Annotated in this window: 55 protein-coding genes and 1 pseudogene (1 of these 56 cut by a window edge); 20 read left to right on the top strand and 36 right to left on the bottom strand. The window is 70.2% G+C overall.

The features are described from left to right. Positions 1–561 carry the 5' portion of a DUF3616 domain-containing protein gene (locus tag AAHG03_RS17065; RefSeq protein WP_342151924.1) on the bottom strand. It extends 528 nt beyond the left edge of the window, so the window shows 561 of its 1089 coding nt (coding positions 1–561); it begins with the start codon at positions 559–561; the stop codon falls past the left edge of the window. Between the two features lie 264 nt (positions 562–825). Next, positions 826–1821, bottom strand: a complete 996-nt coding sequence (gene cbiB / locus AAHG03_RS17060; protein ID WP_342151923.1) for an adenosylcobinamide-phosphate synthase CbiB — start codon at positions 1819–1821, stop codon at positions 826–828. Between the two features lie 4 nt (positions 1822–1825). Between cbiB and cobD the strand changes: the two genes are divergently transcribed. Beyond that, positions 1826–2815 carry a threonine-phosphate decarboxylase CobD gene (gene cobD / locus AAHG03_RS17055; protein ID WP_412759763.1) on the top strand — a complete coding sequence of 330 codons (990 nt, stop codon included), beginning with the start codon at positions 1826–1828 and terminating at the stop codon, positions 2813–2815. 9 nt (positions 2816–2824) lie between these two features. Here the strand turns inward: cobD and AAHG03_RS17050 are convergent. Continuing rightward, a pseudogene (locus AAHG03_RS17050) lies at positions 2825–3999 on the bottom strand (MFS transporter). A 241-nt stretch (positions 4000–4240) separates the two neighbouring features. Here AAHG03_RS17050 and AAHG03_RS17045 point away from each other — a divergent pair. Beyond that, positions 4241–4441 carry an arginase family protein gene (locus AAHG03_RS17045; RefSeq protein WP_342151920.1) on the top strand — a complete coding sequence of 67 codons (201 nt, stop codon included), beginning with the start codon at positions 4241–4243 and terminating at the stop codon, positions 4439–4441. Between the two features lie 25 nt (positions 4442–4466). On the opposite strand, the gene AAHG03_RS17040 is transcribed toward AAHG03_RS17045, so the two are convergent. Genes AAHG03_RS17040 through AAHG03_RS17030 form a run of 3 tightly spaced genes read right to left on the bottom strand, consistent with a single transcriptional unit; the run spans position 4467 to position 7011 of the window. Next, on the bottom strand, positions 4467–5108 hold the full coding sequence (locus AAHG03_RS17040) for a TadE/TadG family type IV pilus assembly protein (protein ID WP_342151918.1): 642 nt from the start codon (positions 5106–5108) through the stop codon (positions 4467–4469). Continuing rightward, a complete protein-coding gene (locus AAHG03_RS17035; RefSeq protein WP_342151916.1) occupies positions 5108–5707 on the bottom strand; it encodes a TadE/TadG family type IV pilus assembly protein in 600 nt (199 codons plus the stop codon). Before AAHG03_RS17035 ends, AAHG03_RS17040 begins: the two co-directional genes overlap by 1 nt. Then, a complete protein-coding gene (locus tag AAHG03_RS17030) occupies positions 5704–7011 on the bottom strand; it encodes a pilus assembly protein (RefSeq protein WP_342151914.1) in 1308 nt (435 codons plus the stop codon). The genes AAHG03_RS17035 and AAHG03_RS17030 overlap by 4 nt, the downstream gene beginning before the upstream one ends. A gap of 284 nt (positions 7012–7295) precedes the next feature. Here AAHG03_RS17030 and AAHG03_RS17025 point away from each other — a divergent pair, with 284 nt between their 5' ends. Then, on the top strand, positions 7296–8705 hold the full coding sequence (locus AAHG03_RS17025; RefSeq protein WP_342151913.1) for a malonyl-CoA decarboxylase: 1410 nt from the start codon (positions 7296–7298) through the stop codon (positions 8703–8705). 51 nt (positions 8706–8756) lie between these two features. Here AAHG03_RS17025 and AAHG03_RS17020 read toward each other — a convergent pair whose 3' ends face one another. Then, the gene (locus AAHG03_RS17020) at positions 8757–11066 is read right to left on the bottom strand and encodes an MHYT domain-containing protein (protein ID WP_342151912.1); all 2310 of its coding nucleotides are present in this window, start codon (positions 11064–11066) and stop codon (positions 8757–8759) included. A 128-nt stretch (positions 11067–11194) separates the two neighbouring features. Next, positions 11195–11965, bottom strand: coding sequence for an N-formylglutamate amidohydrolase (locus AAHG03_RS17015; protein ID WP_342151911.1), 771 nt, complete (start codon positions 11963–11965; stop codon positions 11195–11197). 205 nt (positions 11966–12170) lie between these two features. Here AAHG03_RS17015 and AAHG03_RS17010 point away from each other — a divergent pair, with 205 nt between their 5' ends. The 4 genes from AAHG03_RS17010 (at position 12171) to AAHG03_RS16995 (ending at position 16958) form a co-directional block, all read left to right on the top strand. Next, positions 12171–13484 (top strand): glycerate kinase type-2 family protein, encoded by a 1314-nt coding sequence (locus AAHG03_RS17010; protein ID WP_342151910.1) that lies wholly within the window; start codon positions 12171–12173, stop codon positions 13482–13484. A 124-nt stretch (positions 13485–13608) separates the two neighbouring features. After that, the gene (locus AAHG03_RS17005; RefSeq protein ID WP_342151908.1) at positions 13609–14025 is read left to right on the top strand and encodes a DUF1036 domain-containing protein; all 417 of its coding nucleotides are present in this window, start codon (positions 13609–13611) and stop codon (positions 14023–14025) included. 52 nt (positions 14026–14077) lie between these two features. Continuing rightward, positions 14078–15139, top strand: a complete 1062-nt coding sequence (locus AAHG03_RS17000; RefSeq protein ID WP_342151906.1) for an MBL fold metallo-hydrolase — start codon at positions 14078–14080, stop codon at positions 15137–15139. A gap of 94 nt (positions 15140–15233) precedes the next feature. Next, a complete protein-coding gene (locus AAHG03_RS16995) occupies positions 15234–16958 on the top strand; it encodes a methyl-accepting chemotaxis protein (RefSeq protein WP_342151904.1) in 1725 nt (574 codons plus the stop codon). 6 nt (positions 16959–16964) lie between these two features. Here the strand turns inward: AAHG03_RS16995 and AAHG03_RS16990 are convergent, their stop codons facing one another. After that, positions 16965–17852: a LysR family transcriptional regulator gene (locus AAHG03_RS16990; RefSeq protein ID WP_342151902.1), complete on the bottom strand. Its 888-nt coding sequence runs from the start codon at positions 17850–17852 to the stop codon at positions 16965–16967. 112 nt (positions 17853–17964) lie between these two features. On the opposite strand from AAHG03_RS16990, the gene AAHG03_RS16985 reads away from it, so the two are divergent. Further along, positions 17965–18408 carry a DMT family transporter gene (locus AAHG03_RS16985; protein ID WP_342151901.1) on the top strand — a complete coding sequence of 148 codons (444 nt, stop codon included), beginning with the start codon at positions 17965–17967 and terminating at the stop codon, positions 18406–18408. Between the two features lie 58 nt (positions 18409–18466). Here the strand turns inward: AAHG03_RS16985 and AAHG03_RS16980 are convergent, their stop codons facing one another. From AAHG03_RS16980 to hslV, 3 genes are all read right to left on the bottom strand, one after another. Continuing rightward, on the bottom strand, positions 18467–19321 hold the full coding sequence (locus AAHG03_RS16980; protein WP_342151900.1) for an EamA family transporter: 855 nt from the start codon (positions 19319–19321) through the stop codon (positions 18467–18469). A gap of 193 nt (positions 19322–19514) precedes the next feature. Continuing rightward, positions 19515–20828 carry an ATP-dependent protease ATPase subunit HslU gene (hslU, locus tag AAHG03_RS16975; protein WP_342151899.1) on the bottom strand — a complete coding sequence of 438 codons (1314 nt, stop codon included), beginning with the start codon at positions 20826–20828 and terminating at the stop codon, positions 19515–19517. Positions 20829–21068: 240 nt separating this feature from the next. After that, a complete protein-coding gene (hslV, locus tag AAHG03_RS16970) occupies positions 21069–21599 on the bottom strand; it encodes an ATP-dependent protease subunit HslV (protein WP_056249745.1) in 531 nt (176 codons plus the stop codon). Positions 21600–21782: 183 nt separating this feature from the next. Between hslV and motA the strand changes: the two genes are divergently transcribed. Genes motA through AAHG03_RS16955 form a run of 3 tightly spaced genes read left to right on the top strand, consistent with a single transcriptional unit; the run spans position 21783 to position 23989 of the window. Next, the gene (gene motA / locus AAHG03_RS16965; protein ID WP_342151898.1) at positions 21783–22655 is read left to right on the top strand and encodes a flagellar motor stator protein MotA; all 873 of its coding nucleotides are present in this window, start codon (positions 21783–21785) and stop codon (positions 22653–22655) included. Between the two features lie 13 nt (positions 22656–22668). Beyond that, positions 22669–23706, top strand: coding sequence for a flagellar motor switch protein FliM (locus AAHG03_RS16960; protein ID WP_342151897.1), 1038 nt, complete (start codon positions 22669–22671; stop codon positions 23704–23706). Further along, the gene (locus tag AAHG03_RS16955; RefSeq protein WP_342151896.1) at positions 23690–23989 is read left to right on the top strand and encodes a hypothetical protein; all 300 of its coding nucleotides are present in this window, start codon (positions 23690–23692) and stop codon (positions 23987–23989) included. The genes AAHG03_RS16960 and AAHG03_RS16955 overlap by 17 nt, the downstream gene beginning before the upstream one ends. 159 nt (positions 23990–24148) lie before the next feature. Here the strand turns inward: AAHG03_RS16955 and AAHG03_RS16950 are convergent, their stop codons facing one another. The 5 genes from AAHG03_RS16950 to apaG all read right to left on the bottom strand — a co-directional run bounded on the left by AAHG03_RS16950 (position 24149) and on the right by apaG (position 27749). Then, the gene (locus tag AAHG03_RS16950) at positions 24149–25069 is read right to left on the bottom strand and encodes a bestrophin family protein (RefSeq protein ID WP_342151895.1); all 921 of its coding nucleotides are present in this window, start codon (positions 25067–25069) and stop codon (positions 24149–24151) included. Positions 25070–25076: 7 nt separating this feature from the next. Beyond that, positions 25077–25493 (bottom strand): hypothetical protein, encoded by a 417-nt coding sequence (locus tag AAHG03_RS16945; RefSeq protein WP_342151894.1) that lies wholly within the window; start codon positions 25491–25493, stop codon positions 25077–25079. 64 nt (positions 25494–25557) lie between these two features. After that, the gene (locus tag AAHG03_RS16940) at positions 25558–26034 is read right to left on the bottom strand and encodes an SRPBCC family protein (RefSeq protein WP_342151893.1); all 477 of its coding nucleotides are present in this window, start codon (positions 26032–26034) and stop codon (positions 25558–25560) included. A 157-nt stretch (positions 26035–26191) separates the two neighbouring features. Next, a complete protein-coding gene (gene argE / locus AAHG03_RS16935) occupies positions 26192–27355 on the bottom strand; it encodes an acetylornithine deacetylase (protein WP_342151892.1) in 1164 nt (387 codons plus the stop codon). Position 27356: 1 nt separating this feature from the next. Continuing rightward, positions 27357–27749, bottom strand: a complete 393-nt coding sequence (gene apaG / locus AAHG03_RS16930; RefSeq protein ID WP_056249756.1) for a Co2+/Mg2+ efflux protein ApaG — start codon at positions 27747–27749, stop codon at positions 27357–27359. 137 nt (positions 27750–27886) lie between these two features. On the opposite strand from apaG, the gene AAHG03_RS16925 reads away from it, so the two are divergent. After that, positions 27887–28357 carry a hypothetical protein gene (locus AAHG03_RS16925; protein ID WP_342151891.1) on the top strand — a complete coding sequence of 157 codons (471 nt, stop codon included), beginning with the start codon at positions 27887–27889 and terminating at the stop codon, positions 28355–28357. Beyond that, positions 28354–29451, top strand: coding sequence for a 2'-deoxycytidine 5'-triphosphate deaminase (locus AAHG03_RS16920; protein WP_342151890.1), 1098 nt, complete (start codon positions 28354–28356; stop codon positions 29449–29451). The genes AAHG03_RS16925 and AAHG03_RS16920 overlap by 4 nt, the downstream gene beginning before the upstream one ends. A 244-nt stretch (positions 29452–29695) precedes the next feature. Here AAHG03_RS16920 and AAHG03_RS16915 read toward each other — a convergent pair whose 3' ends face one another. The 7 genes from AAHG03_RS16915 to ilvD (AAHG03_RS16885) form a co-directional block, all read right to left on the bottom strand. Further along, positions 29696–30466, bottom strand: a complete 771-nt coding sequence (locus tag AAHG03_RS16915; RefSeq protein ID WP_342152048.1) for a DUF1194 domain-containing protein — start codon at positions 30464–30466, stop codon at positions 29696–29698. Between the two features lie 328 nt (positions 30467–30794). Beyond that, complete coding sequence (locus AAHG03_RS16910; protein ID WP_342151889.1) at positions 30795–31301, bottom strand: hypothetical protein; 507 nt, start codon at positions 31299–31301, stop codon at positions 30795–30797. A gap of 112 nt (positions 31302–31413) precedes the next feature. Then, entirely contained in the window at positions 31414–32145 is a 732-nt protein-coding gene (gene pgl, locus AAHG03_RS16905) for a 6-phosphogluconolactonase (protein ID WP_342151888.1), read from the bottom strand. Beyond that, complete coding sequence (gene gnd, locus AAHG03_RS16900) at positions 32142–33134, bottom strand: phosphogluconate dehydrogenase (NAD(+)-dependent, decarboxylating) (protein WP_342151887.1); 993 nt, start codon at positions 33132–33134, stop codon at positions 32142–32144. The genes pgl and gnd overlap by 4 nt, the downstream gene beginning before the upstream one ends. A 160-nt stretch (positions 33135–33294) precedes the next feature. Then, a complete protein-coding gene (locus tag AAHG03_RS16895; protein ID WP_342151886.1) occupies positions 33295–33831 on the bottom strand; it encodes a GAF domain-containing protein in 537 nt (178 codons plus the stop codon). Positions 33832–33999: 168 nt separating this feature from the next. Continuing rightward, positions 34000–34887 carry a tetratricopeptide repeat protein gene (locus AAHG03_RS16890; protein ID WP_342151885.1) on the bottom strand — a complete coding sequence of 296 codons (888 nt, stop codon included), beginning with the start codon at positions 34885–34887 and terminating at the stop codon, positions 34000–34002. Beyond that, positions 34874–36604 carry a dihydroxy-acid dehydratase gene (gene ilvD / locus AAHG03_RS16885; protein WP_342151884.1) on the bottom strand — a complete coding sequence of 577 codons (1731 nt, stop codon included), beginning with the start codon at positions 36602–36604 and terminating at the stop codon, positions 34874–34876. Before ilvD (AAHG03_RS16885) ends, AAHG03_RS16890 begins: the two co-directional genes overlap by 14 nt. 317 nt (positions 36605–36921) lie before the next feature. Here ilvD (AAHG03_RS16885) and AAHG03_RS16880 point away from each other — a divergent pair, with 317 nt between their 5' ends. Together AAHG03_RS16880 and AAHG03_RS16875 are read left to right on the top strand one after the other, a co-directional pair. Beyond that, a complete protein-coding gene (locus AAHG03_RS16880) occupies positions 36922–37137 on the top strand; it encodes a hypothetical protein (RefSeq protein ID WP_342151883.1) in 216 nt (71 codons plus the stop codon). After that, positions 37134–37670, top strand: coding sequence for a hypothetical protein (locus AAHG03_RS16875; RefSeq protein ID WP_342151882.1), 537 nt, complete (start codon positions 37134–37136; stop codon positions 37668–37670). Before AAHG03_RS16880 ends, AAHG03_RS16875 begins: the two co-directional genes overlap by 4 nt. On the opposite strand, the gene eutC is transcribed toward AAHG03_RS16875, so the two are convergent. From eutC to AAHG03_RS16830, 9 genes are all read right to left on the bottom strand, one after another. Further along, positions 37665–38447, bottom strand: a complete 783-nt coding sequence (eutC, locus tag AAHG03_RS16870; protein ID WP_342151880.1) for an ethanolamine ammonia-lyase subunit EutC — start codon at positions 38445–38447, stop codon at positions 37665–37667. The two genes, AAHG03_RS16875 and eutC, sit on opposite strands and share 6 nt — an antisense overlap. Continuing rightward, positions 38444–39826, bottom strand: coding sequence for an ethanolamine ammonia-lyase subunit EutB (locus AAHG03_RS16865; protein ID WP_342151879.1), 1383 nt, complete (start codon positions 39824–39826; stop codon positions 38444–38446). Before AAHG03_RS16865 ends, eutC begins: the two co-directional genes overlap by 4 nt. A 67-nt stretch (positions 39827–39893) precedes the next feature. Continuing rightward, on the bottom strand, positions 39894–40754 hold the full coding sequence (locus AAHG03_RS16860) for a transglutaminase-like domain-containing protein (RefSeq protein ID WP_342151877.1): 861 nt from the start codon (positions 40752–40754) through the stop codon (positions 39894–39896). A 90-nt stretch (positions 40755–40844) separates the two neighbouring features. Continuing rightward, positions 40845–41450 (bottom strand): LutC/YkgG family protein, encoded by a 606-nt coding sequence (locus AAHG03_RS16855; protein WP_342151876.1) that lies wholly within the window; start codon positions 41448–41450, stop codon positions 40845–40847. Further along, positions 41447–43018 (bottom strand): lactate utilization protein B, encoded by a 1572-nt coding sequence (locus AAHG03_RS16850; protein WP_342151874.1) that lies wholly within the window; start codon positions 43016–43018, stop codon positions 41447–41449. The genes AAHG03_RS16855 and AAHG03_RS16850 overlap by 4 nt, the downstream gene beginning before the upstream one ends. Further along, positions 43015–43758 carry a (Fe-S)-binding protein gene (locus AAHG03_RS16845; protein ID WP_342151873.1) on the bottom strand — a complete coding sequence of 248 codons (744 nt, stop codon included), beginning with the start codon at positions 43756–43758 and terminating at the stop codon, positions 43015–43017. Before AAHG03_RS16845 ends, AAHG03_RS16850 begins: the two co-directional genes overlap by 4 nt. A gap of 120 nt (positions 43759–43878) precedes the next feature. Further along, positions 43879–44478 carry a DsbE family thiol:disulfide interchange protein gene (locus tag AAHG03_RS16840; RefSeq protein WP_342151871.1) on the bottom strand — a complete coding sequence of 200 codons (600 nt, stop codon included), beginning with the start codon at positions 44476–44478 and terminating at the stop codon, positions 43879–43881. Next, a complete protein-coding gene (gene ccmD, locus AAHG03_RS16835) occupies positions 44475–44612 on the bottom strand; it encodes a heme exporter protein CcmD (protein WP_412759762.1) in 138 nt (45 codons plus the stop codon). Before ccmD ends, AAHG03_RS16840 begins: the two co-directional genes overlap by 4 nt. Before the next feature lie 16 nt (positions 44613–44628). Continuing rightward, on the bottom strand, positions 44629–45429 hold the full coding sequence (locus tag AAHG03_RS16830) for a heme ABC transporter permease (RefSeq protein ID WP_342151869.1): 801 nt from the start codon (positions 45427–45429) through the stop codon (positions 44629–44631). Between the two features lie 265 nt (positions 45430–45694). Between AAHG03_RS16830 and AAHG03_RS16825 the strand changes: the two genes are divergently transcribed. After that, positions 45695–46534, top strand: coding sequence for a transglutaminase-like domain-containing protein (locus tag AAHG03_RS16825; RefSeq protein WP_342151868.1), 840 nt, complete (start codon positions 45695–45697; stop codon positions 46532–46534). 130 nt (positions 46535–46664) lie between these two features. Here the strand turns inward: AAHG03_RS16825 and ilvD (AAHG03_RS16820) are convergent, their stop codons facing one another. Continuing rightward, the gene (gene ilvD, locus AAHG03_RS16820) at positions 46665–48500 is read right to left on the bottom strand and encodes a dihydroxy-acid dehydratase (RefSeq protein ID WP_342151867.1); all 1836 of its coding nucleotides are present in this window, start codon (positions 48498–48500) and stop codon (positions 46665–46667) included. Positions 48501–48690: 190 nt separating this feature from the next. Beyond that, entirely contained in the window at positions 48691–50241 is a 1551-nt protein-coding gene (locus AAHG03_RS16815) for a 2-isopropylmalate synthase (RefSeq protein ID WP_342151866.1), read from the bottom strand. Between the two features lie 400 nt (positions 50242–50641). Between AAHG03_RS16815 and AAHG03_RS16810 the strand changes: the two genes are divergently transcribed. From AAHG03_RS16810 to AAHG03_RS16800, 3 genes are all read left to right on the top strand, one after another. Next, the gene (locus tag AAHG03_RS16810) at positions 50642–51280 is read left to right on the top strand and encodes a VOC family protein (RefSeq protein WP_342151865.1); all 639 of its coding nucleotides are present in this window, start codon (positions 50642–50644) and stop codon (positions 51278–51280) included. Positions 51281–51368: 88 nt separating this feature from the next. Further along, the gene (locus AAHG03_RS16805) at positions 51369–51737 is read left to right on the top strand and encodes a hypothetical protein (RefSeq protein WP_342151863.1); all 369 of its coding nucleotides are present in this window, start codon (positions 51369–51371) and stop codon (positions 51735–51737) included. Positions 51738–52003: 266 nt separating this feature from the next. Then, the gene (locus AAHG03_RS16800) at positions 52004–52999 is read left to right on the top strand and encodes a MaoC family dehydratase (protein ID WP_342151862.1); all 996 of its coding nucleotides are present in this window, start codon (positions 52004–52006) and stop codon (positions 52997–52999) included. On the opposite strand, the gene cysC is transcribed toward AAHG03_RS16800, so the two are convergent. Beyond that, positions 52959–53579 carry an adenylyl-sulfate kinase gene (cysC, locus tag AAHG03_RS16795; RefSeq protein WP_342152047.1) on the bottom strand — a complete coding sequence of 207 codons (621 nt, stop codon included), beginning with the start codon at positions 53577–53579 and terminating at the stop codon, positions 52959–52961. The two genes, AAHG03_RS16800 and cysC, sit on opposite strands and share 41 nt — an antisense overlap. 163 nt (positions 53580–53742) lie before the next feature. Between cysC and AAHG03_RS16790 the strand changes: the two genes are divergently transcribed. Then, a complete protein-coding gene (locus AAHG03_RS16790) occupies positions 53743–54408 on the top strand; it encodes a hypothetical protein (RefSeq protein ID WP_342151860.1) in 666 nt (221 codons plus the stop codon). Positions 54409–54550: the final 142 nt, after the last annotated feature.

The raw sequence follows: 54550 nt of genomic DNA, 5'->3' as shown, positions 1-54550 counted from the left end.
TGTGGTCTCGACCGCCGCCTCGGCGTCCCCGCCCTCCGCCACGTCGGGCTTGCCCTCGGCGGTGACGCGGATGCGGGCGAGCAGCATCGCCGAGAGCGTGAACGCCTTGGCGCGGCGGGCGCAGCCATGCGAGCCGGTGACGTAGAAGTAGGGGGCGGCGTAGGCCACGCCCTCGCCGTCGAGTTCCTTGAACCGCTGTCTGGGGTCCGGGCAGCCGGGGCCCTTCGGTTGCCGGCCGCGCGTCTCCGGGTTCGGGCCCTCGCCGATCAGATCGACGCGCTTCTTCGGTTCAATTCTTTGGCCGTCGATGGTGGCGAACTGCGCCTTGCCGCCCTCGTCGTTGATCAGCAGGCAGCGGCGCTTGCCGCCGCCCAGATCGACGCAGGCGATGCCGCTGATGTCCTCGGCGACGTTCCTGTTGCCGGCCTCGTCCCGGCCCGGCGCCCACAGGTCGCCTGCGAGGTCGTAGGGGTGCGGATCGGGTTGCAGGATCGGCTCGGAGGCCATGGCCGGCGCCACCGTGAGCAGGAGGACGGTCGAGAGGCGGAGGAACGAACGCAACAGGATGATCCGGTGTGGCTTTTTCGGAGTGTCGGGGGCGGGGTGGCGTGCTGTCAACGCGCCGGGCCCCGAACCTAGGCGCCGTCATCGAACCCCAGCACCGTCATTCCGGGGCTCGCCGAAGGCGAGAACCCGGAATCCACCCGTGATGCACGACTTCACAATGCGTCGCGGCCAGTCGTGGATTGCACGCCTCCGGCGCGCCCCTTCGGGTCCGGGTTCCGCTGCGCGGCCCCGGAATGACGGGGGTGTTCGTAAGGTTGCCTACAGCCCGAAGGCGATCCCCGCCGCCGCCACGACACCCGCGAACATCAGCCCGCAGGCCCGCCGATACAGCCGCAGCGCCCGCTCGATGTCGGCGGGGCCGGCCTCGGCGCGGCCGTCGCCCATCCAGGCGTCCTCGACGCGGGTGGCGCCGTAGGTGCGGGGGCCGGCGAGCCGCAGGCCGAGCGCGCCGGCCATGGCGGCCTCGGGCCAGCCGGCGTTGGGCGAGCGGTGGTGGCGGGCGTCGCGGCGCACCGCCCGCCATGCCGCGCCGGCGGAGGCGTCGCGGTCCATGGCCGCGGCGACGATCAGCAGGAGCGCGGTCAGGCGCGAGGCGGGCAGGTTGACGAGGTCGTCGAGGCGCGCGGCGGCCCAGCCGAAGGCCTCGTGGCGCGGGGTGCGGTGGCCGATCATGCTGTCGGCGGTGTTGATCGCCTTGTAGAGCGCCCCGCCGGTCAGCCCCCCGGCGCCGATCCAGAAGGCCGGCGCCACCACGCCGTCGGAAAAGTTTTCCGACAGGCTCTCGATGGCGGCGCGGCAGACCGCGGCCTCGTCCAAACTCTCTGGATCGCGGCCGACGATCATCGAGACGGCGCGGCGCCCCCCCGTCAGCCCCTCGTGCCGCAGCGCGGCGGCCACGCGCCGCACGTGGACGAACAGGCTGCGCTGCGCGGGCAGGCTCGCCGCGAGGACGGCGAGGATCAGGATGCCGATGGTCTCGCCCGCGAGCCCGGCGAGCGCGGTCAGCGCCAGGGTGAAAGCCGCCACGACCGCGAGCAGCACCAGAAGCGCCCCCACGCCCTTGAGGCGGCGGGCCGTGAATTCCCCGCGGTTCAGCGCCTTATCGAGCCGGGCGATCAGGCGGCCGATCCACGTGACAGGATGGCCGAGCGCCCTGTAGAGGCCGTCGGGATAGCCGCAGACCGCCTCGATCAGCAGCGCGAGCGCGAGGATGCCGAGGGCGTCGGGCGGGTGGGTCAGGGCGGTCCAGGGCATTTGTATGGGGAGCGGCGTGGAGGAAGGGCCGGAGGCGATCCCGCACGGCGGCGATCTCGGCGCGGCGCGTCGGCTGTTTCCGGCGGCGCCCGAGCCGTGGATCGACCTCTCGACCGGCATCAACCCGGTGCCCTACCCGTTGCCGCCGTTCGAGGCCAGCGCGCTCCACCGCCTGCCTTCGCCCGACAACCTCGCCCGGCTGAAGACGGCGGCCGCCGAGGCCTATGGCGCGCCGGATGCCGACCACGTCGCGGCGGCGCCGGGCACTCAGATTTTGATCGAGACCCTGCCGCGATTGGTGGAAAGAACCCGCGTCGCGGTGGTCGGCCCGACCTATGCCGAGCACGCCGCCGCCTGGGCGCGGGGCGGGCACGCTGTGGAGGTCGTGCCCGATCTCGCGGGTGCCGCGGGGGCGGGCGTCGTCGTGGCGGTGAGCCCCAACAATCCGGACGGGCGGGTGTTTTCGCCGCACGATCTGCGCCGCGCGGCGGCGCCGGGCGGGCTCGCGGTGCTGGATCAGGCCTTCGCCGACCTTGAGGACACCGCGCCGGCCGCGCCCGGCCCCGGCCTCGTGGTGCTGCGCTCCTTCGGCAAGACGTTTGGGCTCGCCGGCCTGCGCCTCGGCTTCGCGCTCGCCGAGCCGGCTCTGGCCCGGCGGTTGGAGGCGGCGCTCGGGCCCTGGGCGGTCTCGGGCCCGGCCATCGCGGCGGGCTGTCTCGCACTCCCCGATGCGGGCTGGCGCCGGGAGGCGGCGGACGCGCGGGGCCAGGACGCGGCGCGGCTCGACCGCATGATCGTTCGCGCGGGCGGCCGGTTGATCGGAGGAACGGTCCTGTTCCGCACCGCGGCGTTCGCCGACGGGCCCGGCTTGTTCCGGCGGCTGGGCGAGGCCGGAATCTATGTCCGGCGCTTTCCCGAGCGGCCGGACGAGCTGCGCTTCGGCCTGCCGCCGGACAAGGCGGCGTGGTGCCGGCTCTCCCGGATCCTCAAATGAGGATCGCGCTCAAGTAGCCGTCCTGCCCCGGTCGAGCAGCGCCACCCCGAGCGCGGCGAGCGCGCAGACGCCGCCGACCGCGCAGACGCCGGGCCAGCCGGCATAGAGGAAGGCGCGCGAGCCGCTGAACGCCCCAATGGCGCCGCCGACGAAGATCGCGGTGAACAGCACGGTGTTGATGCGCCCCCGCGCGCCCGGCACCAGGGCGTAGGCGCGGGTCTGGTTGGCGATGAGGGCGCCGTTCAGCCCGATATCGAGGAGCAGCACGCCGATCCCGATGGCGACGAGCGAGGTCTCCCCGGCCATCGCCAGCACGCCGAAAGCGGCGGCCACGAAGGCGCTTCCTGCGATCACCACGGGCCGGGCCCCGCGCCGGTCGCTGTAGCGCCCGGAATGCGGCGCGATCAGTGCACCGACGACGCCGATGACCCCGAACAGCCCGGCCCCCGCGGCGGTGAGCCCGAAGGGCGGCGCCTCGACCAGCAGCGCCAGCGTCGCCCAGAGGCGTTGAAGCTCGCAAACAGCAGCGCTTGCGTCAGGCTGGCTTGGCGCAGCACCGGTTGCGTCCGCACGAGGTGGACGAGCGAGAGCATCAGGGCGCGGTAGCGCAGGCGCTGCCGCGGCACGATCCGCGGCAGGGTGCGCCAAGCAACGACCGCCAGAGCCACGGAGACGATGGCCGCTACAAAAAAAACGCTGCGCCAGCCGTAATGGGCGCCGAGCAAGCCGCTCGCGGTCCGGGCCAGCAGGATGCCCGACAGCAGCCCCGTCATCACCCCGCCGACGATGCGCCCGCGGGTGGCGTCGGGGGCGAGTTCGGCGGCGAACGGCACCGCCTGCTGCGCCGCGCAGGCCAGCACGCCGATGGCGAGGCTGGCCAGCGTCAGCACCGCGAGGTTCGGCGCGACCGCCGCCGCGACGAGGGCGAGCGCCAGCCCGAGGAGCTGGCGCACGATCAGGTCGCGGCGCGGCAGCGCATCGCCGAGCGGCACGAGGAACAGGATGCCGAGCCCGTAGCCGACGAGGCTCGCGGTCGGCACCAGGAGCGCGGCCCGCTCGCCGAACTCGGCCACCAGCACGGCGAGCAGCGGCTGGTTGTAGTAGATGGTGGCGACCGCCCCGCCCGCGATCAGGGTCAGCCCGATCCGGGTCGGCCGGGAGAGGTTTGGCGTGGGGCCTTGCATGGGCCGCGGTCTACGCCGGAGACGTTGCGCCGCGCCAGCCCGGCCCGCGGCGGCGCTGGCATGTCCGGGCCGGCTGCCTATATGTCATTTGGTGTGTTCGTCCGCCCGCCGCCGGCTAAGCTTCTGATTCGTCAGACATCGTGGCGGATCGGACCGAGGTTTGGGTACGCCGCGACACGCGGCCGACCGCCTCGTCCTCAAGAGGGCACGCGACACGTTTCACGACGCCAGGGAGCCGTGCATGTCGAGCTACCGCATCCAGTTCGCGAAGGAGATTTTTGGGGTTCCGTTCACCGTCGGCCATGTCGACATCAGCCGGGCGCGCGATGCCGGGCGGGCGATCCGCGCCGCCGAAATCCGCTTCGCCCGCAGCCACGGCGTGACCGACTGGCGCGAGCGGGCCGACACGGCGGCGTTGGCGGGCGGCCACGCGCAGGATTGATCCCATCGACCCGCGAGGTTGCCGCTCAAGTCGCCTTCGGGTCGCAGGCTTTGCCGCCGGGCATGACGATTTCGGCATCCTGCCCAGTGCCTAGGCTCTTGCCCCCGCGAACGGGCCAGGCGACGCTTTCCGACCAGTTGAAATCCAGCTTGAACGTCGGCAGCAGGCGCCTGAGCACCGATCCGAACAGGGGCTGGTAGGTCATCTTCACCTCGGCGAGGACGTAGCGCGCGCCGGCTCGCTTGAAGTTGTCGGGGACCACCAGCGATTTGTCCTTGCCGACGATGCGCGTTATTTCCTTCTTCGGATCCAGCGCCCATGTCGAGCAGATGTAGTTCGCGTTGTTCGCGTTCACGCCAACGGACGAAATCTGGATGATCGCTTGATTTGCGTCGAAGGGAGCGAGGATCGGGCCTGCCGAACCGCGATTCAATTTCATTTCTTCGTCGGTGGCTTGGCCAGTGCTGTTCTGTGACGTCAAGTCGGCGAGAGTGCGGGCCAGCGCGCTGACCTTGTCGCGATGGTCGGCGACGTTCACGTACTCGGCCACGCCGTAGACCATGGCGATCAGGATCGGCACGATGAGCACGAATTCGAGCGTGGCGATTCCGGATTCGCTCTCGGCGAAGCGGCGGCCGCAGCCGCGGCGAGCAGGGACGCGTCGCATCAACAGCCTCCGGTGAGATTGCTCTCGAATGGCTCGACCTTGAAGACCGCGGCGGATTGCAGCAGCGCTGCGCCTCCCTTGAAGCTGCCCATTCCGATTTTCAGGAATAACGGCGCGATCAACGGGAGTTTGACGGCGGCCCGTACCACTGCAATGCTCTGCTTGCCTGGGCACTTATAGGTTGTGCCGAAATTCGTTCTCCAATTTTTGGAGTCGGGATCGAGGGCCGATTGTTTCCAGAGAGGGTCGTCGAATTTAGTGACGATCTGAACGTCGACTTTCAGATTCTCGCACTTGAAAAACACCACCGGCGATCCGCTTCCGTTGCACATCATGGCGCGCAGGTTCTCCAGGCTCTTGGCCGGCGTGAGCTGCGGACCGTTGGCGTTCTGGAACGAGCCCGTCAGCAGGGCGCGGGTGGCGACATGGAGCGAGGCGTTGAGGTTCTGACGCGCGAGGTGGACGACCGCGTACTGGATCAGGATCAGCATCACGGCGATCAGGAGCGAGCCGAAGAAGGCGAACTCGATGGCGTAGGCGCCGCCCTCGTCGCGCAGGAAGCGTCGGCGGGCGCCCCTCGGCGCGTCCGATGGGCTCATTGCGAGAGCCTCACGGTCTTGAAGGTGCTGTAGAGCGCCTGGAACGCATCGCCGATCGACGCCGTGGTCGAGGCGTTGATGAACATCGACGGCGTGCTCGCGCAGGCCTTGAGCTGGGGCACGATGTCGTCGAAGCGCGTGCCCGGTCCGCCGATCTGGCTCGGCTTGCCCAGCGTGTCGTTGAAGCCCCAGTCCCACGGCATGTTGATGTAGGGGGCATAGAGCACGCCGACCGTCACCTTCGCGTCGAGCTTGCGGCAGTCGGCGGGATCGAACGGGCGGACCAGCGGACGCATCCACTCGTAGCCGCCGTGGCTCCAGAGGCGGTTCGGGTCCTGCACCCCGTCGGTGGCGATGATGACGAGCTTGTGCGGCTTGGACGTGCCGTCGCCGGGTTGGCCGACGGCGGCGGCGAAGCTCGGCATGATGTCCGAGAAGTGGGTGCCGCCCTCGGTCTCGCTCGATGCGTTCGGGGTCTTCGGCAGCGAGGTCAGGGCGGTATCCAGCGTCGAGGTCAGCGCGACGATCTGGCTGAGGTTGTTGCTGAACGAATGCACCGAGATGCGCAGCCGCTTGCTGGAGGCCGACTGCTTGATGAGGGCGTTGACGAAGTCGGTGATACCCTTGTTGATCTCGTTGATGCGCAGATTGACGCCGTTCTTCTGCGCCCAATCGAACGTGTCGGCGTAGGTGGTGGTCTTCTTGTTTTTCCCCGACCCGGTCGTCTCGGTGAACGGGTTGTTGTCGTGGCAGGCGAAGGCGCAGCCGATCCTGTTGCGGAGCTTGGTGACGTCGGCATCGGTCGCGCCGATCGCCATCGAGCCCGACACGTCGATCAGCAGGTGGATGTCCACCAGCGGCGACAGGCTGACGGCGGAGGTGGCGTTGCTGCTGATCGGCAGCGACTTGAAGCCCAGCACGCCCAGCATCGTCGTCGGCATCGATGCGGTGTAGCTCGCCGTGATGGTGGCGACGCGGTTGGCGAGCGCGACCTGGACCCGCCCGACGGTGTCCTTGGGCAAGTTCTTCATCGCGTTGAAGTAATCGGCCCCGGCCTTCTCCGCGATGGAGCGCACGTCGCCGTCCGACTTACCGGCGGCGTCGGCGTCCTGCGCGGCGCGGGCCGCGACCAGGGCCGCGGCGTCGAGCGCCGTGTTGAGGCGGGTACGCTCCGAGACCGCGTGCCCGAAATCCACCGCGCCGCCGACGATGCCCATCAGCGGCACCATCATCACCGCCACGAGCACCGGGAGCGAGCCCCGATTCTCCTGGCCCAGACGCTTGAATGTTTGAAAGCGGGTCATGGCGGCCGCGAAGACTTCCGGAAATCTGATCGCTGTTGTTTATTCGCCGCCGATTGAAAAAAGTTTAAGCGGTTGTTCGGGAATCCGCCCTATCCCTAAGAACGCGTTGCGATCGACGGCACGGTTATCCGAATCTTGCGCCGACTCACGATCGCGGCATGCACCGGTTTCGCCGCCCCCAAGGCTGTCCTGCGCTGGCGGAGCGGGCGGCGGGGCCCTACCTTGGGGAGAGGCTTGGCCGCCCGTCCGGGGCGCCGGCCCCGGCTTCGCGGGAGCTGACGATCATGGCGGCGATCTCGTTCCTCGGCGACCTGCTCCAGACCATCAGCGACCGCGGGCGCGACCTCATCAGCTTCGGCCGCGGCGACCTCGCCCGCACCGCGAGCGCCGCCGACCTCGCCAAGCTGTGCGAGGACCTGATCTCCCGGCGCGGCGAGGCCTCGGGCGTGGCGCTCGCCCGCCTCGTGCTGGAACGCTACGCCGCCCTGCCGCTGGACGAGCGGCTCGCCTTCCTCGGCCTCGTCGCTGACGAGTTCGGCGCCGACCACGCGGCGGTGGAAGAGGCCATCGCCGCCTACCGCGCCGAGCCGAGCCGCACGCGGCTGGGCGTGCTGCACGAGGCCGCCGAGCCGCGCTCGCAGGAGCTGATCCGCCGCCTCAACCTCGCCCGCGGCGGTACGCTGGCGCTGGTGCGGATGCGCGAGGACCTGTTCGTGCTGAAGAAGCGCCTCAAGGATCGGGGCGCCGCCCCCGCGACGCTCGACGCGGTGGACAGCCTCGACAGCGATTTCGAGCACCTGTTCGCCTCGTGGTTCAACCGCGGCTTCCTCGTGCTGCGCCACATCGACTGGTCGACGCCCGCCGACATCCTCGAAAAGATCATCCGCTACGAGGCGGTCCACGAGATCGCCGACTGGGACGAGCTGCGCCGCCGGATCGAGCCGCCGGACCGGCGCTGCTTCGCCTTCTTCCATCCGGCGCTGCTCGACGAGCCGCTGATCTTCGTCGAGGTGGCGCTGACGACGGCCATCGCGCCCGCGATCCAGCCGATCCTCGCCCACGAGCGCGAGACGATTCCCGCGCGCGCAGCCACGACCGCGATCTTCTACTCGATCTCGAACTGCCAGAAGGGTCTGGCCGGCGTCACCTTCGGCAACTTCCTCATCAAGCAGGTGGTCGAGGACCTCGCCCGCGAGATCCCCTCGCTCAAGACCTTCGTGACCCTCTCCCCCGTGCCGGGGTTCCGCACCTGGCTCGACCGCGAGCGGAGGGCCGATGCTCCGCAGGGCCTGACCCGCGAGGACGTGGATACGCTGCGCGCCCTCGACGGCGACGAATGGCGCCACGACAAGGCGGCGTGCGAGGCGGTGCGCCGCGCCATGCTGCCCGCGGCCGCCGCCTACTTCCTGCGCGCCAAGAACCCCCGCGGCCGTCCCCTCGACCCGGTCGCCCGGTTCCATCTCGGCAACGGCGCCCGGCTGGAGCGGATGAATTTTCTCGGCGACACCTCGAAGAACGGCATGCGCCAGTCCTACGGGCTGATGGTCAACTACCTCTACGACCTCTCGGCGATCGAGAAGAACCACGAGACCTACGCCAACCTCGGCACCGTGGCGGCCTCCTCCACGGTCAGCCGCGAGTTGCGTACGAACCTGCCGCCGCCCCGCGCGGTGGTGCTGGCCGAGGCGGGTTAAGGCGCGTCCCGTCGCCGACCGCTGCGCCGGTTCGATCGCGAACCGTGAGGTTCACCCGCCCCGCACGGGGCGGAACGCGACGACCCGGTCCGCCCCGTCCCTCTGCCTGAGGCAGTCCGTGATCGCGGCGGCGAGATCGGCCTGTCCGTAGGGCTTGTTCAGCCGCGGCAGCGCGAGGTGGGCGTCCTGCGCCGCCTCCGCATGGCCCGTCGCGAGCAGGACGGGCAGGCGCGGCCACTCGGCCCGGATCGCCTCTGCGAGCTGGCGGCCGGTCATGCCCGGCATGGCGTCGTCCGTGATCACGAGATCGACCTTGCGGTGGTCCCGCCGCAGGGCGCTCAGCGCCGCCTCGCCGGACGCGGCTTCGAGCACCGCGTGCCCGAGGTCGTCGAGCGTCGCCGCGAGGCTCGCCAGGACGAGGGCGTCGTCGTCGACCGCCAGGACCGTCAGCGGGCGCATCGCGGCGCCGATCTTCTGCACAGCGTCGGCGGCGGTCGCGTCGGCCTTCTCGGCGCCCCCCTCCCGGGCCGCGGCGACGGGGAGCCAGATCTCGGCGGTCGTGCCCGCGCCCAGGCGGCTCTCGAGGACCAGGGCGCCCCCGGACTGCTCGGCGAGGCCGTTCACCATCGACAGCCCGAGCCCGGTGCCCCGGCCCACGCCCTTCGTGGTGAAGAACGGCTCCATCGCCTTCCCCAGCGTGGCCTCGTCCATGCCGGTGCCGGTGTCCGCGACCCAGAGGCAGACGTAGCGGCCCGGCGAGAGCCCGCGCACCTCCTCCGCCCCGACCGTCTGCGCGCGCGCCCCGACCGTGATGGTGCCGCCGTCGAGCATGGCGTCCCGCGCGTTGAGGGCGAGGTTCAGCAGCGCCAGTTCGAGCTGGTTGGCGTCCGCGTAGGCGTCGGGCAAGCCGAGGGGGAAGCGCGTCTCGATCTGCACCTGCGGGCCGATGGAGCGGCGCAGCAGATCCTCCATGCCGCGCACGAGATCGGGGGGCGAGACCGGCTCGGGCCTCAGGCTCTGGCGGCGCGCGAAGGACAGCATGCGCTGCGTCAGCGAGGCGCCCCGCTCCGCCCCCTGGATCGCGTGCTCGATGAGGCGCGTGAGCCGGGGATCGTTGGGCAGGCGCCGGCGCAGGAGATCGAGGTTGGCGATCACCACGGCGAGCAGGTTGTTGAAGTCGTGGGCGATGCCGCCGGTGAGGCGCCCCACCGCCTCCATCTTCTGGGCCTGCCGCAGCGCCTCCTCGGCGCGCCGCCGCGCGGTCACGTCGACGATGCCGCCGAGCGCCCGCAGGAATTCCCCCTCGGCGTCGCGCTCCACCTGCGCCGAGAGGAGCACGTCGAGGGGCTCGCCGCGATGGGTGACGAAGCGGTACTCGGCGTCGCGCAGCGTCCCGCTCGCCAGCAGCTTCGGCCAATCCTCCTGCACGCGGCGACGGGCCGATTCTTCGTTCATGAAGTTGATCAGCGGGCGGCCCACGACGCTCCCGCGCGGGTAGCCGAGCAAGTCGAGCCACGCGTCGCTGACCTCCTCGATCCGGCCCTCGGCATCGAGGGCGTGCAGCGGCAGCGGCGTCTTGCGGTAGAGCGCCCGGAACTGCTCCTCGCTCCGGCGCAGCGCCACGGCCTCGCGCTCGGCGAGCACGGCGAAGCGCCGGTCGAACATCGCCGCGATCAGCGAGAGGAACAGGATCAGGAAGGTGGTGGCGGCGACCGCGAGCGCGAGGTTCGTCTGGCCGATGCCGGCATCGCCGTGTGCGCCGTCGATCATGCCGTGCGCGGTGAACGAGGCGGCGACCATGGCTGTGTAGTGCATGCCCGAGACCGCGGCGCCCATCACGCAGGCGGCCACGAGCCTCTGCCCCAGCCCGGTGTTCTTGAAGGCCAGCCACAGCGCGACGGTCGAGGCGCCGACCGCGATCAGGATCGAGACGGACACCCACAGCGCGTCGTAGCGTAGCGAGGCGGGCACGTGCATCGCGGCCATGCCGGTGTAGTGCATCGCCGCGATGCCGATCCCCATGAGCAGGCCGCTCGCCGCCAGCGCGAGGCGGCTGCGCCCCGGCCGGTTCACGATCGCGAAGCCGATTCCGGTGACCGCGATGGGCACGATCAGCGACAGGAGCGTGAGGCTGATGTCGTAATGCGCCTCCATGCCCGGCATGCTGAAGGCCAGCATGGCGACGAAGTGCATGGCCCAGATGCCGCCGCCCATGGCGAGCGCCGCGGTCGCCAGCCACGCATGCGCCGCCCAGCCCGTCGCGGCCCGGATGCGGCCCGCGAGATCGAGGGCGGTGTAGGAGGCGACCGTCGCGATGAGGATCGACAGGGTGACGAGGGTGCTGTCGTGGGCGCCTGACACGGACGGACTCGCAAGGGCGCGAAGCGGCGGCCCCGGCAGAGCTTAGGAGGCTTCGTCGCGGCCTCCAAGGGGCCGAGCAAGGGGCCGAGGCGCAAACGGCTTTTTCCCGAAAAGCGACCGCTCGCCCCTCAATTCCCCCGCAGCATCGGCCGCAACAGCCCCGCGAACCGCTGCGCCCACTCCTCCTGCCCCTCCGGCCCGCCGATCAGGTCCTGGCGGATCTCGATCAGCGCGTTCGGCAGACCGCGGGCGGTGGCGTGGCGGTCGATGGTGTCGCCGGGCAGGCCCCCGCCGTAGGGCTCGTTGTCGCCCACGCACAGCCCGGCGGGGTCGGCCTTGAGCGCCGCGATGATCGGGCGGGCCATGCGGTCGTCGCGGTCGTAGAGGACGCCGACCTGCCAGGGCCGGGCGACCGTGCGCCAGAACGGTGTGAAGCTGTGCATGGTCAGGATCATCGGCGGCGCGCCGGCCTGTTCGGCGCGGGCCACCGCCGCGTCCACCGCACGGTCGAACGGCGCGTAGAAGCGGCGGATGCGCTCCGCGACGCCCATGGCGTCGATGCGGGCGTTGCCGGGCACGATGGCGCCGTCCGACAGTCGCATCACCAGCGTCGGGTCGCGCTTGCCCCGGTTCGGGTCGATGATGAGGCGGGAGAAGTGCGTCAGCACCGCCGGCACGCCGAGGAGCGCCGCGAGCCGGCGCGTCACCGCCGCCGCGCCGATGTCGTAGGCGATGTGGCGGGAGAATTCCGGCTCCGGCACGCCGAGCCGGTCGAGGTCGGTCGGCACGTGGTTCGAGGCGTGCTCGCACAGGATCAGCAGGCCGCGGGCGGGATCGCCGTCGAGGATTTCGGCGGGCTCTTCCGGAGGAAACGTCGGTGCGCGGTCGGGGCTGAGCATGGCGTCTATCTGGGCCGCTCCGTCCGCTTCGACAGAGCCGGGCCCCGTGATGCGGGATCGGTGCCGCGATTGTTCGGCATCCTCGGAAGCACCAACAAAAAGAATGCTGTGCCCTGCGAAAGTTTTGTGAAACGGCGAAGGCTTGCCGCGCCGCCGGGGCTCGGGCAAGCACGGGCCTAAGTAAGACGCTGCCGCGAGGACGCCCATGACCGCCCCAGCCCCGACCGATCCGGCCATCCGCGAGCGGCGCGCCCTGCTGTCCGCCATCCTCGACGAGGCCATCGCCGCCGCCCACCCGCGCAAGTGCCTCGTCGGGCATCTGCCGGCACCGACGCCGGGGCGGCTGATCATCCTCGGCGCCGGCAAGGCCGGCGGCTCCATGGCCGCGGTGGCGAGCGCGTTCTACCGCCAGGAGCACGGCGTGCCGGAGGACCGCATCGTCGGCCTCGCGGTCGCCCGCCACGGCTACGGCGAGGACGCGCCGGGCATCCGCATGGTCGAGGCGGGCCATCCCGTGCCGGACGCCGCCGGCATCGAGGCGACCAAGGAGGCGCTGGCGCTGGCTGCAAGCGCCGGCCCGGACGACGAGGTGCTGGTGCTGCTCTCCGGCGGCGGCTCGGCCAACTGGATCGCCCCCGCGGGCGACCTGACGCTCTCCGAGAAGCAGGCGATCACCAAGGCGCTGCTGCGCTCCGGCGCCCCGATCAACGAGATCAACGCCGTCCGAAAACACCTGTCGCGCATCAAGGGCGGACGCCTCGCCGTGGCGGCGCAGAACGCCAAGAAGATCCTGACGCTGGCGATCTCCGACGTGCCGCACGACGACCCGTCCGTCATCGCCTCCGGCCCGACCGTGCCCGATCCCTCGACCCTGGCGGATGCCCGCGCGATCTGCGAGCGCCGCGGCATCACGCTGCCCGATTCCGCGGTGGCGCTGCTGAACGACCCCGCCAACGAGACCCCGAAGGCGGGCGATCCGGCCTTCGCCCGGGCCGAGTACCGCATCATCGCCCGGCCCATCGACGCGCTGGAGGCGGCGGCCGAGGCCGCCAAGCGCGCGGGCTACGAGCCGGTGATGCTGGGCTCCGACCTCGAAGGCGAGGCCCGCGAGGTCGCCGCCGAGCACGCGCGCCTCGCGCTCGACGCCAAGACGGAGGGGCGCCGCGTTGCCCTGATCTCCGGCGGCGAACTCACCGTCACCATCCGCGGCGAGGGCGACGGCGGCCCGAACCAAGAGTATGCGCTGGCGCTTGCCATCGCGCTGGACGGCGCCGAAGACATCGCCGGCATCGCCGCCGACACCGATGGCACCGACGGCGGTCGCGGTGCTGCCACCGATCCGGCCGGCGGCCTCGTCGATCCCTCGACGCTCGCGCGCGCCCGCGCCGCCGGGCTCGATCCGCAGGCGATGCTGACGGACAACGATTCGACGCGATTCTTCGCCACCATCGGCGATCTCGTCCAGCCCGGTCCGACCCGCACGAATGTCAACGATTGCCGCGTCATCCTCGTCGGTTGAATCCGGGTTCCCGAAGGGATCATCCCTTTGGCGGGGCCAAAGGGGACAGATCTGGGCAGCGCCCCGGCTTCCCTTCACCAGGGCTCTGCCCTGGACCCGCGAAAGGACTTGTCCTTTCGAAACCTTGATTGCAGCGGCAGCTTGCCTGCTGGCGTTGCTGCCTGTTCCGGCAAAGGCGGACCTTCGTCTGTGCAATCAGACCGGCAGCAAGGTCGGGGTGACGCTGGGTTACCGCGACGCTCAAGGGTGGGTCACCGAGGGCTGGTGGGACCTGAAGCCCCGCTCCTGCGAGACCCTGCAGAAGGGCACGTTGGCTGCGCAGTTCTACTACGTCTACGCCGTGGACTACACCCGCGGCGGCGAGTGGGGCGGCCGGGCGATGATGTGCACCCGCGACACCGCCTTCACCATCCGCGGCGTCGAGGACTGCCTCGCCCGCGGCTTCGACCGCAACGGCTTCATCGAGGTCGACACCGGCCAGCAGAAGAACTGGACCATCCAGCTCTCCGACCCCGGTCAGCCGGTGACCGGCGGCCCGTGATGAAACCGCGCGCCGCGCTTGATCGCGGCCGCGCGGGAGCCATCTCGGCCGTATGAAGAAGCGTGGCCTGCTCACGGTCGCCAGCGCGGCCACGGTGATGACCCTCGGCGGCGTCGGCTACGCCGCGCGGCGGCGCGGCAGCAATCCCTATTATCAGGGGCCGAAGACCGACCATTTCGACGGCCTGCGCTTCCACGCCCCGAACCAGCCCGCCGACAAGAATTTTTCCGACCTCGCCCGCTGGCGCATGAAGGGCAAGCCCGAGGCGTGGCCCGCCTCGTTCCCGAGCCCGTTCCCGCCGGACAAGCCGCCCCAGCGCGTGGACGGCCTGCGCGTCGTCCTGATCGGCCACGCGAGCTACCTGTTCCAGGTGGCGGGCCGCAACATCCTGGTCGATCCGGTGTTTTCGCGACGCGCCAGTCCCGTCCGTTTTGCCGGCCCCAAGCGCGTCAACCCGCCGGGCATCGTCTACGCGGACCTTCCGCCGATCGATGCGGTGCTGATCACCCACAACCACTACGACCATCTCGACGGCCCGGCCATGGCTCGCCTCTGGCAGGACCACCAGCCGCTGATCGTGGCCCCGCTCGGCAACGACGCGATCCTGCGCAGCTACGACGACACCATGCATGTCGAGACCCGCGACTGGGGCGGCTCGGTCGATCTCGGCGGCGGCATCACCGCCCACCTGACGCCCGCCAACCACTGGTCGGCCCGCGGCGTCAACGACCGGCGCATGGCCCTGTGGTGCGCCTACCTGCTGGCTACGCCGCGGGGCGTGCATTACCATGTCGGCGACACGGGGCTGGGCGACGGCTCCATCTTCCGCGACATCCGCGAGAAATTCGGCGCGCCGCACCTCGCGACCCTGCCGATCGGCGCCTACGAGCCGCGCTGGTTCATGCAGCCCCAGCACATGAACCCCGCCGACGCCGTGGAAGCGCTCGGCCTGCTCGGTGCGGAACAGGCGCTCGGCCACCACTGGGGCACCTTCCGCCTCACCGACGAGGGCATCGAGCAGCCGGTCCAAGCCCTGGCCGAGGTCTTGGCCGGGGCCGGCCTGCCGCCGGATAAGTTTTTGGCGCTGCGTCCAGGGCAAGTCTGGGAAGGATAGAACAGCAGCCCTCACGCACTGTCGACGTCAGTCGTTTCGCGGGCGCGCCTTCGGTTAAACGTCCGCTAACGTACCCAGCGCATTGTGGAAGGAGATGTCCGCACACCCCGGCCCGGCGATGCTCCGCTTCAAGACCCTGACCGTGAAGGTCATCGCGCTCGCCGTCATCGCGGTCAGCCTCACTGCCGGCGCGTTCTGGCTCGCGGCGAGCCGGGAGATCTGGTCGGAACTGGAGGCGCGGCAGGCGGAGGAAGGCCAACTCAATATCGGCACCCTGGCCCGCGTCTTCGCCGAGGCGAAGGAGGGCGCGAGCCCCCGCTTCGACGGCCGCACGCTGACTACGGTCCAGGCCCCGGACCTGTCCGGCTTGTCCGACCTCAGCATCGTCGATCGTACGGTCGCCTATGTCGGCGGCAATGCCACGGTGTTCGCCTACGACGCCGCCCGCGACGCGTTCGTGCGCCGCATCACCAACGTGAAGAAGGAGAACGGCGAGCGCGCCGTCGGCACGGTGCTGGCCGCCGACCATCCGGCGCAAGCCAAGCTCCGCAAGGGCGAGGCCTATGCCGGGCCCGCCGACCTGTTCGGGCGCCGCTTCTTCACCGTCTACCACCCGACGCTCGACGCCGCGGGCAAGGTCAACGGCATCCTCTATGTCGGCATTCCGATCGAGCGCTACCACGCCCTCTACCGGGAGGCGATGACCGTCATGGGCGCCGCCGCGGCCCTCGTCGCGCTGCTGTCCTCGGTCGCGGTCGGCCTCATCGCCGCCCGTCTGTTCCGCCCGCTGAAAGCCATCGCGGCGCGCACCGAGCGGCTGGCGCAGGGCGACCTCGACAGCCCGATCACCCACACCGAGCGCGCCGACGAGATCGGCGCCGTCGCCCGCGCACTCAACGGCCTCGTCGCCACCAGCCGCTGGGCCCGCGATCTCGAACTCGAGCAGCGCACCGCCGCCCGCGACGAGAGCCACCGCCGCGCCCATCTCGACGGCGAGATCACCCGCTTCCGCGCGGAGGCCGGCCGCAGCATGGACGAGGTGCGCGACCGCGCCCGGTCGCTCGCCGAGCGCGCCGCCACGATGTCCGACCTGTCGCGCAAGGCCGAGACCGGCGTCGGCAGCGCCTCGGCGGGCTTCCACGACACCGCCCTCCACGTCCAGGCGGTGGCGAGCGCGGCCGAGCAGCTGACCGCCTCCATCGCCGAGATCTCGGTGCGCATCGAGGCCGCGCGCCACGAGGTCGAGGGCGCGGCGGGCGAGGCGCGGGCGACCGATACTGGCATCCGCGAACTCGCCGGCAGCGTACAGCGCATCGGCGACGTGGTCGGCCTCATCCGCGCCATCGCCGAGCAGACCAACCTGCTGGCGCTGAACGCCACCATCGAGGCGGCCCGCGCGGGCGAGGCCGGCCGGGGCTTCGCCGTCGTCGCCTCCGAGGTCAAGGAACTCGCCGGCCAGACCGCCAAGGCCACGGAAGAGATCGCCGGCCAGATCGGACAGGTGCAGCAGGCCACCGGCATCGCGGTCGCGGCGATCCGCCGGATGTCGGACCGCATGGGCGTCATCAGCGGCACCACCGGGGACCTCGCGGCCTCCGTCTCGGCGCAGGGCGCGGCCACGGGCGAAATCTCGCGCAGCGCCGCCGACAACGCCACCGCCGCCGTCTCCATCGGCGCGGCCCTGGCCGCCATCACCGACGCCGCCCGCCGCGCCGCCGGCACCGCCGGCGACGTCGAGGGCGCCGCCGCCTCCGTGGCGGAATCGACTCAAGGGTTAGAGGCGAAGATCGACACGTTCCTGAAGGCGGTGGCGGCCTGACAGGCTTCAAACCAACGCGTCGCGCTCCGCCTTGAGCAGACGCACCAGCCGCTCCGTCAGCCGTCCCGGCGGACGGGCGGCGGGCCTGAGCAGCAGCGTCTCGATGGGGAGTGCGGGGCGGAAAGGGCGCAGGACGATCGGCAGGCCCGACAGCTCGCGGGCGGGCACGGGATCGACGATGGTGACGCCCATCCCCTCGGCGACGAGGCCGCAGCGGGCCGCCGTGAACTGCGCCGTCAGGACGATGCGCGGGGAGACGCCCTCCGCCGCGTAGGCAGCCTCGATTGCCTGCTGGAACGGGCCGGGGCCACCGGAGATCAGCGGCTCGTCGGCGAGATCGGCCGGGCCGATATGGCGCTTTCCCGCGAGTCGATGCCCCCGTGGGACGGCGCAGACGGCATCCATCGTCAGGAACGGCTCGGCCGTCACGCCTGAAAAACCCTCGCGCGGCCGGGCGAGGCCGATGTCGCATTGGCCTGAGGCCGCCCAGGCCCAGATCGTGTCGGGGCTCGGCACGTGGATCGAGACGCGCACCCCCGGCACCTCGGCATCGAGCCGCCGGATCGCCCGCGGCAGCAGGCGGGCGGCGAGGGAGGGCTGGCAGGCGATCCGGAGCGCGCCGGTGCCGCGCTCGGAAATGCGGCGGGCCGCCCGGCTCAGGTGATCGAGGCCGGCATAGGTCTGCTCGACCTCACGGGCGAAGGCTTCGCCCTCCTCGGTCGGCAGGGCCGCGCCGTGCCCGCGCACGAACAGCGGAAAACCGAGTTCGGCCTCCAGCGCGGCCATCGCCCGGCTCACATGCGGCTGGCCGATGCTCAATGCCTCGGCCGCCCGCGTCATGCTGCCGTGCCGGATCACCGCCCGGAAGAGATCGAGATGGGCCGGATTGATCATGCCCGATCCGCATGGATCTTTTGGAATGGGTCATTTGACGGCATGGGGCTGCGGTGATTGTCAAGGAGCATCGAAGTCCGCCGCACCGGTGGCATTTGCCGAGGCTCCCCCGATGCTCTTCCTCATCCCCTCTGCGCTCGCGGTGCTCGCCGGCACCAGCGTCGTCACGCAGCAGATCCTCAACGCAAACCTGCGCGGTGCGCTCGCCTCGGCGGCGTGGTCGGGGTTCGCCAGCTACTTCGTCGGGCTCGCCTGCATGGCCGCGCTCGCCGTGGCGCTTCGCGATCCGCCGCCCGCTCTCGCCGTGCTGCTGCGGACGCCGTGGTGGGCGTGGACCGGGGGCATGTTCGGGGCGATCTTCATCGGGCTTGCCATCGTGCTGGTGCCGCAACTCGGGGCGGCGACCTTCATCGTGCTGGTCGTGGCCGGGCAGATGCTCGCCTCGGTCGCCTTCGACCATTTCGGCTGGCTCGGCCTCGAACAGCGCCCCGTCGATCTTTCGCGACTTTTGGGCATCGTCCTGCTGGTCGGCGGCGTGATCCTGATCCGGCGCTAGAGCATCGGCCCGAAAGGTGGGAACCGGCTTTCGGAAAAAGCCGATGCGGCACAAGGATCTAACCCCGTCGCCGTGCGCTCGCCGTCATGCCGACCGAGGCGGCGCTGACGCACAGGATCGCCAGCCATTGCAGCGGGTTCGGCACCTCGCCGAGCAGCGGGATGGCGGCGAGCGCCGCGATGGCCGGTTCCAGGCTCATCAGCACGCCGAAGGCCGGGCGCGGCATGCAGGTGAGCGCGAACATCTCCAGCGAGTAGGGCAGGGCGCTCGACAGCATTGCCACCGCGAGGCCGGCCGCCAGCGTCGCGGGCACCAGCAGGTCGGCGCCGGCCTGCGCGATCCCGACCGGGGCGACGAGGAGCGCGGCCACGCTCATCCCCAGCGCCACCGCCGAGGGGCCGCCGGCCCGGCCCGCGGCCTGCCCGAACACGATGTAGAGCGCCCAACACCCACCCGCCGCCAGCGCCAGCGCGGCGCCGAGGGGATCGACGGGCGCCGCATCGTGCAGCGGCAGCAGCAGGACGAGGCCGAGAACCGCGAGCCCGATCCAGGCGAAATCGGCCGGGCGGCGCGAGCCCCACAGGGCCACGGCGAGCGGCCCGGTGAACTCGATCGCCACCGCGATCCCCAGCGGCACCGTGCGCAGTGACAGGTAGAACAGCAGGTTCATCAGCCCGAGCGCCGCGCCGTAGAGCGCGACGGCGCCGAATTCCCGGGCGGTCAGGCTGCGCCGCCAGGGGCGTCGGAGCGCGAGCAGGATCAGCGCGGCGAAGCCCACTCGCAGGGCGGTCATCCCGGCCGCGCCGACGACGGGGAACAGGGACTTGGCGAACGCCGCGCCGGACTGGATCGACACCATCGCGGCGACGACCGCCGCGACGGGGAGCAGGAGGCTCGCGGGTCGCTCCGTCATCGGCTCGTGTCTTTCGGCGCAACCGAAAATCCCACCCTCACCCTCATCCTGAGGTGCCGGAGCGCAGCGGAGGCCTCGAAGGAGGGTTCCAGGGATCGCGCGATCCGCTGGAGCCCTCCTTCGAGGCTTCGCCTTCGGCTCCGCACCTCAGGATGAGGGGGATGGGTGGGAGAGGCCGTCGGGCCTCCCGTCCTCACAAAATGAACCGGCTCAGATCCGCGTTCGCCGCCAAATCCTCCACCCGGTCGCGCACATAGGTCGCGTTGATCCGCACGGTCTCGCCGGAGCGGTCGGTGGCGGTGAAGGAGATGTCGTCGATCACCCGCTCCAGCACGGTCTGGAGGCGGCGGGCACCGATGTTCTCGACCGAGCCGTTCACCTCGACAGCCACGCGGGCGAGCGCGTCGATCGAATCGTCGGTGAAGTCGAGGGTGACGCCCTCCGTCTCCATCAGGGCCACCGTCTGCTTGATCAGGCTGGCTTCCGTCGCCGTGAGGATCTGCTTGAAATCCTCGACGGTGAGCGGCTGCAGCTCGACCCGGATCGGCAGGCGTCCCTGCAACTCCGGCAGCAGATCGGACGGCTTCGAGACGTGGAAGGCGCCGGATGCGATGAACAGGATGTGGTCGGTCTTCACCGGCCCGTGCTTCGTGGCGACGGTGGTGCCCTCGATCAGCGGCAGCAGGTCGCGCTGCACCCCCTCGCGCGACACGTCGGCGCCGGAGCGGCCCTCGCGGGCGCAGATCTTGTCGATCTCGTCGAGGAAGACGATGCCGTTGTCCTCGACCTCGCGCACCGCCTCGCGGATCAGCGCGTCGTCGTCGACGAGCTTGTCCGACTCCTCGGCGATCAGCGGCGCGTAGGCGTCGGCCACGCTCATCCGGCGCGGCTTGCCGCGCTGGCCGCCGAGCGCCTTGCCGAGCATGTCGTTGAGGTTGATCGCCCCCATGGAGGCGCCGGGCATGCCGGGAATCTCGAACATCGGCATACCCTGCGAGCCGCTCGGGGCGAGTTCGAGTTCCACTTCCTTGTCGTCGAGTTCGCTCGCTCGCAGTTTTTTCCGGAAACTCTCGCGGGTGGCCTGGCTCGCGGTGGGGCCGACCAGCGCGTCGAGGATGCGGGACTCGGCCGCCGCTTCCGCCTTGGCCTTCACCGCCTTGCGCTTCTCCTCGCGCGTCAGGCCGATGCCGACCTCGACGAGGTCGCGCACGATCTGCTCGACGTCGCGGCCGACATAGCCGACCTCGGTGAACTTGGTCGCCTCGATCTTCAGGAACGGCGCGCCCGCGAGCCGGGCGAGACGGCGGGCGATCTCGGTCTTGCCGCAGCCGGTCGGGCCGATCATCAGGATGTTCTTGGGCGCCACCTCCTCGCGCAGCGGACCTTTCAGCTGCTGGCGGCGCCAGCGGTTGCGCAGCGCGATGGCGACCGCGCGCTTGGCATCCTTCTGGCCGACGATGAAGCGGTCGAGTTCGGAGACGATCTCGCGGGGGGAGAAGGTGGTCATTGCTTTCCAAGTCTGCGGCGACTGTGGCGCCGAGGGTTCGATCTAGGCGCGCCGGAGGGGGCTTTCCAGTCGGGGGCTTTTGGGCGCTTCAGGAAAGCCCGAAACGCCACCGTCATTCCGGAGCTCGCCGAAGGCGAGAACCCGGAATCCACCCGTGATGCGCGGCCAGACGAGGCGTCGCGGCCAGTCGTGGATACCGGGTTCCGCTGCGCGGCCCCGGAATGACGGGGGTGGTCGGGCTCAACCCGCGTCGAGCGTCTCGATCACGAGATTCCCGTTGGTGTAGACGCAGATGTCGCCCGCGATCCTCATCGCCTTGCGCACGATCGCCTCGGCGTCGAGGTCGCCGTCCTCCAGCGCGCGGGCCGCGGCGAGGGCGTAGTTGCCCCCCGAACCGATCGCCATCACGCCGGTCTCGGGCTCCAGCACGTCGCCGGAGCCGGAGAGCAGCAGGCTCACCTCCTTATCGGCGACCAGCATCATCGCCTCCAGCCGGCGGAGATAACGGTCGGTGCGCCAGTCCTTGGTGAGTTCGACGCAGGCGCGGGTGAGCTGGCCGGGATACTGCTCCAACTTGCCTTCCAACCGCTCGAACAGGGTGAAGGCGTCGGCGGTGGCGCCCGCGAAGCCGCCGATGACGCTGCCCTTGGCCAGCCGCCGGACCTTGCGGGCGTTGCCCTTCACGATGGTCTGGCCGAGGCTGACCTGCCCGTCGCCGCCGATCACCACGCGCCCGCCCTTGCGGACCATCAGGATCGTCGTGGCGTGCATCTGGGGCGGGCCGTCGTCGTGGGGCAAAGTGCTCTCCGGCGTGGAATGTCCGTGCCTCAGTTATGCGCTCGTGGCCCAGCCTCCAAGGCGCGCGTCCGACAAAGCTCCGCGCAAGCCTGCCCGCCTATTTCCCTGCCCCCAAGGGCCGCACTTCCGTCGCCGGCCATCCGCGGAACGAGTGCCATGGGAATCATCGTCGGCCTTGTCATCGCCATCGGCTCCATGCTCGGCGGCTTCGTGGCCATGGGCGGCCACCTGATCGTCATCTGGCAGCCTTGGGAGTTCGTCATCATCTTCGGCATGGCGGCGGGCACCTTCGTCATCGCCAATCCACTGAAGACGGTGATGGATTCCGGCAAGGCCACCATGGAGGCCTTCACCGGCAAGGGCCCGAAGCGCCAGGATTACCTCTCGCTGCTCGGGCTGCTGCATGCCCTGATGCGCGAGTTGAAGACCAAGCCGCGCAACGAGGTCGAGGCGCATTTCGACAACCCGACCGAATCCGAGATCTTCAAGAACTTCCCGGAAGTCACCAAGCACCCCGATCTGGTGCTGTTCATCTGCGACTATTGCCGCCTGATCCTCATCGGCAACGCCCGCTCGCACGAGATCGAGGCGCTGATGGAGGAGGAGATCGGCACGCACAAAAAGTACAAGCTCAAGCCCTACGCGGCGATCAACACGGTGGCCGAGGCGCTGCCCGCGCTCGGCATCGTCGCGGCGGTGCTCGGCATCGTGAAGGCGATGGGCGCGCTCGACCAGTCGCCGCAGATCCTCGGCGGCCTGATCGGCGCGGCGCTGGTCGGCACCTTCATCGGCGTGTTCGCCTCCTACGGCATGCTGGCGCCGCTCGCCGTGAAGGTGAAGGGCATCCGCGAGAAGCAGTGCACCCCCTACACGATCATCAAGCAGACGCTGATCGCCTACATGAACGGCGCGCTGCCCCAGGTGGCGATCGAGCACGGCCGCAAGGGCATCGCCGGGGGCGACCGCCCGACCATCGACGAGGTCGAGGCCGCCACCGTGCCGGGCGGTCGCGCCCCGGCCGCCGCCTGAGGGTTTTGGGGAGATGGACGAGACCGTTCAGACCGAGACCGCCGGGGATATGCTGCGGGAGCTGACGCCGGAGCCCGCCGAGGCGCCGGCCGGAAAGCCCGCTTCCGCCCTCGACGCGCTGCTGACCGCGGCGGCCAAGCCCGCGACCGACATCCGCGCCCGCATCCAAGAGGCCGGCGGCCTGTCGCTCGACCGGCTGCCGATGCTGAGCGTCGTCTTCGACCGGCTCGCCACCGCCTGCAGCGACGCGGCCAAGCACCTTGCCTCGTCCTCGACCTTCTACTCGCTGAGCGGCGTCGAGAGCGGACGCTTCGGCGAGATGCTCGACCCTTACGATTCGAACGCGGTGGTGGGCATCTTCCACGCGCCCGAATGGGACGGGCACATCCTCGTCGGGCTCGACCGCGACTTCATCTACACGATGGTCGAGGTGCTGTTCGGCGCCGACGGCTCCGAGCCGCCGGTGGAGGAGGAGCGCAACTTTTCCGCCATCGAGCTGCGCATCGCCCAGATGGTGTTCGAGCAGGTCGGCAAGGCGCTCGAATCCTCCTTCGGCCTCGTCTCGCAGACGCCGTTCCGGCTGGAGCGGATGGAGACCCGGATGGAGTTCGCCATCATTGGCCGGCGCTCCAACAAGTCGGTGCAGGCCAAGTTCCTGCTCCAGGCGCTCAACCGCGGCGGCGAGATGTTCCTGATCATCCCGCAGACGGTGCTGAACCCGTTGCGCCCGGCACTCGGCAAGGTGCTGACCGGCGAATCCGCCGCCCGCGATCCGCGCTGGGCGCAGCAGATCACGGCCGAGGTGCAGAAGACCGCGGTGCGCCTGCGCGCCGTGCTGGAGGAGCGCCACCTGACGCTCGGCGAGATCGCCGGGCTGAAGGTCGGCCAAGTCCTCGAACTCGACGCCACGCCCAACACGCGGATCAAGCTGGAGGGCAACGACCGGCCGCTGTTCTGGTGCCGGGCCGGCCAGTCGCAGGGCGCCTACGTCCTGCGGGTGGAGGAGGCGATCAATCCCGAGAAGGAGGGGGCGGATGGGCTCCTTGGTTGACGGCATCCTGCTCGTCGCGCTCGTTGCGACCAGCGCCTGCGTGGTGCCGATGTATCTCAAGCTCAAGCGCCTCGACCGGGTCCAGGCCGAGTACGGCGCCGCGGTGACGGCCTCGGGGATCGCCCTGACGCAGGCGGGCGACGCCGTGCGCAGCTTCTCCGGCGAGGGGCGGGAGATTCTGGAGGCGCTGAGCGCGAAGATCGAGGAGGCGCGGGCGCTGATCACCAGCCTCGAAGCCTCGCGCGCCGCGCTGCTGGCGGCGAAGGGCGAGCCGAAGGCGTGAGGAGAGGCTTCTCCCACCCACCCCCCTCATCCTGAGGTGCCCGCCTCGGCGGGCCTCGAAGGAGGGCTCCAGGGATCGCGCGTTCCGCTGGAGCCCTCCTTCGAGGCTACGCCTTCGGCTCCGCACCTCAGGATGAGGGGGATGGGTGGAACGAAGCCGTCAGAGCAGCGTGAACCGCTTCGCCCGCGGCGGCTCGGGCCGGTGCTCGCCGAGCGCATCGAGCACCGGCGTCACCGCGGCGTGCAGCAGTGCGTCGAGCGGCAGATCGTTGGCGTCGGTGCCGAACGGCTCCTCCAACTCGTCGCCGAGCGCGTCGAGGCCGAAGAAGGCGTAGGCCACCAGTGCCGCCACGACCGGCGTCGACCAGCCGAGCGAGCCCGCGAGCCCGAACGGCAGCAGCAGGCAGTAGAGCCAGGCCGTGCGGTAGAGCAGCAGCGTGTAGGCGAAGGGCAGCGGCGTGCCCTGGATGCGCTCGCAGGTCGCCTGGATCGCCGACAAGCTCGCGACCTTATGCTCCAGCGTGGCGAAGCTCACCTCGCCGAAGGCGCCGGCCCGCATCGCGTCCGCCAGATCGTGGGTGAGGCCGGCGAGCGCCGCGTCGGCGGCGTTGGGGCGGTCGGCGAGAAGCAGACCCTCCTGGGGCGGCAGCCACGGCTCGGCCGCCCCCGCCTCGTCGAGGCCGCGGAGCCGAGCGTGCAGCGCGTGGGCGAAGCCCGCCGCCCGGCGCAAGGCGCGGCGGCGCAAGTCCTCTTGGCCGGCCTCCGGCAGCAGCGCCGGGATCAGCCGGGCGAGCGCCCGCATCTCGACGATCAGCGTGCCCCAGGCCCGGCGCGCCTCCCACCAGCGGTCGTAGCAGGCGCCGTTGCGGAAGCTTAAAAAGATCGAGAGGGCGAGGCCCACCAGCGTGAACGGCCCGATCCCGGCGGTGACCGGGAACCACGCGGCATGCCGCTGCTCCAGCCCGACCACGAGGCAGGCGAGCGCCGTGATGGCAATCACCTTCGGCGCGACCTTGGGCAGAATCGAGCCGCGCAGCGCGAACAGGATGGTGAAGACGTTGGGCCGCGGACGGACGATCATGAACCGTCTATCGGCGATGCGGAGGCAGCGTGGACGGGCCAACCAGCATCAGGCGTATCAATTGCCCCAGCGACAGGTCCAGACAATCGAGATCGACGTACCGCCGCATGAAACGGCAGGCAGTCCAGGCTCCGTACAAGCCGATGCAGAAGACGATCCGTGACGCCAGCTCGCGTCCGTTGTTGTAGAGGCTCACGGAGAACAGGAAGAACATCAGTGTTCCCCAGGATATGGAGATCACGTAACGGCGGCGCGCTTCGCTCGGAACGGCGTCCGTCCAGACTCTCTCCCCGAAGGCCACCTTGGCGAGATCGCGGAATTGCGGCGGCAGGCTGTCGCGAACCTGCTCCTCCACGAACATCGAGTGATGCCCCGCGAGCAGGAGCGCGAGCCCTGCACCGGCCGCACACGCATCGATCTCCATGGCAGCCATCCGAAAATCCCGAATGGCCTCCCGCTCCCGCGCGGAGAGCGGGAGGCGTCCCGCCCTACTTCGCCTTCTCCGAAATCCCCTTCAGCCCGGCCTCGTAGATGCCGCCGATCACCTCTTCGGCCTTGGCGTCGGGGGCGCCCTTCGCCTTGAAGTTCCCGCTCCACGTCAGCTTCGAGCCCTGGCCGCTCGGCGCCACGGTCAGCGTCGACTTGTAGTCGGAGACCGGCAGCGGGCCCTCGAGGATGGCGTAGCTGTAATCCATCTTCTTGTCGTCGCGGGCGAGCTGTTCCTCGACCAGCGTGCCGCCGCCCTTGAGGCTCAGAGTGCGGATCGACTTGCCGCCTTTCGACGACGCCTCGCACTTCTCCACCGCCGGGTGCCATTTGCCGATGCCGCAGAAGTCGCCGATCGTCTGCCAGACCTTGGCGGGCGGGGCATCGACGGTCGCGGTCTTCGTGACTTCGAGGGCGAGGGCGGGCGTCGCGGCGAGCACCGCCACGGTCGCGGCGGCCAGCGTCGTTTTCAGAGTCATGGATGATGTCCTCAGGGCTTCCTTCCGGGCCCGGCATCTCTCGGCGGAATCGGAAACGATTCCTGGCGGATGCCGTGGCACGTGCGAAACTGGCGCGATCATCCTCGTCGGCAAGGGAGAATTTTCGCCGGGCGACGATCACGTCGCGGTGAGGCGATCAGGCGGCGTTCTCGGCCAGCAGCCGGCGCAGGAAGGCTTGGCCGCGCTCCAATTCGTCGAGTTCGATGTACTCGTCGGGCTGGTGCGCCTGATCGATCGAGCCCGGCCCGCACACCACGGTCGGGATGCCGGCGCCCTGGAAGCGCCCGGCTTCCGTCGCGTAGGGCACCGAGATCGTGCGGTTGCGCTGGGCCAGCCGCAGCGCCAGCCGCTCGGCCTCCGAGCCCGGATCGGGGGCGAGGCCCGGCACCGCCACTTCCTCCACCGTCTCGATCCGCCCGTACTCGCCGTAGCGGTTCAGCCGCTCGCGGGTCACGCGTGCGCAGGCGGCTTCGAACAGCGCGGGGATTTCCGGCATGTCGAGGTCGGGCAGGCCGCGGAACTCCCAGTGGAAGGCGCAGAGCTTGGGCAGGATGTTGCGGGCGGTGCCACCCTGGATCGTGCCGACATGGACCGTGGTGTTGGGCGGATCGAACCGGCCCGAGGCGTCGCCGCGGGCCACCATGGCGTCGGCGATGCGGTTCAGCTCGGCGATCAGGTCGGCCGCCGCCATCACGGCGTTGGCGCCGAGCATGGGCTTGGCCGAATGCGCCTCGTGGCCGTGGACGGTGGTGTTGTAGGTCACGATGCTCTTGTGGGCGTCGGCCACCTGCAGGCCGGTCGGCTCGCCGACGATGACGGCGCCCGGCCGCGGCAGGTCGGCGCCGAAGCGGGCGATGGTGTCGGCGACGCCGAGGCAGGTCGTCTCCTCGTCGTAGGAGAGCAGGATGTGGATCGGCCGCTTCAGGTCGGCGGCGAGCGCGTCGGGCACCAGGGCGAGCGCCAAGGCGTCGAACCCCTTCATGTCGACCGCGCCACGGCCGTAGGCGCGCCCGTCCGCGACCCGGAGCCGGAACGGATCGGTGGTCCAGGCCTGTCCCGTCACCGGCACCACGTCGGTATGGCCCGACAGGACGACGCCGCCGTCGATGCTCGGCCCCAGCGTGGCAAACAGCGCCTCCTTGTCGCCGGCCGCGTTCGGCACGCGCACGTAGGGCACGCCCCAACTGTGGAGATAGCCGGCCACGAACTCGATCAGCGCGAGGTTCGACTTCGAACTCTCGGTGTCGAAGGCGACGAGCCGTTCCAGCAGTTCGAGCGGGCTCAGGCGCTCCCCGGCCATCCTAATGAACGACGCGGCGCACGTGCGGCGAATCGAGGGAGAAGGCCGGAATCTCGGCCTCGAAGCTCTCACCGCCCATCGTCGCCATGGTGTAGCTGCCGGCCATCAGCCCGTCCGGCGTGGTGAGCGGGCAACCGCTGGTGTAGCTGAACGACTGGCCCGGTTCGAGCACCGGCTGCTTGCCGACGACGCCCGCGCCGCGCACCTCCTGGCAGGCGCCGCGCCCGTCGATGATGCGCCAGTGGCGGGAGCGCAGCTGCACCTGCTCGCTGCCGTTGTTCACGATCTCGACCGTGTAGGCGAAGAAATAGCGGCTCTCGCCCGGCGAGGATTCCTCCTCGACGAAGCGGGGCTCCACCGTCACCATGATGCCGCGCGTCTCGGCCTTGTACATCGCGTGAAACCGTCTCCGTGGACGAAGCGCAGGCCGCGACGCGACATCTGCCTCGGGTCGTGGTACGTGGCGCCCGAAATCCCGTCAATCGCGGCGTTCCACCCGGCCGACAGGCCGGATCAGCCGGCGGAGACATCGTGCCGAACGCCTCGCCGAACGTTGCCCCCGTCGCTGCCGCCGCGCGGCGCCCGGCGCTTTCGGACGCCCTCGGCCTCCTCGTCACGCTGGGCGTCGCGCTCGCCTTCGCGTGGTGGCACCCGGCGCAGAATACGTGGGCCGCGCTCGCCCTGATCCTCGCCCTTGGGCTCGATACGGTGGCGCGGGTCGTCGTGCGGTTGGTGCAAATGCGCCTCGGCGTGGCGGCGGAATTCCAGGGCGTGACTTCGCCGCTGTTGATGCTCGGCAACGCGGTCTGGATCGGCGGCCTTCTCGTCGCGCTCGGCGGTTGGCTGCGCCCGGGTCTGTTTCCGCTCATGGCCTGCACGCTCGCCGGCCTCGTCGCCATGGGGGCCTGCGCCCGGATCGCGCTCGCCCGGATGGTGGCCGTGCTCGACGCGGCGGAGCGCGAGGCCACGCAGGACAAGACGGGCGGGAGGGAGCCGCGATGAACGACGACACGACGGGCCGCGACGGCGGCATCCTGGCCGCACAAGGCATCGCCGCGCTGACGGAGGCCGGGGCGATCCTGCCGGCGAGCCCTTACGCCTCGGACCAGATCCAGCCCGCGAGCCTCGACCTCCGGCTCGGCCGCCGCGCCTACCGGGTCCGCACCAGCTTCCTGCCCGGCCACTCGCGCCCGGTCTCGGCCTGCATCGAGGCGCTGTCGCTCCACGAGATCGACCTCAGCGACGGCGCCGTGCTGGAAACGGGCTGCGTCTACATCGCCGAATTGCAGGAAAGCCTCGCGCTGCCCGCCGACCTCAGCGCGGGCGCCAACCCCAAGAGTTCGACCGGCCGCATCGACGTGTTCACCCGCGTCATCACCGATTACGCGAGCGCCTTCGACCAGATCGAGGCCGGCTATCGCGGGCCGCTCTACGCCGAGATCTCGCCGCGCACCTTCCCGGTGCGGGTGCGGACCGGCTCGCGCCTGTCGCAGGTGCGCTTCCGCCGGGGCGAGCCGCGGCTGACGCTGGACGCCCTCTCGGCGCTCCACGCCCGCGACCCGCTGGTCGATGTCGCAAACCCGTCGCTGCACGGGGGCGTGGCGGTCTCGGTCGATCTCGCGGGCTTCGGCGGTCTGATCGGCTACCGCGCCAAGCGCTACACCGGCCTGATCGACGTGGACCGCCCCGGCGCCCACCGCACCGGCGAGTTCTGGGAGCCGCTGCCCGCCGACGGCACTCGCACGCTGATCCTCGATCCGGGCCATTTCTACATCCTGGCCTCGAAGGAAGCCGTGCGCGTGCCGGCAGATCACGCCGCCGAGATGGTGCCGTTCGATCCGCTGGTGGGCGAGTTCCGCGTCCACTACGCCGGCTTCTTCGATCCGGGCTTCGGCCTCGGCGAGGCCGGCGGCACCGGCGCGCGCGCGGTGCTGGAGGTGCGCTCCCGCGACGTGCCGTTCCTGCTGGAAGACGGCCAGATCGTTGGCCGCCTCGTCTACGAGCGCATGCTGGAACGTCCCGCGACGCTCTACGGCGCGGGGGCGGGCTCGAACTATCAGGCGCAGGGGCTGAAGCTGTCGAAGCATTTTGCTTGAGTTGGGGGCGTTATACCGTTTTCGCGAAAATGATATAACGCCTTCTTGTCAATGACTTAGAAGTGGTCGTCTTACGGCCCCCTCCCACCCAACTCCCTCATCCTGAGGTGCGGAGCGAAGCGAAACCTCGAAGGAGGGCTCCGGGGATCGCGGAGACTTCTGTAGCCCTCCTTCGAGGCTGCTTCGCAGCACCTCAGGATGAGGGGGATGGGTGGGAGGCACCGAAGAGCGGCGCCGTGGATGTTCACCGGCTCGCCACGGAGCGCGCGCCATCCCCCGTCTCCCCCGGGGCCAGCCCGCTGATCTCCATCACGAATTTCTGCCTTAACGCCCGGGCGAAGTCGCCGTAGCCGCGGGCGGCCAGCAGGAAGTGGCCGGGGCCGCCGACGATGTGGGCGCGGTACCATGCGTCCAGCGTGGTGCCGTCGCGGTACGTCTGGCGCGGCAGTTCGCGCAGGCCGTAGCCGGGGGCGCGGTAGGCGCCGACGCCGACCACGTCGTTCTCGCCCGGCACGAGGATCGGCAGGCCGTTGATGGTGGTGCCCGCCGACAGCAGCGCGTCGCGCTCGGCGTGGATCGCGTCCACGTCGCTGCAATTGTCGATGCCGTCGCCCGATACGTCGATCACGACGCGGTCGGCCATGACCGGCAGGCGCGGCACGACGCTGGCCGCGACCGTGCGCAGCATCTGCCCGACGCAGGTGAATTCTCCGGGGATTCGCGGCACCGCGCGCACCAGCGTCGCGGTCGCGGCGGCGTCCGCCTTCGAGGCGATGCGGCGCCAATCGACCGCGAGGCGGGCGCCGTCGGCCCAGGTCACCAGCGCGAAGTAGATGCCGCCGGCATTGGCCCGGATCGCGGCGAGCACCGCCTCGTCCTCCAGCGCCTCGGCGATGCCCTCCATCTGGAGGTGATAGCGGGTCTCATCGACCGAGCCCGAGACATCGACCGACACCACGAGCGCCGTGGCGACGCCGTCCTCGGCGTGGGCTGGCCTCCCCAGGGTAAGGAGCATCAACGCGAGACACGCCGCCCGGATCGGTCTGAACGCCACGCCCGTCTCCCCGCCGATCTTTTGGCAAGGGTAGTCGAAGCCCGGCGGGCGCACCATCGGACAGAAGTCGGGACCGGGCGGCAGGGATATGGTTCGGTTCGGCCTGTCGAAGCCGAACCGGCTCACAGCCGGTCTCTCCCATCCTCCCCCTCATCCTGAGGTGCCCGCCTTGGCGGGCCTCGAAGGAGGGCTCCAGGGATCGCGCGCGAGCTGCAGCCCTCCTTCGAGGCCGCTCGCGCGGCACCTCAGGATGAGGGAGAGGGGTGGGATGAACCCGTTGGATCGGCTGTCAGGGTTGTCCGGCGATCCGGGGCGCGGCGTGCCGCGCAGGCGGCTTGGCGGTCGAGCGGGGGGCCGCCTCGGCCACGGGCGCCGCATCGAAGGCGGCGGCGTCGAGCTGGAGCACGGGCAACTGGCCGACATCGAGCGCCGGCGCCGCGGAACGCTGCGGTGCCGCCGGCTCGGGTTGCGGGCGCGGGGCGACCGGCTCGGCGGCCGGGGCTTCGACGGTGGCCAACACGGCGGCGGGAACCGGAACCTCGGCCGCACCCACGATGCGCGGCGCCGGCTGTGTCTCGGCCACCACCGGCGGGGCCGGCTCGACGGGAGCGGGGGCGGGGCGGAGCGCCAGGGTGACGGCGAGTGCCAGCGACAGGCCGGACACGGCGAGGCTCAGCGGCCAGAGCGGTTTGGCGCGGCGGTGCGGCACCGCCTTCAACGGACCGCGCACGGCGGAGACCTGGCGCCGCGGCAGCGACCACCGATCCGGCTCGACGACGAACTCGCTTCCCGACATTGAAGCCCCCTTGTCTGTCGGTGACGGCGTTCACACACCGGCAAGAGCTGGGGCGAAATTGCGGCGGGAGCGGGATTTTGCCGAATTCGTCGCGGTTTTTACCCGGGAAATCTCAGGCGTCGGCCGCCTCGCGATCGATGAACCACGTCAGCGTGCCGGCGCTGGTCGCGTGGCTGGCCGGCAGATCCTCGCCCGCGGCGAGGTGTTGGAGCGGATCGCGCTTGCCCGCGCCGTTGACGAGGAACAGCACCGAGCGCGCGGAAGCGAGCGTCGGGAAGGTGAGGCTGATGCGTGGCACGAACGGCTCCATCCCGGCCTCCGGCACCGGGGCGACCCAGGCCGCGCGCTCGTCGACCGCGGGCTTGCCCGGAAACAGCGAGGCGGTGTGACCGTCGCTGCCGAGGCCGAGCAGGACGAGATCGAACAGCGGCCGGGCCGGATCGAGTTTGCCCGCGCCGTAGAAATCCTTCAGCGTCGCCTCGTAGGCGCGCGCGCCGGCCTCCGCGCCCTCGTCGGAGGGGATGAAGTGCAGATGCGTCGGCGGCACCGGCGCGGCGTGGCCGAAGGCTTCGCGGACCATGCGGACGTTGCTGAGCGGGTCGTCCCACGGCACCACCCGGTCGTCACCGAAGAACCAGTGGACGCGCGCCCACGGCACCCGCTCGACGAAGCCGGGGGAAGCGAGCAGCGCGTAAAGGCGCTTCGGGGTCGAGCCGCCGGACAGGCAGACCGCGGCGCGCTCGCCCTCGGCGCTCGTCACCTGCGTGATCAGATGCTCGGCGGCCGCGCGGGCGGTCGCCCCGGCATCGTCCATGAGTCGGGTGTTTTCGGGAAGCGCGATCACGGCGTCGGGCCCCGGCGCGGCGGCTCCTTGTGCCCGCCGAAGCCCTGCCGCATCGCCGAGAGCAGCTTGTCGGCGTAGCTCGCCTCCTCGCGGGAGCGGAAGCGGCGGTAGAGTGCGCTCGACAGGACGGTGGCCGGCACCGCCTCCTCGACCGCGGCGTTGATGGTCCAGCGGCCCTCGCCCGAATCCTCGACGTAGCCCGAATACTCCTCCAGCGTCTCGCTGCCGGCCAGCGCCGTCGCGGTCAGGTCGAGCAGCCAGGACGAGACGACGCTGCCGCGCCGCCACACCTCGGCGATGTCGCCGAGATTGAGATCGAACCGGCGTTCCTCCGGCACCTGCTCGGAATTGGCGTGCTTGAGGATGTCGAAGCCCTCGGCATAGGCCTGCATCAGGCCGTACTCGATGCCGTTGTGGATCATCTTGACGAAGTGGCCGGCCCCGCTCGGACCCGCATGGATGTAGCCGAGTTCGGCACGTTCATCGCGCCCGTCGCGGCCGATCGTGCGGGGGATGTCGCCGAGGCCGGGCGCCAGGGTGCGGAAGATCGGATCGAGCCGGTCGACGGCCTCCTTGTGGCCGCCGATCATCATGCAATAGCCGCGCTCCAGCCCCCAGACGCCGCCGGAGGTGCCGACATCGACGTAGTGGATGCTCTTGGCATCCAGCTCGCGGGCGCGGCGCACGTCGTCCTGATAGAACGAGTTGCCCCCGTCGATGATGCAATCGTCGGCCTGCATCAACCCGCCGAGCTTAGCCACCGTCTCCTCGGTGATGGGGCCCGCGGGCAGCATCACCCAGGCGGTGCGCGGCGCGTCGAGTTTCCGGACGAGGTCGTCCAGGCTGTCGGCGGGGGTGGCACCCTCGTCGGCCAAGGCCTTTACCGCCGCCGGGTCGCGGTCGAACACCACGGCCGTATGCCCGTCGCGGAGGAGGCGGCGGACGATGTTGCCGCCCATCCGGCCGAGGCCAATCATCCCGATTTGCATCGCACGCACTCCCGTCAGCTGGCCGCCCGCGCGGCGGCGGACCCCTGCGGGAGCGGCTCGCCGTCTGGCGGGACGGTCGGTTGCCGGTTCGAACGCATCGGCCAAGCCGGCGTTCCCGTCCCCGGCATGGGTCTCCCATGCGCGGATTGCGGGCCCTCGCCTACGAAGCCGCCTCCGTCTGCCGGGCCTGCGCGCCGGAGGGAGCCCGCGCCTCGTCCTCCAGCCGCGCGAAGGCCTCGCCGGCCTGCCGGGCCAGCGTCTCGATCCGCGTCAGCGTCGCCGGGTCGAGCAGCACCATGGCGCACCAATAGGCGCCGAGCGCCGCCACCGGCTCCGGCGCACCGATCGGCACCAGGGCTAGGCTGCAGATCGCCTTGTTGGAGTAGGCGGGCCGCGGCACCCGCGGATCGGTGCCGATATCGGGGATCACGACGGTCTCGTCGTGCAGCATCGCCCAGCCCGAGACGCAGGCGTCGAGGGGGAAGCGGCAGCCGCGCCAGAGCGGCTCGATCGCGTCCTCGGCGGCGTAAAAGCAGGTGTCGCCCTCGCGCAGGACGACGGCGATGCCGTCCGAGCCCGCGATCCGCCGGGCGGTCAGCCGCAGGATCTCGACCACCTCGTCGGCGGAGCGGGCGTCGGCCAGCAGCGCGGCCGTCCGCTCCAGCGCCGGGTCGGCCTTCGGGTACGCATCGAACATGGCGTCAAGCTACCGTGCGGGGCCGTGTCGATACAGACGACGACACGCCGCCGGAACCACCGGGCCGGATGCAGGGTTTCGGCCGCCGCGCCGATTCCGGAGCCTGTGTCTTTCCGGTCACGCTGCCGTGAACGACTTGGACCGGCGCGCGCCGGTCCAAGTCGAGGATCAGCGCCGCCGCCGGGTCGAGCCCGTGGAGAGCGTCTGCGCCTGCGCCATGGCGTCGGCCCGGTCGGCCTCGCTCGCCGAGGCCCAGGCCTTGTCGTAGAGATCGACGATCCAAGCGTCCGACGCGCCCTGCACCCCGGCCCGCGCCAGCGCGAGCCAACTCAGGCCCTTCACCGTCTGGCGCGGCATGCCGGTGCCGTTGACCAAGAGGTCGCCGAGCAGCGCCTGGGCCGGGCGGTGGCCCTTCTCGGCGGCGAGGTTGAACCAGCGCGCGGCCTTGCGCGGATCCTGCTCCACGCCGGTCCCTTCGAGGTAGAGCCGGGCGAGGTTGTACTGCGCGTTCGGGTCGCCGAAGTAGGACGCCGCGTAGTTGAACATCTCGTAGGCGCGCTCGGCGTTCGGGCGCACGTAGGTGCCCTTGATGCCTTCGAGGAAGTAGGTGCCGAGCGCGTTGAAGGCGCTCGCCAGCACGCCGGAATTCGGCGTGTCGGGGGCGTCGTCGGTGGTGTCGTCGGCGATGCGCGAGAAGTATTCGAACGCCTTGAGGTCGTCCTGGGGCACGCCGTCGCCGGCCGCGTACATGCGGCCGAGCTTCCACAGCGCCAGGGTCTGGCCCTGGTCGGCGGCGTATTCCAGCGCCCGCACGGCGCCCTGCTTGTCGCCCGCGTTGTAGTCGCGCACGCCCGAGCGCAGGGCGTCACGACCCGAGCGATAGCCCTTCTCGGGGACCGGGGTGCGGGCGGTCGCGTCGAGGGCGGTGCCGGGATCGACGGCGACGACCGCGAGGCAAGCGCCCAGGAACGCGGCCAGCAGGCCGGTCCGGAGCCGATCCAGATCGACCCCGGCCGGCCGCGCGGGCCGGAAAGGGACGGTTCTAGACATCGGCATAGGTGTGCGTCTCCTTCGCACCGCCCGGATGCGTGACGGCGCCGTTGACCGCGGGGCCCACGGTCTGCGCATATTTCCAGAGGTAACCGGAGGTCGCGGTGTTGCCCCGCGGCGTCCATTCCGAGCGGCGCTGGGCCAGCTCCTTGTCGGAGAGCGCCACGTCGAGCGTGCCCTTGATCGCGTCGAGCGTGATCATGTCGCCGTCGCGCAGGAGGCCGATCGGCCCGCCGATGGCGGCCTCGGGGCCGACATGGCCGACGCAGAAGCCGCGGGTCGCGCCGGAGAAGCGCCCATCGGTGATGAGCGCCACCTTGTCGCCCATGCCCTGGCCGTAGAGGGCCGCGGTGGTCGAGAGCATCTCGCGCATGCCGGGGCCCCCCTTCGGGCCCTCGTAGCGGATGACCAGAACCTCGCCCGGCTTGTAGGTGCGGTTCTGCACCGCCTCGAAGCAGGCCTCCTCGCCGTCGAACACGCGGGCCGGGCCGGTGAAGACCTGACTCGACGCCGGCATGCCGGCGACCTTCACGATCGCGCCCTCGGGGGCGAGGTTGCCGCGCAAGCCCACCACACCGCCGGTGACGGTGATCGGCTGGTCGGCCGGGAAGACCACGTCCTGATCTGGGTTCCAGGCGACCTTGGCGAGGTTCTCCGCGATGGTGCGCCCGGTGACGGTCAGGCAGTCGCCGTGCAGGTAGCCGTGGTCGAGCAGCGTCTTCATCAACAGCGGAATGCCGCCGACCTCGAACATATCCTTCGCCACATACCGGCCGCCCGGCTTGAGGTCGGCGATGTACGGCGTCTTGCGGAAGATCTCGGCCACGTCGAACAGCGTGAACTCGATGCCGCATTCATGCGCGATCGCCGGCAGGTGCAGAGCCGCGTTGGTCGAACCGCCGGAGGCCGCCACCGTCGCGGCGGCGTTCTCGAGCGCCTTGCGGGTGACGATGTCGCGCGGGCGGATGTTTTTCGTAATGAGCTCCATGACCTTTTCGCCCGCGGCGGCGCAGAATTGGTCGCGGATTTCATAGGGGGCGGGGGCGCCGGCCGAGTAGGGCAGGGCGAGGCCGATGGCCTCGGAAACCGTCGCCATGGTGTTGGCAGTGAACTGCGCACCGCAGGCCCCGGCCGAGGGGCAGGCGACCCGCTCCAACTCGTCGAGGTCTTCGAGGCTCATGTCGCCGACGGCGACCTTGCCGACCGCCTCGAACAGATCCTGCACGGTGACGGGCCGACCGCGGAACGAGCCGGGCAGGATCGAACCGCCGTAGATGAAGATCGACGGGACGTTGAGGCGCACCATGGCCATCATCATGCCGGGCAGCGACTTATCGCAGCCGGCGAGGCCGACCAGCGCATCGTAGGAATGGCCGCGGATCGTCAGCTCGACCGAATCGGCGATGACCTCGCGGGACGGCAGCGAGGCGCGCATGCCGCCGTGGCCCATGGCGATGCCATCGGTGACCGTGATGGTGCAGAACTCGCGCGGCGTGCCCTTGGCGGCGGCCACGCCCTTCTTCACGGCCTGCGCCTGACGCATCAGCGAGATGTTGCAGGGGGCCGCCTCGTTCCAGCACGAGGCCACGCCGACGAGCGGCTGGTGGATCTGCTCCGAGGTCAGGCCCATGGCGTAGAGATACGAGCGGTGCGGCGCCCGCTCGGGCCCCTCCGTCACGTGCCGGCTCGGCAGCTTCGACTTGTCGGTCTGACGCGCGTCCATCGCTGATCTCGTGCCCCGGCCCTGCTACGCATCCGAGGCCGCGGCGCCCGTCACGGCCTCACGCGGAAAACGTCCTCGAAACTCCGCGATAAAGCGTTGGAGCGACAGCATTTACCGCGACCCCGAAGTCGTCCCGGTTTATGGTGGGATTGCGGCGCTCGAAGGCGCTCCCCAAGGCAAAGTCTGGTTGGTTTCGCGGTGTGTCGGGCCCGCAACAGCCACGCTTGGGGGCTTTGGTGACGGCGGAAGTCGTACCGTCGTGTTTCACAACATTTGTGATAAGATTTAGCTGTGAAGAATCGAGAGATCAGGGGCCGATGGCCGAAGACGAACCGCGACCGTTGCGCGGCAGCAGGATGTTCGCCCGCGATCCGTGGTTCGGTCTGCGGGGTGAGGAGCGCTTCGATGAGTTCCGACGCTGGTGGCATCGCGAGAAGGCGGGCGGTCGTGATCTGATGACGCGCGAGGAAGCCTACGATACGTATTGGGAATGGCGGCGGACGCACCCGCCGAAGCCGGGGCGCGAGGCATGAACATTCCGCCGGGCCTTCTCTCGTTCCAGACGACGCGCAGCCTCTCGGACTCTTCCGACGAGGATCGGATCGTGACCGAGTTGGCCGATCTGAAGCGCCGCCCCGACGATCCGGTCGCCGCGGATCTGGCCGCCGACATCCTGCTTCGCGCCGCTTCGCCTAAGCTCAGGAACGCCGCCGCCCTGGCGCTGGCCGATCTCGATGCGCGCGGAAAGGTCGCCGATATCGTGAGCGTGCTGCGGCGCCCTGGGATTGGGCGCAGTGCCGGAACGCTCCTGTTCGCGCTCGGCGAACTCGAAGGAACCTTGCCGATCCTCGTGGCGGCTCGGCTGATCGCCGAGGGGTCGTTCGAGGCGCGTGCCGAGACGCTGACCCTGTTGGAGGATTGCCGTATCGATGCCTCGGAAGGCGAGGCTGCGGCCGAGGAAGCGCGGCGCCTGCTGGCCGACCTCGCGTCGAGCGACGATGCCGAGACGGCCGAGGCGGCGGCGCTCGCCCTCGATTACATCACCAGTTCCCGGCCGGGCCTATGACGCCGCCTCGATCTCGGCGGCGGCCTCGCCCGCCTCGATCAGCCGGTCGCTCTCGTCCTTGAGGTTCACCCCCGTCAGCCCGCGGGAGAAGGCCTGGGTCAGAAGCCAGTTCAGCTTGAACGCGGCCAGATCGTGCGAGAGGCCGGCCGAGCGGACGTTCGAGATGCAGTTGCGTTCGGCGTCCGAGCGGCCGGGTCTGGGGTCGAAAGTGACGTAGAGGCCGAGGCTGTCGGGGGAGGACAGGCCGGGGCGCTCGCCGATCAGCACCGCGACCGCGCGGGCCTTCAAGGCCTCGCCGGCCTCGTCGCCCAGCGCGACGCGAGCCTGGGCGGCGATCACGATCGGGGCGAGGCGCCAGCCGGCCTTGTCCGCGTGCGGCTGGAAAGCTTTCAACATCGCCGCCGCGCCTTCGTGGACGGCGCGGGCCGAGAGGCCGTCGGCGACGACGAGGCCGAGGTCGACCGGCTCGCCCGCGGACTCGGTAAGCGCCGCGCGGCTCTCGGGGGCGAGGCGGCGGCCGTAATCGGGGCGGCGCAGATAGGTGGCGCGGTCCTCGGCGCGGGAGGCGACCGTGACGGTCGGCAGCCCCAGCGCCTCGATCTCGGCGGCTACAGCCTCGGCGTCGAGAGGGGTGTGGACGGCGTCGCGGGCCTGGGCGTGGGCGAGGCCGAACTTCAGCACCTCGCGGGTCGGCAGGCCGGCGCCCGCGCGCCCGAGGCCGATCCGGGCCGGGGTCAGCCCGGCGAGGCGCTGCCAGAGATCGTCGGTGTCGCTCATGCCGCGAGGTCCGGCGCGGCGGTGAGCAGGCGGGCGGCGGCCCCGCCCGGGAGCAGGCTGCCAGCCGAATCGGTCAGGCCGATGCAGGCGAGCCATTCCTCGAATTCCGGCGCCCGCTTCAGCCCCAGCACCTCGCGGATGTAGAGCTGATCGTGGAACGAGGTGGACTGGTAGTTCAGCATCACGTCGTCGGCACCGGGAATGCCCATCACGTAGGTGCAGCCGGCCGCCCCCAGCAGCGTGAGCAGGGTGTCCATGTCGTCCTGATCGGCCTCGGCGTGGTTGGTGTAGCAGACGTCCACGCCGAGCGGCACGCCCATCAGCTTGCCGCAGAAATGATCCTCCAGCCCGGCCCGGATGATCTCCTTGCCGTTGTAGAGGTATTCCGGCCCGATGAACCCCACCACCGTGTTGACCAAGAGCGGCCGGTAGCGCCGGGCGACCGCGTAGGCGCGCGCCTCCAGGGTCTGCTGGTCGATGCCGTGATGGGCGTCGGCCGAGAGCGCCGAGCCCTGGCCGGTCTCGAAATACATCACGTTGTCGCCGAGCGTGCCGCGCTTCAGCGCGAGCGCGGCCTCGTGCGCCTCCTGGAGAATCGGCAGGGTGACGCCGAAGCTGGCGTTCGCCCGCTGCGTGCCCGCGATCGACTGGAACACGAGATCGACCGGCAAGCCCCGGTTCATCGCGTCGAGCGTCGTCGTGACGTGGGTGAGCACGCAGGCCTGCGTCGGGATCTCCAAGCGCGCGATGATCCCGTCGAAGAGTCGCAGCAGGCCGGCCATGGTCTGGATCGAATCGGAGACCGGGTTGATGCCGATCACCGCGTCGCCGCAGCCGTAGCTCAGCCCGTCGAGGATCGAGGCGGTGACGCCGGCCGGATCGTCGGTCGGGTGGTTGGGCTGGAGCCGCACGGCGAGCGTGCCGGGCAGGCCGATGGTGTTGCGGAACTTCGTCACCACTCGGCACTTGCGGGCGACGAGGATCAGGTCCTGGTTGCGCATGATCTTCGAGACGGCGGCCGCGATCTCCGGCGTGACGCCCGGCGCGATGCGGGCCAGCGTCTCGGACGAAGCGGTGAGCAGGAACTCGCGAAAATCGCCGACGGTGAGGCTCGCGATCTCGGCAAACGCCGCCTCGTCGTGATCGTCGAGGATCAGGCGGGTGACGTCGTCGTCCTCGTACGGGATCAGCGGCCGGGCCAGGATGTCCTTCAGCGGCACGTCGGCGAGGCACCAGCGCGCCGCCATGTTCTCCTCGGCCGATTCCGCGGCGATGCCGGCGAGGCAATCGCCGGAGCGGATCGGCGTCGCCTTCGCCATCAGCGTCGCCAGATCGGCGAAGACGTGGGTGCGCGGGCCGACGATGTGGCGATAGGGCATCCGGTGTCGCTCCTGGCCTGTCGTCACAGGATGCAAGGATCGGGGGAGATGTCGAGGTCTCAGGCCCTCACGCCGCCCCGGCATGGGGCGCGGGCTCCTCCGTCGAGATCGCGTCCACCGTGCGCTCGGCGGGCTCCGGGCCGCCGTCGGCGCGGTCGATGCGGATCTCCATGCCCGTCGGCTCCATCTCGCCGTAGGGCGTGGCGAAGGCGATCTCGGCGGCGTCGCGGCCGATGCCGATGCGGACCAGGCCGTCGAGATGGGCTTGGCGCGTGGCGTCGAACAGCCACCATCGCCCGTCGAGATAGGCCTCGAACACGGCGTGGAAGTCGCGGGGCACGAGGCCGTAGGCGTAGCAGCTCACGAACCGGGCCGGGATGCCGAGCGCGCGGCAGAAGGCGGTGCCGAGATGGGCGAAGTCGCGGCACACGCCCGCCCGCTTCAGCAGGCTTTCGTCGGCGGTGGTCTCGCCGTCGCTGGCGCCGCGCTGATAGGCGATGTTGTCGTGAATCCAGTTGCAGATCGCGTTGACCCGCTTGTGCCCCTTGGGCAGGTGCCCGAACTCGGCCTCGGCGAAGGGCGCCAGCCGGTCGGAGGAGACGAAGCGGCTCGGCAGCAGGAACGGCAGGATGTCGATCGGCAATTCCGAGACCGGCGTCTCGCGGATCGTTTCGGGATCGGCCCGCACCACCGTCAGCTCGACCTCGGCATTGTACTCCAGCGAGAACGGGCCGGGCGCGACGTTCACGCCGAGATAGCGGTTCTTGAGGTCCGGCGTGACGTAGTTGCGGCGCGTCAGGTCGGGCGCGAGCGTCAAGGTCTCGCTCATCACCGCGAGGCTCTTCAGGTGGGCGACCTCTACGTTGAAGATGAAGGTCGTGGGCGTCTTGACCTCGTAGGCGAGGCTGCAACCGAGCTTGAAGCGCACGGGCGAGGTTCCGGTGTTTGCGGGACGAAGGTTCCTCCGCGGCCGGAGGCGTTTCGTCGCAAACGCCCGGAAACCTCTACGGCTCCGCTTTCACTCTGCCTGAATTTTGCGCTGCAACAGAAGCACCGTCAGCGAGCGGACGCCCTGTGCCCCGTGGATCAGCACGCCCTCAATGTCGGCGGTCGCGGACGGCCCGGTATGGAGCACGGCATAGGCGGATTGCCCGAATTCCGGGCGTCGATAGGCCGCATGAATATTGGTCAGGAGATCGGCCGGGTCGAGCAGCACGATCAGGTGCTGCGCGAGATAGGCGACCGAATTCACGATTAGGTCGTCTTGCGTGAACAGGACCGAGCCGGTCTCGGCGACGCCGAAGCGTGCGCGGACGATGGCAACGTCCACGTCGGCCATCTCCTGCGGGCGCCGGGCTGTGCGGAGATCGCGGTTGCCGGTGAATTCCGGGACGGCGGAGGCGATGACGGCCGCGCCCGCAAGCCGCGAGCGCACGGGAGCGAAGGGGTCGGCCGGGCTGCCGGCGCGCTCGACGCGCCCGCCCATCTTCCCCAGCCGCTCGGTGAACTCGGCCACGAGATCGTCGCCGACCAGCGGCGCGAAGTCCGGCACCGCGGGCAGCGGGAAATCGCCCGCCGGCCGGTTGGCCTTGAGCCGGGCGAAGATGGCTTCGCGGGCGCTCACGATTGCCCGTCCTTGTTCATGCGGTTCTGCCGGTACCACGCGTGAAAACTCTGGCGCGGGGCGTGGGGCATCTCGCGCTTCTTCCCCCAGGTGTTGGCCGGGTTGTAGACGGCGAAGCGCGGCAGCGCGCGGAGCGCCGAATCCGCTGCCCCGATCGCGGCGCGGTAGGCGGCGGGGCGGCTCAGCACGGCGCCGGCCGCCTTCATCATGCCCTGCTTGAGCAGCGGGATCTGGTGCTCCTCGGCCAGCACCTTGCGCCAGGCGAAGATCTGCTCATGGATGTTGATCTTCACCGGGCAGACGTTGGTGCAGGAGCCGTTCATGGTCGAGGAGAACGGCAGGGTCGAGTATTTGCGCTTGTTGAAGGTCGGATCGATGATGAGCCCGATCGGCCCCGAATAGGTCGCGCCGTAGGATAGACCCCCCGAGCGCCGGTAGACCGGGCAGGTGTTCATGCAGGCGCCGCAGCGGATGCATTTGAGCGAGGTCCAGAACTCCTCCATCCCGAGGCGCTCGGAGCGGCCGTTATCGACCAGCACCATATGCATCTCGGTCCCCGCGCGAGGCGCGCGGAAATGCGAGGTGTACTGCGTGATCGGCGAGCCCAGCGCCGAGCGCGACAGCAGGCGGATGAACACGCCGAGGTGTTCGACCTTCGGGATGATCTTTTCGATGCCGATCGAGTGGATCTGCAGCGGCGGCACGTTGCCCGAGAGGTCGGCATTGCCCTCGTTGGTGCAGGTGACGACCGTGCCGGTCTCGGCGATGGCGAAGTTGCAGCCGGTCAGCCCCGCATCGGCCTTGAGGATCAGGGGGCGCGTCGTCTCGCGCTGGCTTTCGGCGAGGTAGTGGGCGTCGTCGTTGTCCGGGTCGGTGCCGAGCGTGCGGGCGAACACGTCGGCGACATCGAGCCGCGTCTTGTGGACGGCGGGCATCACGACGTGGCTTGGCTCCTCCTCGTCGAGCTGCTGGATGCGCTCGCCGAGATCGGTCTCGATGATGTCGATGTCGTGGGCCGCCATGAAGTGGCGGAAGCCGCACTCCTCGGTCAGCATCGACTTCGACTTCACCAGCGACTTCGCGCCGTGCTTCTGCAGGATGTCGAGGACGATGCGGTTGTGCGCCGCCCCGTCCTCGGCCCAGTGGACGTGGACGCCGTTGGCCTTGGCCGCCGCCTCGAACTGCGCGAGGTACTGGTCGAGATGCGTGAGGGTGTGCGCCTTGATCTGCGAGGCGATCTCCCGCAGCTCCTCCCATTCGGGGATGCCGTGGGCCGCCGTGTCGCGCTTCTTGCGCACGTCCCACAGGCGCTCGTCGTGGGCCTTCTGGTGGAGCGGCGCGGCGAGGAAGCGCTCGGCGGCCTCGCCCTGATCGATCGGGCGGTTGCCCTTGATCCTGGCGCCGCGGGGCTGCGGCTCGCGCGGCGCGTCGGCGCGGATCGGCTTGGAGGCGGCCTCCGCGTGCTGGAGGCGCTGGCCGTTCGGGCCGCGCTCGCTCTCGTCGCTGCGCGCGCGGACCTCGGGGTGGATCACGCCCTCGCGCTCACGCGGATTCAGCTCCTCGCTCATGCCGCGGCTCCGTTCAGCACCTGGGCGATGTGGATGTATTTCAGCGGCACGCCGAGGCGTTCGGCGCAGCCCTTCTGGTGCATCAGGCAGGAGGAATCGGCCGAGACGACGTAGTCGGCCCCCGCGCGCGCCTGATCCGTCACCTTGTCGTAGCCCATCTTGGCCGAGACCGCGGGCTCGAACACCGAGAAGGTGCCGCCGAAGCCGCAGCACTCGTCGGGCCGGGCCAGATCGACGATCTCGATGCCCTTCACCTTCTTCAGAAGGTTGAGGGGCTTGGAGAAGTACGGCCGGTTCAGCTCGGACGGCCGGGCGTGGCCGATGCCGCGCAGCGCATTGCAGTTCGAGTGGTAGGCGACCCGGTGCGGGAAGGCCGCCCAGGGCAGTTCCTCGATCTTGAGCACGTCGTGCAGGAACTCGACCAGCTCGAAGGTTTTGGCGCGCACCGCCTTGACCTCGTCGGTCTGCGGGATGGCGGTGAGGTGCTCGCGCACCTGATGCACGCAGGAGCCCGAAGGAGCCACCACGTAGTCGAACCCGGAAAAATTCTTGACGAACAGCGCCTCGGTGGCGGCGGCCTCGGCGTGGCAGCCGGTGTTGGTCATCGGCTGGCCGCAGCAGGTCTGGTCGAACGGGTATTCGACGTCGAGGCCGAACCGCTCCAGCAGTTCCAGCGTCGCGATGCCGACTTCCGGCTCGAACGCATCGACGTAGCAGGGGACGAACAGCCCGATCCGCATGGCGCTTCTATGCTTGTTGAAACGAAGGCGCGGCTCGTCCCCTGGAACGGTTACAAGCTGACACTCCGAGTGCCATACGCCCAAGGACGCACGGTTCCAAGCGCCCGCCGGGCCGCCCGGTCAGTTCGTCACGGGCGCCGGTTTGCCCGCGGCGCGGATGCGCTCCAGAACACCGGAATAGTTCTCTGGCGTCAGGATGCCGACGAGCTTGTCGCGGATGGTGCCGTCGGGGCCGATGATGAAGGTCTCCGGCACGCCGTAGACGCCGAGATCGATCCCGGCCCGGCCGGTCGCGTCGGCGCCGACCGCGGAGAACGGCAGGCCGTGCCGCTCCAGCCAGCGGCGGCCGGCGTCGCCGGGGTCCTTGTAGTCGATGCCCACCAAGCGGATGCCGGGCTCCTGCGCGAGGCGCATCAGCATCGGGTGCTCGATCTGGCAGGGGGCGCACCACGAGGCGAAGACATTGAGCACCGTCACCCCGCCCTTCAGATCGGCGCTGGTCAGCCCCGGCACCGGCTGGCCCTTGTCCTGAAGGCCCGGCACGGGGCCGAGCGCGAAGGCCGGTACCGGCTTGCCGATCAGGGCCGAGGGCAGCGCCGCCGGGTCCGCCCCGGAGCGCAGGCGCACGAAAAAAATCACCGCCAGCACCGCGAAGACCACGACCGGCAGCAGGACGAGGAACGAGCGGCGGGGGCGCTCGAGGGTCGGGCTCGTGCTCATGGCTGCTCGCCCTGCAATTCGGCGAGCGCGCGCCTTTGCGCCCGCCCGTCGCGCCAGCCGTGGAGGATCAGCGCGCCGAGCACCAGGGCGGTGAAGCCGAAGGCGCCCGCGATGAACGGGGTGTAGTGGCCCATTTCCATCGGCCGTCCCTCAGATCGCCTGGCCCACGGGGAGCGGTGCGGCGGCGCGCGCGACCGGCGCCTGCGCGCCGGCGTCGAGCCGCTCGGCCTGCCGGATCAGCAAGCTGCGCACGCGGCGGCGGTAGATCTCGGTGCGCATCGCCTGGAGATGCAGCGTCACGCCGAGCAGCGTCATCGCCAGGATCATCTCCAAGAGCGGATAGAGCATGGAGGAATGCAGCGTCGGGCCGCCCATGCGCAGGATCGAGGCCGGCTGGTGCAGCGTGGACCACCAGTTCACCGAGAACTTGATGATCGGCAGGTTCACGGCGCCGACGAGCGTCAGGATCGAGACCGCGCGGGCCGCCCGGCTCGGGTCCTCGATGGTGCGCCACAGGGCGATGATGCCGCAATAGAGCAGGAACAGCACCAGCATCGAGGTGAGGCGCGCGTCCCACACCCAGTAGGTGCCCCACATCGGCTTGCCCCAGAGCGAGCCGGTGACGAGGCAGATCAGGGTGAAGGCCGCCCCGATCGGCGCGGCGGCGCGCTGCGACACGTCGGCGAGGGGATGGCGCCAGACCAGCGAGCCGATCGCCGAGAGCGCCATCGCCCCGTAGAAACCCATGCCGAGCACGGCGGCCGGCACGTGGATGTACATGATCCGCACCGTGTCGCCCTGCTGGTAGTCCGGCGGCACGGTGAAGAAGGTCATGTACAGCCCGGCGGCGAGCAGCACGGCCGAGAGCCCGGCGAGCCAGGGCAGGGCCGCGCCCGACCAGCGCAGGAAATGGCCCGGTTGGGCGAGGCGGTTCCAGAGGGCGGTCCACATGAGCCCTTCCATACCGCGTGCCGCGCTGCACCAGCAATGCGCGCGTTTCGCGCGGGGGGCGGGCATGTGGAAGGATTCCGGCCGGCCGAAGGCCCGCTCGTCGCCGTCCGCTCGATGCACCCGGGGATGTTACACTGCGCAACATTTGTGCAGTGCGCGGCGGAACGACACGTTCGGCCAAATCTTTTGGGCTCATTCGCGCGGCGGCCGTGCTCTCGTTCAATCGTCGGCCGCGCGCATGCAGTCCAAACCCCAAGGCAGGGCCATGCTGATCCGCACCGGCTACGACATCACCTTCGAGACCTCCGCGCCGACCCCGATGTCGCTGCTCCTGAACGTCCACCCGTCCCGCCAGCGCGATCTGCGTAGCCCCGAGACGATGCGGATCGATCCGGCGGTGCCGCAGCGCCAGTCGCTCGACGCGTTCGGCAACGTCTGCACCCGCATCCTCGCGCCCGCGGGCCGGATCACGCTCTCGGCCGACTTCCTGGTGGAAGACTCAGGCCTGCCCGACGCGGTGGTGCCGGATGCGCGTCAGCTCCCGATCCACGAGCTGCCCGACGATGTGATGCCCTACCTCCTCGGCAGCCGCTATTGCGACACCGACCGGCTCTGCGCGACGGCGTGGCAGCTGTTCGGCCACACGCCCGAGGGTTGGGCGCGGGCACAGGCGATCGTGGATTACGTCCACAATCGCATCCGCTTCGACTATCAGCTGGCCGATTCCACCCGCACGGCACATGACGGTTTCACACAGCAGGTCGGCGTCTGCCGCGACTTCGCGCATCTTGCCATCGCGTTCTGCCGCTGCATGAACATCCCGGCCCGCTACTGCACGGGCTATCTCGGCGACATCGGCGTGCCCGCCGTGCCGGACCCGATGGATTTCTCGGCGTGGTTCGAGGTCTATCTCGATGGCCGCTGGTTCACGTTCGATGCCCGCCACAACACGCCCCGCATCGGCCGCATCGTCATGGCGCGGGGCCGCGACGCGACGGATTGCGCGATCTCGACCAGCTTCGGCTCGGCCCGGCTGGTGAAGTTCGAGGTGCATACGGACGAGGTGACGGCGGCGGACGCCGTGCAGCTCGGCCGGGCGGCGTAAAGCGCGACCGGCTCTCCTCCCCCTTGCGGGGAGGAGTTGGAGGTGGGGGTGGTGCAGAAGGCACCGCACCCGCCTCATCCTGAACAACCCCCACCCCTGACCCCTCCCCGCAAGGGGGAGGGGAAGGCCCTCAATCCTCCAACCGCCGCACGGCCCCCTTCGCCGCGCTCGTCGCCAGCATCGCGTAGGCCTTCAGCGCCGTGCTCACCTTGCGCTTGCGGGGGGCCGCCGGCTTCCAGCCCCCGCGATCCCGCACGGCCCGGCGCTCGGCCAGCACCGCCTCGTCCACCGCCAGATGGATGCGGCGGTTCGGGATGTCGATCTCGATCCGGTCACCCTGCTCCACCAGCCCGATCAGCCCGCCTTCCGCCGCCTCGGGCGAGACGTGGCCGATGGAAAGGCCGGACGAGCCGCCGGAGAAGCGCCCGTCGGTGACGAGCGCACACGCTTTCCCGAGGCCCTTCGATTTCAGGTAGCTCGTCGGGTAGAGCATCTCCTGCATGCCGGGGCCGCCGCGCGGGCCCTCGTAGCGGATCAGCACGACCTCGCCCGCCTTCACGCGCCCGTTGAGGATGGCGTCGACCGAGGCATCCTGGCTCTCGAACACGTGGGCGGTTCCGGTGAAGGTGAGGATCGAGGCGTCCACGCCCGCGGTCTTCACGATGCAGCCGTCCTCCGCGAGGTTGCCGTAGAGCACGGCCAGTCCCCCGTCCCGCGAGTAGGCATGCTCACTGTTGCGGATGACGCCGGCCTCGCGGTCGAGGTCGAGTTCGTCCCAGCGCGAATCCTGGCTGAAGGCGACCTGGGTCGGCACGCCGCCCGGCGCCGCCCGGAAGAATTTTTGCACGGACTCGCTGCGCGTGACTTTGACGTCCCAGCGGTCCAGCGCCTCGCCCAGCGTGCCGGCGCTCACGTTGCCGACGCTGCGGTCGATCAGGCCGGCGCGGTCGAGTTCGCCCAGGATCGCCATGATGCCGCCGGCCCGGTGGACGTCCTCCATGTGAACGTTGGCGACCGCGGGGGCGACCTTGCAGAGCACCGGCACGCGGCGCGACAGCCGGTCGATGTCCGCCATGGTGAAGGGCACCTCGCCCTCGTGCGCGGCGGCGAGCAGATGCAGCACCGTGTTGGTCGAGCCGCCCATGGCGATGTCGAGCGTCATCGCGTTCTCGAACGCGGCAAAGCTCGCGACCGAGCGCGGCAGCACGCCCGCATCGTCCTGCTCGTAGTAGCGCCGCGCCAGATCGACTATCAGGTGCCCGGCCTCGACGAACAAGCGCCTGCGGTCGGCGTGCGTGGCCAGCGTCGAGCCGTTGCCGGGCAGCGACAGGCCGAGCGCCTCCGTCAGGCAGTTCATGGAATTGGCCGTGAACATGCCCGAGCACGAGCCACAGGTCGGGCAGGCCGAGCGCTCGATGACCGCCACGTCCTCGTCCGACACCCGGTCGTCGGCCGCCGCCACCATGGCGTCGACGAGGTCGAACTTGCGGGTGATGCCGTTCATCACGACCTTGCCGGCCTCCATCGGCCCGCCGGAGACGAACACCGCCGGGATGTTGAGGCGGAGCGCCGCCATCAGCATGCCGGGGGTGATCTTGTCGCAATTCGAGATGCAGACCATGGCGTCGGCGCAATGCGCGTTGACCATGTACTCGACCGAGTCGGCGATGAGTTCGCGGGACGGGAGCGAGTACAGCATCCCGTCATGGCCCATGGCGATGCCGTCATCGACCGCGATGGTGTTGAATTCCTTCGCCACGCCGCCGGCCTGCTCGATCTCGCGGGCGACGAGCTGACCCAGATCCTTTAGATGAACGTGGCCCGGCACGAACTGCGTGAACGAGTTCACCACCGCGATGATCGGCTTGCCGAAATCCGAATCCTTCATCCCGGTGGCCCGCCACAGGCCGCGGGCGCCGGCCATGTTGCGGCCATGGGTGGTGGTGCGGGAGCGATAGGCGGGCATTTTTGCTGATCGACTGTTCGAGCTGGATCGGCCGCAAGGCCGATCCTCCAAGACACGCCCTCATCCTGAGGTGCGCAGCGAAGCGGAGCCTCGAAGGAGGGCTCCAGATGTCTCAGCGATCCCTGGAGCCCTCCTTCGAGGCCGCTTCGCGGCACCTCAGGATGAGGGGGAGGGTGGGATGCGCGGCGGCTCACACCACCGCGGCGTGCTGCGCGTGCAGCCGCACGGAGGCCGCCGAGAGCTTGTTCAGCGCCGACAGATACGCCTTGGCCGAGGCCACCAGCGTGTCCGGGTCGGCGCCGCGCGCCGTCACCGAGCGCTCGCCGGCCTTCAGCCGCACCGAGACCTCGGCTTGCGCGTCGGTCCCCTCGGTCACGGCGTGGACCTGATAGAGTTCGAGCACCGTGTCGTGCGGCACCATCGCGTGGATGGCGTTGAACACCGCGTCCACCGGGCCGTTGCCGTCGGCCTCTTCGGTGAAGGTGCGCCCGTCCATCTCGATCTTCATCGTCGCGCGCTGCGGGCCGCGCGTGCCCGCGATCACCGAGAGCGAAACCAGCTTGATCCGGTCGTGCGCGGTGGCGAGGTTCTGGTCCACCAGCGCCTCGATGTCCTCGTCGTAGACGTGCTTCTTGCGGTCGGCCAGATCCTTGAAGCGCTCGAACACGTCCTGGAACTGATTGTCGGACAGCGAGATTCCGAGCTCCGTCAGCTTCGACTTGAACGCGGCGCGACCCGAATGCTTGCCCATCACCAGCGAGGTCTTGGCGAGCCCGACCGAGGCCGGGGTCATGATCTCGTAGGTCTCGGCGTGCTTGAGCATGCCGTCCTGATGGATGCCGCTCTCGTGGGCGAAGGCGTTCCGGCCGACGATGGCCTTGTTGTACTGGACGGGGAAGTTCGCCGCGTGGCTGACGAGCTTCGAGGCGCGGGTCAGCATCGTCGTGTCGATGCCGGTGTCGTAGGGCATCACGTCGGCCCGCGTGCGGATCGCCATGACGATCTCCTCCAACGCCGCGTTGCCCGCGCGCTCGCCGATGCCGTTGACCGTGCACTCGATCTGGCGCGCGCCGCCCTCCAGGCCGGCGAGCGAATTCGCCACCGCGAGGCCTAAGTCGTTGTGGCAGTGCACGGAGAAGATCGCCTTGTCGGCATCCGGCACGCGCTCGCGCACCTGGCGGAACATCGCGCCGTATTCCTGGGGCGTGGCGTAGCCCACCGTATCGGGCAGGTTGATCGTGGTGGCGCCCGCGCGGATCGCCGCCTCGACGCAGCGGCACAGGTAGTCGATGTCGGTGCGGGTCGCGTCCATGGCCGACCATTCCACGTCCTCGACGAGGTCGCGGGCCTGGGCCACGGTCTTGAGGATGATCTCGATCACTTCGTCCTGCGTCTTGCGCATCTGGTGGGCGAGATGGATCGCCGAGGTCGAGACGAAGGTGTGGATGCGGCCCCGCTGCGCGTGGCGCACCGCCTCGCCCGCACGGGCGATGTCGGCCGGAATCGCGCGGGCGAGCCCGGCGATCGTGGCGCGCTTGGTGCGCCGGGCGATCTCGGAGACGGCCTCGAAATCGCCGTTCGAGGCGATGGGGAAGCCCGCCTCGATGATGTCCACGCCCATCCCGTCGAGGAGTTCGGCCACCGCCAGCTTCTCGTCGAGCGTCATGGTGGCGCCGGGGCATTGCTCGCCGTCGCGCAGCGTCGTGTCGAAGATGACGATGCGGTCCTTGGTGTTCGCCATGGGTCTGTCCTCGCGGCCGGCGCGCTCGACCTCGTGAGGGGCGGCGCCGGTAAAAGCCTGTCGGTTCCGGGTTCGAGCGGCATCCCCTGAGAGCCCAGGCGCGCGCCCGGACGGCCCTCAGGGGCGGCTAAGAAGCAGGCCGACGAGGATGAGCGCGCAGGACGACGCGGCCGCGAAAGCGGCGCCGTCGATCGTCTGCACGGAGCGGCCAGGGGCCACGCTCGGTCTCCTCAGGGGCTGACTCGCCGGCAAGGGGCCCGCGACCAGGGTTCGCGTATGTATCGATTGGTGGGGAGTGTGACAAGCGCAGGCATTGAACGGATGATGATGGCGATCCGCACCGCTGCCGGTGACGGGCGGGATGGGCCCGGACGAGGATGACCGGTGCCGGAGACGAGCGATGTCGACATTCCAGAAGTTTTATGCGGTCGCTACGAAGACCCCCAAAGCGCGGCGTGCGGAACTGGCCAGCCTATTGGCGCTGATCGAATCCGGCGACGGCGTTTCGTTCGCGGGCGCTCATCCGGAGCGGATGGCAGCTTTGTTGCGATGGCTGATCGCCGGCATGGACAAGGAAACACGGGATCGCGCCGCAGCCGACGACCCCAGCCTGCCGCAGAGCGAAGAGGATTTACCGGATCGTGAGGCTATCCGCCGACGACTGGAAAACGAACCGGTGTCCCTATCGGTCCGATTGTGGACCGGCGACCTGAAGCGGGCCAAAGACTTTTACGAGCCGCTGGCGGAAGCATTGGGACTGAGTGAGACCCATGCGTTCGGGCACTTGATGTCCTGGCATGGAAACAATCGCTTCGCCTTCATTGTCGAGAGCAGGCAGGACGGTCGTCCGGTCGAGGCCGGTCATGGCAGCGTCGTCAGCTTCTCGGCAACGGGGGAAGACCACGTCGATCTGATCTACGCCCTCGCCCTCAGCCTCGGCGCCACCAGCGTCGATGCGCCCTACGACGGCGGCGCCTATTACGCCGCGTCGTTTCGCGATCCCGACGGACATCACATCGAAGTCGTCCACGCGATCTGATCGGGAGATCGAGAGCCGGGCGCTATCGAAGATTGACCCGCAAGCACCGGCGGCGCAGAACCCTGCAACGGTCAAGCTTGTCCGCGAGATGCCGGCCGTTCGTCGTTCGACCGCAGGGAGACCCGCCGTGCCCTCGACCCGTTCCGCCCTCTGTCTCGCCGCCCTCACGGCCTCACTCGCCGCCTGCCAGTCGAGCGCGCCGCCGCCGGTCGCGGCGGTCGCCGCCGCCCCCGCGCCGGTGATCGCCGACCTCGCGCCCGGCGCCGGCTGCGGCCCGACCATCGCCCGCACGCAATCCATCGTCGCGGGCGACGTGCGCACCGGCGACCTGTCGGAAGCCGTCGGCCAGCGCTTCGGCGCCGATCTCGGCAAGGCGGCCGACGCCTGCGCCGCCGGCCGCGACGCCGAGGCCCTGCGTCTGCACGCGGCGGCGAAGGCGCGCTACGGGTACCGCTAGGCGCGAACGCGCCTCCCACCCACACCCCTCATCCTGAGGTGCCCGCCTCGGCGGACCTCGAAGGAGGGCTCCAGGGATCGCGCGCGTCTACTGGAGCCCTCCTTCGAGGCCTCCGCTTCGCTCCGGCACCTCAGGATGAGGGGTGTGAGTGGGGTGCCGGACCCGGCTTGAAGGCGAGGGGTGGGATACAGGCCTGCGCCCATTCGCTGGTTCCGGCACGGTCGGACATGATAGCCCGATGCGACCCCTCGCAGCGCCGGCAGCCCATGGCCCTCCTCACCTTCGACGACCTCGCTCCCGGCCAGGAATACCGAGCCGGCCCGGTCACCGTGACCCGCGAGGCGATGATCGCCTTCGCCCGTGAGTACGACCCGCAGCCCTTCCACCTCGACGAGGCGGCGGCGCAAAAGACCTTCGTCGGCACGCTGATCGGCTCCGGCTGGCAGACGGCGGCGTTCGGCATGCGGCTGTTCGCCGAGGCGCTGGTCGGGCACGCCACCTCCATGGGCGCGCCCGGCATCGACAAACTGCGATGGCTCAAGCCGGTGCTGCCGGGCGACGCGCTCTCGGCGACGATCCGGGTCGAGGAGACCCGCGCCTCCGCCTCCAAGCCCGACCGCGGCATCGCCCGCTTCACCCTGACGCTCAGCGATGCCCGCGGCGAGGCGGTGATGACCCAGAACTTCGCCGCGATGTTCGCCCGCGCCGGCGCGACCCCGCAGCCGCGCGACGTCACCCTCGACACCGATTCCGCGCCCGTGCCGGAGGCGCAGGACGCGGAACTCTTCCCCTATCTCGGCGAGGCCGAGATCGGCCGCGTGCGGGCGCTCGGCGCCCACCGTTTCGAGGCGGACGCCATCATGGCCTTTGCCCGCGAATACGATCCGCAGGTCTTCCATCTCGATCCGGAGGCCGCGCGGGCCACGCATTTCGGCGCACTGTGCGCCTCCGGCTGGCAGACGGCCGCCGTGTGGATGAAGCGGCTGCACGCCACCTTCGGCCGCGACCTCGCGCTCACCGCCCGCTCCGGCCCGGTGCCGCAGCTCGGGCCCTCGCCCGGCTTCAAGGGCATGCGTTGGCGCCAGCCGGTCTACGCGGGCGACACGCTCTCCTACGCCTGCCGCCTGATCGACCGGCGCTCGTCCGCCTCGCGCCCCGGCTGGGGCATCGCCACGCACCACAACACCGCGCACAACCAGCGCGGCGAACTGGCGTTCGAGTTCACCGGTTCGGTGTTCTGGCAATGGGCTCCGCCGCGCTGAGGTTCAGCAGCGCCGCGATCAGCGGCTCGGCCGAATCCGCCACCGCGCGCCCGCGGGTCGCGAGCGTCAGATCGGGAGCCTCCGGCGGCTCGTAGGGCGCCGAGATGCCGGTGAAGTTCGGGATCGCGCCGGCGCGGGCCCGGTCGTAGAGCCCCTTCGGGTCGCGCGCCTCGCAGACCGCGAGCGGCGTGTCGATGAAGACTTCGAGGAACGGCACGTCGCCCGCGATGTCGCGCGCGGTGCGCCGCTCGGCCCGGAACGGCGAGATCAGCGAGACGATCACGACGAGGCCGGCTTCCGCCATCAGCCGGGCGGTCTCGGCGGCGCGGCGGATGTTCTCGGCCCGGTCGGCGGCGGTGAAGCCGAGGTCGCGGTTGAGCCCGTGGCGCAGGTTGTCGCCGTCGAGCACCATGGTGTGGCGCCCGGCCTCGGTCAGCGCCCGGTCCACCGCGTCCGCGATGGTCGACTTGCCCGCCCCCGACAGGCCGGTGAACCACGCGATCACCGGCCGCTGGCCCATCCGCTGCCAGCGCCGCTCGCGCGGCTGGAGCGTCTGCCAAGTGACATTGGAAGCCACCATTTCGGGCGCGGCCTTCGGCTTGCGGTTCGGTACGGCCAAGCGGATCGTCCTCCGGCGGATGGCGTTCAAGGGGAGGATGCCCTATTTGCGCCCGCTCGACAAAGGATGTCGTCGCCGGTCAGCCCGCACCCGCGCCCGCGCGGCGTTTCAAAGAACCGATTGCATGGCGCCCCTGTTCTTCATCCACCTGCCGAAGACCGGCGGCACCAGCCTGCGCCATGCGGCGGCGCAGGTCTTCCCGCCCGACAAGCTGCTCATGGCCTACGGGCGCGACGCCAAGACGACGAGCCCGTTCGCCAACAAGATCATGCATTACAGCCCGGAGATGCCGATCGAGCGGAAGGTCGTGGCGCTGGCGGAGTACATCATCGAGCACGACATCGCGTTCTTCTCCAGCCACATGAGCGCGGCCTACCTGCCCTGCTACGACCCGGCCCGCGCCTTCGCGCTGTTTCGCCCGGTGCCGGATCAGATCCTGTCCTACTACGCTTTCCAGAAGGCGCAGGGGCGCACCGCCGAGAGCTTCGAGGAGTTCACCGAGCGGCCGGAGAACCGGAACATCCAGGCGCGCTCCTTCGGCATCGCCGACATCGAGACGGTCGGCGTCGTCGGCATCCTCGCGGATTACGACCGCTTCGTCGCGCGGCTCAACGAACGCTTCGGCACGAGCTTCCCGGTGCTCCACCGCAACAAGCGTTCCATCGTCAGCCGGCTGACGGGCCCGTCGCTCGACGAGGCGGCGCGTGCGCGGCTGGAGGCGCTGAACCCGGAGGATGTGGAACTGTACCGGCGCGCCGAGGCGCGCTGGCGGCGGGACGTGGGGGAGTAAGAGTACACGCGGGTCCCCTCCCCCTTGCGGCAGGGCTATCGCATATGACTTTTCGGCGCGTCGATCCGCGTTGAAGGCCATGCGTTGACGCCTCCTTATAGACAGGAGGTGATCGATGCTGGAAGTGCAGGGTTTGTTTTCG

Origin of the sequence: Methylorubrum subtropicum, from assembly GCF_038442325.1 — a bacterium.
Taxonomy (GTDB): Bacteria; Pseudomonadota; Alphaproteobacteria; order Rhizobiales; family Beijerinckiaceae; genus Methylobacterium; species Methylobacterium subtropicum.
This window is presented reverse-complemented; position numbering and strand designations above follow the sequence as displayed.

Bases quoted from the DNA above. Each gene is read 5' to 3' on its own strand.
- AAHG03_RS16815 (WP_342151866.1), bottom strand. From the start codon at position 50,241: ATGGCGAACACCAAGGACCGCATCGTCATCTTCGACACGACGCTGCGC.
- AAHG03_RS16995 (WP_342151904.1), top strand. From the start codon at position 15,234: ATGTCCGCACACCCCGGCCCGGCGATGCTCCGCTTCAAGACCCTGACC.
- AAHG03_RS16875 (WP_342151882.1), top strand. From the start codon at position 37,134: ATGAACATTCCGCCGGGCCTTCTCTCGTTCCAGACGACGCGCAGCCTC.
- AAHG03_RS16865 (WP_342151879.1), bottom strand. From the start codon at position 39,826: ATGCCCTATCGCCACATCGTCGGCCCGCGCACCCACGTCTTCGCCGAT.
- AAHG03_RS17025 (WP_342151913.1), top strand. From the start codon at position 7,296: ATGGCGGCGATCTCGTTCCTCGGCGACCTGCTCCAGACCATCAGCGAC.
- cbiB (WP_342151923.1), bottom strand. From the start codon at position 1,821: ATGCCCTGGACCGCCCTGACCCACCCGCCCGACGCCCTCGGCATCCTC.
- AAHG03_RS16790 (WP_342151860.1), top strand. From the start codon at position 53,743: ATGGCGCCCCTGTTCTTCATCCACCTGCCGAAGACCGGCGGCACCAGC.
- cobD (WP_412759763.1), top strand. From the start codon at position 1,826: ATGGGGAGCGGCGTGGAGGAAGGGCCGGAGGCGATCCCGCACGGCGGC.
- ccmD (WP_412759762.1), bottom strand. From the start codon at position 44,612: ATGGGCCACTACACCCCGTTCATCGCGGGCGCCTTCGGCTTCACCGCC.
- AAHG03_RS16890 (WP_342151885.1), bottom strand. From the start codon at position 34,887: ATGCCGATGTCTAGAACCGTCCCTTTCCGGCCCGCGCGGCCGGCCGGG.
- AAHG03_RS16830 (WP_342151869.1), bottom strand. From the start codon at position 45,429: ATGTGGACCGCCCTCTGGAACCGCCTCGCCCAACCGGGCCATTTCCTG.
- AAHG03_RS16800 (WP_342151862.1), top strand. From the start codon at position 52,004: ATGGCCCTCCTCACCTTCGACGACCTCGCTCCCGGCCAGGAATACCGA.
- AAHG03_RS17010 (WP_342151910.1), top strand. From the start codon at position 12,171: ATGACCGCCCCAGCCCCGACCGATCCGGCCATCCGCGAGCGGCGCGCC.
- AAHG03_RS16980 (WP_342151900.1), bottom strand. From the start codon at position 19,321: ATGACGGAGCGACCCGCGAGCCTCCTGCTCCCCGTCGCGGCGGTCGTC.
- AAHG03_RS16895 (WP_342151886.1), bottom strand. From the start codon at position 33,831: ATGTTCGATGCGTACCCGAAGGCCGACCCGGCGCTGGAGCGGACGGCC.
- AAHG03_RS16945 (WP_342151894.1), bottom strand. From the start codon at position 25,493: ATGGAGATCGATGCGTGTGCGGCCGGTGCAGGGCTCGCGCTCCTGCTC.
- AAHG03_RS16850 (WP_342151874.1), bottom strand. From the start codon at position 43,018: ATGAGCGAGGAGCTGAATCCGCGTGAGCGCGAGGGCGTGATCCACCCC.
- motA (WP_342151898.1), top strand. From the start codon at position 21,783: ATGGGAATCATCGTCGGCCTTGTCATCGCCATCGGCTCCATGCTCGGC.
- AAHG03_RS16955 (WP_342151896.1), top strand. From the start codon at position 23,690: ATGGGCTCCTTGGTTGACGGCATCCTGCTCGTCGCGCTCGTTGCGACC.
- argE (WP_342151892.1), bottom strand. From the start codon at position 27,355: ATGGCCGGGGAGCGCCTGAGCCCGCTCGAACTGCTGGAACGGCTCGTC.
- AAHG03_RS16825 (WP_342151868.1), top strand. From the start codon at position 45,695: ATGCTGATCCGCACCGGCTACGACATCACCTTCGAGACCTCCGCGCCG.
- hslV (WP_056249745.1), bottom strand. From the start codon at position 21,599: ATGCACGCCACGACGATCCTGATGGTCCGCAAGGGCGGGCGCGTGGTG.
- cysC (WP_342152047.1), bottom strand. From the start codon at position 53,579: ATGGTGGCTTCCAATGTCACTTGGCAGACGCTCCAGCCGCGCGAGCGG.
- AAHG03_RS16940 (WP_342151893.1), bottom strand. From the start codon at position 26,034: ATGACTCTGAAAACGACGCTGGCCGCCGCGACCGTGGCGGTGCTCGCC.
- AAHG03_RS17040 (WP_342151918.1), bottom strand. From the start codon at position 5,108: ATGCGACGCGTCCCTGCTCGCCGCGGCTGCGGCCGCCGCTTCGCCGAG.
- apaG (WP_056249756.1), bottom strand. From the start codon at position 27,749: ATGTACAAGGCCGAGACGCGCGGCATCATGGTGACGGTGGAGCCCCGC.
- gnd (WP_342151887.1), bottom strand. From the start codon at position 33,134: ATGCAAATCGGGATGATTGGCCTCGGCCGGATGGGCGGCAACATCGTC.
- AAHG03_RS16985 (WP_342151901.1), top strand. From the start codon at position 17,965: ATGCTCTTCCTCATCCCCTCTGCGCTCGCGGTGCTCGCCGGCACCAGC.
- AAHG03_RS17030 (WP_342151914.1), bottom strand. From the start codon at position 7,011: ATGACCCGCTTTCAAACATTCAAGCGTCTGGGCCAGGAGAATCGGGGC.
- ilvD (WP_342151867.1), bottom strand. From the start codon at position 48,500: ATGCCCGCCTATCGCTCCCGCACCACCACCCATGGCCGCAACATGGCC.
- hslU (WP_342151899.1), bottom strand. From the start codon at position 20,828: ATGACCACCTTCTCCCCCCGCGAGATCGTCTCCGAACTCGACCGCTTC.
- eutC (WP_342151880.1), bottom strand. From the start codon at position 38,447: ATGAGCGACACCGACGATCTCTGGCAGCGCCTCGCCGGGCTGACCCCG.
- AAHG03_RS16915 (WP_342152048.1), bottom strand. From the start codon at position 30,466: ATGCTCCTTACCCTGGGGAGGCCAGCCCACGCCGAGGACGGCGTCGCC.
- ilvD (WP_342151884.1), bottom strand. From the start codon at position 36,604: ATGGACGCGCGTCAGACCGACAAGTCGAAGCTGCCGAGCCGGCACGTG.
- AAHG03_RS16920 (WP_342151890.1), top strand. From the start codon at position 28,354: ATGAACGACGACACGACGGGCCGCGACGGCGGCATCCTGGCCGCACAA.
- AAHG03_RS16810 (WP_342151865.1), top strand. From the start codon at position 50,642: ATGTCGACATTCCAGAAGTTTTATGCGGTCGCTACGAAGACCCCCAAA.
- AAHG03_RS16880 (WP_342151883.1), top strand. From the start codon at position 36,922: ATGGCCGAAGACGAACCGCGACCGTTGCGCGGCAGCAGGATGTTCGCC.
- AAHG03_RS17015 (WP_342151911.1), bottom strand. From the start codon at position 11,965: ATGCTCAGCCCCGACCGCGCACCGACGTTTCCTCCGGAAGAGCCCGCC.
- AAHG03_RS17045 (WP_342151920.1), top strand. From the start codon at position 4,241: ATGTCGAGCTACCGCATCCAGTTCGCGAAGGAGATTTTTGGGGTTCCG.
- AAHG03_RS16960 (WP_342151897.1), top strand. From the start codon at position 22,669: ATGGACGAGACCGTTCAGACCGAGACCGCCGGGGATATGCTGCGGGAG.
- AAHG03_RS16840 (WP_342151871.1), bottom strand. From the start codon at position 44,478: ATGAGCACGAGCCCGACCCTCGAGCGCCCCCGCCGCTCGTTCCTCGTC.
- AAHG03_RS17000 (WP_342151906.1), top strand. From the start codon at position 14,078: ATGAAGAAGCGTGGCCTGCTCACGGTCGCCAGCGCGGCCACGGTGATG.
- AAHG03_RS16950 (WP_342151895.1), bottom strand. From the start codon at position 25,069: ATGATCGTCCGTCCGCGGCCCAACGTCTTCACCATCCTGTTCGCGCTG.
- AAHG03_RS16990 (WP_342151902.1), bottom strand. From the start codon at position 17,852: ATGATCAATCCGGCCCATCTCGATCTCTTCCGGGCGGTGATCCGGCAC.
- AAHG03_RS17035 (WP_342151916.1), bottom strand. From the start codon at position 5,707: ATGAGCCCATCGGACGCGCCGAGGGGCGCCCGCCGACGCTTCCTGCGC.
- AAHG03_RS16805 (WP_342151863.1), top strand. From the start codon at position 51,369: ATGCCGGCCGTTCGTCGTTCGACCGCAGGGAGACCCGCCGTGCCCTCG.
- AAHG03_RS16910 (WP_342151889.1), bottom strand. From the start codon at position 31,301: ATGTCGGGAAGCGAGTTCGTCGTCGAGCCGGATCGGTGGTCGCTGCCG.
- AAHG03_RS16845 (WP_342151873.1), bottom strand. From the start codon at position 43,758: ATGCGGATCGGGCTGTTCGTCCCCTGCTACGTCGATGCGTTCGAGCCG.